The sequence below is a fragment of the Leptospira sarikeiensis genome (genome assembly GCF_004769615.1).
In the GTDB taxonomy this organism is placed as follows: domain Bacteria; phylum Spirochaetota; class Leptospiria; order Leptospirales; family Leptospiraceae; genus Leptospira_B; species Leptospira_B sarikeiensis.
The window spans coordinates 173,014-227,500 of sequence record NZ_RQGF01000009.1; the positions used below are offsets into that span (position 1 = coordinate 173,014).

Annotated in this window: 46 protein-coding genes (1 of these 46 cut by a window edge); 20 read left to right on the plus strand and 26 right to left on the minus strand. The window is 40.7% G+C overall.

The annotated features are described in order from the left end of the window. On the plus strand, positions 1–503 hold the 3' portion of the coding sequence (locus EHQ64_RS03890) for a hypothetical protein (protein ID WP_135648188.1). It extends 451 nt beyond the left edge of the window; 503 of the gene's 954 nt are visible here — the last part of the coding sequence; the start codon falls outside the window, past its left edge; it ends in the stop codon at positions 501–503. On the opposite strand, the gene EHQ64_RS03895 is transcribed toward EHQ64_RS03890, so the two are convergent. Together EHQ64_RS03895 and pyrE are read right to left on the minus strand one after the other, a co-directional pair. Continuing rightward, positions 500–1,210 carry a hypothetical protein gene (locus tag EHQ64_RS03895; RefSeq protein ID WP_135648189.1) on the minus strand — a complete coding sequence of 237 codons (711 nt, stop codon included), beginning with the start codon at positions 1,208–1,210 and terminating at the stop codon, positions 500–502. The two genes, EHQ64_RS03890 and EHQ64_RS03895, sit on opposite strands and share 4 nt — an antisense overlap. Before the next feature lie 3 nt (positions 1,211–1,213). Continuing rightward, the gene (pyrE, locus tag EHQ64_RS03900; RefSeq protein WP_135648190.1) at positions 1,214–1,771 is read right to left on the minus strand and encodes an orotate phosphoribosyltransferase; all 558 of its coding nucleotides are present in this window, start codon (positions 1,769–1,771) and stop codon (positions 1,214–1,216) included. Positions 1,772–1,949: 178 nt separating this feature from the next. Here pyrE and EHQ64_RS03905 point away from each other — a divergent pair, with 178 nt between their 5' ends. Continuing rightward, the gene (locus EHQ64_RS03905; RefSeq protein WP_135648191.1) at positions 1,950–3,038 is read left to right on the plus strand and encodes an acyl-CoA desaturase; all 1,089 of its coding nucleotides are present in this window, start codon (positions 1,950–1,952) and stop codon (positions 3,036–3,038) included. A gap of 681 nt (positions 3,039–3,719) precedes the next feature. Here the strand turns inward: EHQ64_RS03905 and EHQ64_RS03910 are convergent. From EHQ64_RS03910 to EHQ64_RS03940, 7 genes are all read right to left on the minus strand, one after another. Next, a complete protein-coding gene (locus tag EHQ64_RS03910; RefSeq protein WP_135648192.1) occupies positions 3,720–4,625 on the minus strand; it encodes a transglutaminase family protein in 906 nt (301 codons plus the stop codon). Then, entirely contained in the window at positions 4,618–7,137 is a 2,520-nt protein-coding gene (locus EHQ64_RS03915) for a circularly permuted type 2 ATP-grasp protein (RefSeq protein ID WP_135648193.1), read from the minus strand. The genes EHQ64_RS03910 and EHQ64_RS03915 overlap by 8 nt, the downstream gene beginning before the upstream one ends. A 200-nt stretch (positions 7,138–7,337) precedes the next feature. Beyond that, positions 7,338–9,734, minus strand: a complete 2,397-nt coding sequence (locus tag EHQ64_RS03920) for a TonB-dependent receptor family protein (RefSeq protein WP_135648194.1) — start codon at positions 9,732–9,734, stop codon at positions 7,338–7,340. Then, entirely contained in the window at positions 9,734–10,969 is a 1,236-nt protein-coding gene (locus tag EHQ64_RS03925; RefSeq protein WP_135648195.1) for an imelysin family protein, read from the minus strand. The genes EHQ64_RS03920 and EHQ64_RS03925 overlap by 1 nt, the downstream gene beginning before the upstream one ends. Before the next feature lie 189 nt (positions 10,970–11,158). Continuing rightward, positions 11,159–14,443 (minus strand): transglutaminase family protein, encoded by a 3,285-nt coding sequence (locus tag EHQ64_RS03930; protein ID WP_135648196.1) that lies wholly within the window; start codon positions 14,441–14,443, stop codon positions 11,159–11,161. A 68-nt stretch (positions 14,444–14,511) separates the two neighbouring features. After that, complete coding sequence (locus EHQ64_RS03935) at positions 14,512–15,456, minus strand: alpha-E domain-containing protein (protein ID WP_135648197.1); 945 nt, start codon at positions 15,454–15,456, stop codon at positions 14,512–14,514. 79 nt (positions 15,457–15,535) lie between these two features. Then, entirely contained in the window at positions 15,536–16,960 is a 1,425-nt protein-coding gene (locus EHQ64_RS03940) for a circularly permuted type 2 ATP-grasp protein (protein WP_135648198.1), read from the minus strand. A gap of 288 nt (positions 16,961–17,248) precedes the next feature. On the opposite strand from EHQ64_RS03940, the gene EHQ64_RS03945 reads away from it, so the two are divergent. Beyond that, entirely contained in the window at positions 17,249–18,094 is an 846-nt protein-coding gene (locus EHQ64_RS03945) for an SGNH/GDSL hydrolase family protein (protein WP_135648199.1), read from the plus strand. Here EHQ64_RS03945 and EHQ64_RS03950 read toward each other — a convergent pair whose 3' ends face one another. The 3 genes from EHQ64_RS03950 to EHQ64_RS03960 all read right to left on the minus strand — a co-directional run bounded on the left by EHQ64_RS03950 (position 18,095) and on the right by EHQ64_RS03960 (position 20,820). After that, entirely contained in the window at positions 18,095–19,000 is a 906-nt protein-coding gene (locus EHQ64_RS03950) for a hypothetical protein (protein ID WP_210410809.1), read from the minus strand. It lies immediately after the preceding gene. A gap of 1 nt (position 19,001) precedes the next feature. Then, entirely contained in the window at positions 19,002–19,679 is a 678-nt protein-coding gene (locus EHQ64_RS03955) for a hypothetical protein (RefSeq protein WP_246048582.1), read from the minus strand. 79 nt (positions 19,680–19,758) lie between these two features. Continuing rightward, positions 19,759–20,820 carry a saccharopine dehydrogenase family protein gene (locus EHQ64_RS03960; RefSeq protein WP_135648200.1) on the minus strand — a complete coding sequence of 354 codons (1,062 nt, stop codon included), beginning with the start codon at positions 20,818–20,820 and terminating at the stop codon, positions 19,759–19,761. A gap of 171 nt (positions 20,821–20,991) precedes the next feature. On the opposite strand from EHQ64_RS03960, the gene EHQ64_RS03965 reads away from it, so the two are divergent. Then, positions 20,992–22,326 carry a sterol desaturase family protein gene (locus EHQ64_RS03965; protein WP_135648201.1) on the plus strand — a complete coding sequence of 445 codons (1,335 nt, stop codon included), beginning with the start codon at positions 20,992–20,994 and terminating at the stop codon, positions 22,324–22,326. 59 nt (positions 22,327–22,385) lie between these two features. After that, the gene (locus EHQ64_RS03970; RefSeq protein WP_135648202.1) at positions 22,386–23,153 is read left to right on the plus strand and encodes a phytanoyl-CoA dioxygenase family protein; all 768 of its coding nucleotides are present in this window, start codon (positions 22,386–22,388) and stop codon (positions 23,151–23,153) included. A gap of 68 nt (positions 23,154–23,221) precedes the next feature. On the opposite strand, the gene EHQ64_RS03975 is transcribed toward EHQ64_RS03970, so the two are convergent. Then, the gene (locus tag EHQ64_RS03975) at positions 23,222–24,427 is read right to left on the minus strand and encodes an LIC_12337 family protein (protein WP_135648203.1); all 1,206 of its coding nucleotides are present in this window, start codon (positions 24,425–24,427) and stop codon (positions 23,222–23,224) included. After that, a complete protein-coding gene (locus EHQ64_RS03980; RefSeq protein ID WP_135648204.1) occupies positions 24,424–24,612 on the minus strand; it encodes a hypothetical protein in 189 nt (62 codons plus the stop codon). The genes EHQ64_RS03975 and EHQ64_RS03980 overlap by 4 nt, the downstream gene beginning before the upstream one ends. 278 nt (positions 24,613–24,890) lie before the next feature. Between EHQ64_RS03980 and EHQ64_RS03985 the strand changes: the two genes are divergently transcribed. The 7 genes from EHQ64_RS03985 (at position 24,891) to EHQ64_RS04015 (ending at position 32,040) form a co-directional block, all read left to right on the plus strand. Further along, the gene (locus EHQ64_RS03985; RefSeq protein WP_135648205.1) at positions 24,891–25,523 is read left to right on the plus strand and encodes a TIGR04282 family arsenosugar biosynthesis glycosyltransferase; all 633 of its coding nucleotides are present in this window, start codon (positions 24,891–24,893) and stop codon (positions 25,521–25,523) included. A 249-nt stretch (positions 25,524–25,772) separates the two neighbouring features. Further along, entirely contained in the window at positions 25,773–26,585 is an 813-nt protein-coding gene (locus EHQ64_RS03990) for a hypothetical protein (RefSeq protein WP_135648206.1), read from the plus strand. A gap of 120 nt (positions 26,586–26,705) precedes the next feature. Beyond that, on the plus strand, positions 26,706–27,290 hold the full coding sequence (locus EHQ64_RS03995) for an ABC transporter substrate-binding protein (protein ID WP_135648207.1): 585 nt from the start codon (positions 26,706–26,708) through the stop codon (positions 27,288–27,290). Continuing rightward, positions 27,290–30,196 carry an MMPL family transporter gene (locus EHQ64_RS04000; protein WP_135648208.1) on the plus strand — a complete coding sequence of 969 codons (2,907 nt, stop codon included), beginning with the start codon at positions 27,290–27,292 and terminating at the stop codon, positions 30,194–30,196. The genes EHQ64_RS03995 and EHQ64_RS04000 overlap by 1 nt, the downstream gene beginning before the upstream one ends. Then, complete coding sequence (locus EHQ64_RS04005) at positions 30,193–30,831, plus strand: MXAN_6521/LA_1396 family lipoprotein (protein ID WP_135648209.1); 639 nt, start codon at positions 30,193–30,195, stop codon at positions 30,829–30,831. The genes EHQ64_RS04000 and EHQ64_RS04005 overlap by 4 nt, the downstream gene beginning before the upstream one ends. Before the next feature lie 371 nt (positions 30,832–31,202). After that, a complete protein-coding gene (locus EHQ64_RS04010; RefSeq protein ID WP_135648210.1) occupies positions 31,203–31,619 on the plus strand; it encodes an SRPBCC family protein in 417 nt (138 codons plus the stop codon). Between the two features lie 139 nt (positions 31,620–31,758). Continuing rightward, positions 31,759–32,040, plus strand: coding sequence for a hypothetical protein (locus EHQ64_RS04015; RefSeq protein WP_135648211.1), 282 nt, complete (start codon positions 31,759–31,761; stop codon positions 32,038–32,040). 49 nt (positions 32,041–32,089) lie between these two features. Here EHQ64_RS04015 and EHQ64_RS04020 read toward each other — a convergent pair whose 3' ends face one another. Further along, positions 32,090–33,007 (minus strand): NAD(P)H-dependent flavin oxidoreductase, encoded by a 918-nt coding sequence (locus EHQ64_RS04020; RefSeq protein WP_135648212.1) that lies wholly within the window; start codon positions 33,005–33,007, stop codon positions 32,090–32,092. 82 nt (positions 33,008–33,089) lie between these two features. On the opposite strand from EHQ64_RS04020, the gene EHQ64_RS04025 reads away from it, so the two are divergent. Next, positions 33,090–33,401 (plus strand): putative quinol monooxygenase, encoded by a 312-nt coding sequence (locus tag EHQ64_RS04025; RefSeq protein ID WP_135648213.1) that lies wholly within the window; start codon positions 33,090–33,092, stop codon positions 33,399–33,401. A 59-nt stretch (positions 33,402–33,460) separates the two neighbouring features. Here EHQ64_RS04025 and EHQ64_RS04030 read toward each other — a convergent pair whose 3' ends face one another. After that, on the minus strand, positions 33,461–33,961 hold the full coding sequence (locus EHQ64_RS04030; RefSeq protein ID WP_246048583.1) for a DUF1579 domain-containing protein: 501 nt from the start codon (positions 33,959–33,961) through the stop codon (positions 33,461–33,463). Positions 33,962–34,106: 145 nt separating this feature from the next. Between EHQ64_RS04030 and EHQ64_RS04035 the strand changes: the two genes are divergently transcribed. Further along, positions 34,107–35,117, plus strand: coding sequence for a S1C family serine protease (locus EHQ64_RS04035; RefSeq protein WP_135648214.1), 1,011 nt, complete (start codon positions 34,107–34,109; stop codon positions 35,115–35,117). A gap of 86 nt (positions 35,118–35,203) precedes the next feature. On the opposite strand, the gene EHQ64_RS04040 is transcribed toward EHQ64_RS04035, so the two are convergent. From EHQ64_RS04040 to EHQ64_RS04070, 7 genes are all read right to left on the minus strand, one after another. Then, positions 35,204–35,917: a pirin family protein gene (locus EHQ64_RS04040; RefSeq protein ID WP_135648215.1), complete on the minus strand. Its 714-nt coding sequence runs from the start codon at positions 35,915–35,917 to the stop codon at positions 35,204–35,206. Positions 35,918–36,038: 121 nt separating this feature from the next. Then, positions 36,039–36,386, minus strand: a complete 348-nt coding sequence (locus tag EHQ64_RS04045; protein ID WP_135648216.1) for a hypothetical protein — start codon at positions 36,384–36,386, stop codon at positions 36,039–36,041. After that, positions 36,383–36,679: a hypothetical protein gene (locus tag EHQ64_RS04050; RefSeq protein WP_135648217.1), complete on the minus strand. Its 297-nt coding sequence runs from the start codon at positions 36,677–36,679 to the stop codon at positions 36,383–36,385. The genes EHQ64_RS04045 and EHQ64_RS04050 overlap by 4 nt, the downstream gene beginning before the upstream one ends. Before the next feature lie 46 nt (positions 36,680–36,725). Further along, on the minus strand, positions 36,726–37,883 hold the full coding sequence (locus tag EHQ64_RS04055; protein ID WP_246048584.1) for a DUF445 domain-containing protein: 1,158 nt from the start codon (positions 37,881–37,883) through the stop codon (positions 36,726–36,728). Then, on the minus strand, positions 37,868–40,348 hold the full coding sequence (locus EHQ64_RS04060) for a hypothetical protein (RefSeq protein WP_135648218.1): 2,481 nt from the start codon (positions 40,346–40,348) through the stop codon (positions 37,868–37,870). Before EHQ64_RS04060 ends, EHQ64_RS04055 begins: the two co-directional genes overlap by 16 nt. Before the next feature lie 96 nt (positions 40,349–40,444). Continuing rightward, on the minus strand, positions 40,445–40,579 hold the full coding sequence (locus EHQ64_RS20460) for a hypothetical protein (protein ID WP_008589440.1): 135 nt from the start codon (positions 40,577–40,579) through the stop codon (positions 40,445–40,447). A gap of 156 nt (positions 40,580–40,735) precedes the next feature. Beyond that, entirely contained in the window at positions 40,736–42,781 is a 2,046-nt protein-coding gene (locus tag EHQ64_RS04070; protein ID WP_135648219.1) for a PP2C family protein-serine/threonine phosphatase, read from the minus strand. Positions 42,782–43,076: 295 nt separating this feature from the next. Between EHQ64_RS04070 and EHQ64_RS04075 the strand changes: the two genes are divergently transcribed. The 5 genes from EHQ64_RS04075 to EHQ64_RS04095 all read left to right on the plus strand — a co-directional run bounded on the left by EHQ64_RS04075 (position 43,077) and on the right by EHQ64_RS04095 (position 48,131). After that, positions 43,077–44,126, plus strand: a complete 1,050-nt coding sequence (locus tag EHQ64_RS04075) for a sulfate ABC transporter substrate-binding protein (protein WP_135648220.1) — start codon at positions 43,077–43,079, stop codon at positions 44,124–44,126. A 110-nt stretch (positions 44,127–44,236) separates the two neighbouring features. Next, on the plus strand, positions 44,237–45,064 hold the full coding sequence (gene cysT, locus EHQ64_RS04080) for a sulfate ABC transporter permease subunit CysT (protein WP_135648221.1): 828 nt from the start codon (positions 44,237–44,239) through the stop codon (positions 45,062–45,064). Continuing rightward, positions 45,061–45,927 (plus strand): sulfate ABC transporter permease subunit CysW, encoded by an 867-nt coding sequence (gene cysW / locus EHQ64_RS04085; RefSeq protein WP_135648222.1) that lies wholly within the window; start codon positions 45,061–45,063, stop codon positions 45,925–45,927. Before cysT ends, cysW begins: the two co-directional genes overlap by 4 nt. 9 nt (positions 45,928–45,936) lie before the next feature. Beyond that, positions 45,937–47,010: a sulfate/molybdate ABC transporter ATP-binding protein gene (locus EHQ64_RS04090; protein ID WP_135648223.1), complete on the plus strand. Its 1,074-nt coding sequence runs from the start codon at positions 45,937–45,939 to the stop codon at positions 47,008–47,010. Positions 47,011–47,108: 98 nt separating this feature from the next. Then, positions 47,109–48,131, plus strand: coding sequence for a DUF4384 domain-containing protein (locus tag EHQ64_RS04095; RefSeq protein ID WP_135648224.1), 1,023 nt, complete (start codon positions 47,109–47,111; stop codon positions 48,129–48,131). Positions 48,132–48,224: 93 nt separating this feature from the next. Here EHQ64_RS04095 and lfb1 read toward each other — a convergent pair whose 3' ends face one another. After that, complete coding sequence (gene lfb1, locus EHQ64_RS04100) at positions 48,225–48,584, minus strand: LIC10280 family protein (RefSeq protein ID WP_135648225.1); 360 nt, start codon at positions 48,582–48,584, stop codon at positions 48,225–48,227. Positions 48,585–48,682: 98 nt separating this feature from the next. Continuing rightward, positions 48,683–51,919, minus strand: a complete 3,237-nt coding sequence (locus tag EHQ64_RS04105; RefSeq protein ID WP_135648226.1) for an acetyl-CoA carboxylase family protein — start codon at positions 51,917–51,919, stop codon at positions 48,683–48,685. A 430-nt stretch (positions 51,920–52,349) separates the two neighbouring features. Between EHQ64_RS04105 and EHQ64_RS04110 the strand changes: the two genes are divergently transcribed. Continuing rightward, positions 52,350–53,477, plus strand: coding sequence for a TauD/TfdA family dioxygenase (locus tag EHQ64_RS04110; protein WP_135648227.1), 1,128 nt, complete (start codon positions 52,350–52,352; stop codon positions 53,475–53,477). A gap of 75 nt (positions 53,478–53,552) precedes the next feature. Here the strand turns inward: EHQ64_RS04110 and EHQ64_RS04115 are convergent, their stop codons facing one another. Then, positions 53,553–54,470 (minus strand): LysR family transcriptional regulator, encoded by a 918-nt coding sequence (locus tag EHQ64_RS04115; protein ID WP_135648228.1) that lies wholly within the window; start codon positions 54,468–54,470, stop codon positions 53,553–53,555. Positions 54,471–54,487: the final 17 nt, after the last annotated feature.

The window sequence follows — 54,487 nt, forward strand, 5'->3', positions numbered from 1 at the left end:
GAGTATTGACAGCTGCTCCAAACGATTACGACGATAATAGGCGCAGAAACGTACTAGCGGAAGTTTTAGAAAGGGCAGGAACTCCTGTAACTGTTGCAAGGGATATTCCGGATTACGAGATCTCTTCTATCGGAGGAAACAGTTCTGGTTCCCCTCTCGGATTCAAAAGAGCAGCAGATGCGGTCGCTTCAAACGAAGTAGCATTCAATCCCAAAAGTCCTTGGTCCAGATTAACTTCTAAATTTTCGGTAGAGTTTTTAGTGAGGATCCACTTAAGAAAATACGAGTTCGATACGATCCGTAAATTGATCTTAAGCGGGAAACTTGTGACTTTCGAAGATCTGAAATATGTCAGAGACAGTATCCATACGATGGAAAACCATACACATCTGGATCCTCTTCTCAGAAATTATACGGATGAAATGACCGAACTAAGAAGACTCGCTCAGAAAAAGATGAATATCCTGAAAGGTATTACCAATTCAGGATCGATCCAACATTAAACAATCTCGAAATAACGAGCTACAAACACGACTAGTAAGACTACTAGGATAAAGATATAACGCCTTCTCGCGGAATATCCGGTATCCATTCTATCTTTAGGGAAATATAATAGGAATAGTAGAGCGTTTACTATAAATACGATGAATAGAGCGTCTTGTTTTTCTTTCCAATACCCGCTTCCGTAAGCGATCGCAGCTCCGATAGAAGGAACAAATGCGATCAAAGTTTTCCAACTAAGCACCTTAGTATTTTCTTCGAAAATTTTTGCTGTCTTACCGGATTTCTGCTCTAACTCTTTAAGGAACTCGTCCATATTCTCCAAATTTAAGATCGGGATATAAGTTCCTTGTTTGGAGATTAGAAGGATACGTTCGTAACCTCTGAATCTATCCTTTTCGATAGAATCCAGATCGGAATATTCAAATTCCATACACTGGCCTTTTGCATTCCATTGTTTTAAAGAAGAACGATCCAGTTCTACTTTAGCCCCTTCTAATATCTTTAGTTGTTTTCTATAATTTTTAAGAAGGATGAGTATAAGAACTCCGCTCAAAAGACAATACGTAGAAAGGAATGTAGTTCTTTTATCCAATTCCACCTGAGTGAAGCTGACTGCGATAAAAACGATAAATACAGAAAGAACAAGCCCTGTACGGATCAGAAGTTTTTTACGAAAAACGGGAGAATCGTATTTAAAGGAGGACATAAATTATTCTAAACTTCCAAACTCTGATTTTTTAAATAGAGGGAATACTTTGATCCCTTCTTCTTCGATCGCCACGCGACCACCTTCTTCTCTATCCAAAATACAAATACACGCTTTCACTTCTAAACCAGCATCCCTTAGGCTTTTGATCGCTTGTAAGGTAGAACCTCCGGTAGTGATCACATCGTCCACCACCACACAGGAACGGACTGCATTCACTCCGCCTTCCACCAAATTTTTCGTACCATGATCCTTGGCTTGTTTTCTAACGATCAACGGAAACACATCCTTAGACTGTTTTCGATACTCCAAAGAGATCCCAAAGCAGATCGGGTCCGCGCCCATAGTCAAGCCACCGAAGGCTTCTTCATTATCTAGACCGGATTCCGGAAGATGTTTTTGGACAATATACTTACAAAGTAATTCCAATCTTTGAGGATGAAGAGTGATTTCCTTACAATTAAAATAATGCCTGGATTTACGACCACTCGCCAAGGTGAACGGTTCCTCTCTGAACCTATAGGCGTGGGTCTGAATGAGTTGAAATAATTCTTCCCTCAAAGCGGATCTCCCTCGGGCTTAAGCCCGGATTTCCATGATGGTAGGAACTCCCCAGGAAAAAACAGATTTTTGAGCGGTATAGGACCCGAGCCGGAAAAATTCCAAATTTTGGATTTTTTTCGCAACCTGGGACCTGGTTTACGCTCTTATCAGAAAAACCAAGACGGGAAAAGCCGACATGGAACAAACGAAAAAGAAATTTGCGTTGAAGACCACAATCTTCTTAATAGCGACTCCTATCATCGGAGTCATTGGGACAGGATACCTATTATTAACCAGAGGTATCCCTTTAAATACTTGGCTTGTTTATCTTTTTATGACCGCAGCCACAGGGCTTGCGATCACTGGCGGATACCACCGTCTATTTTCGCATAGAGCTTATAAGGCTTCTTTACCGGTAAAACTTTTTTATCTATTGTTCGGAGCTGCTGCTTTCCAACAGTCCGTAATCGAATGGAGTTCAGATCATAGGATCCACCATAGATATGTGGACAAAGAAGAAGATCCGTATGCGATCACTAAAGGATTCTGGTATGCTCATATTCTTTGGTTATTCGAGAACAGAGATCATAGAACTCCGGTAAACGTAAACGATCTATACGAAGACAAATGGGTGAAGTTCCAAGACGACTATTATTACCTGATCGCTATCTTCATGGGATTTTTCTTCCCTATGATCCTTTGTGCGATTTGGGGAGATATTTTGGGCGGGTTATTCTTGGCTGCAACTTTAAGAATTGCGGTCAACCATCATATGACCTTCTTCATTAACTCTTTGGCTCATTATAAGGGAGCTCAACCTTTCTCTGACAAACATACTGCGAAAGATAATTGGATCATCGCTCTTTTCACTTTCGGAGAAGGATATCATAACTTCCACCACGAGTTCCAGGCGGACTACAGAAACGGGATCCGTTGGTTCGATTATGATCCTACCAAATGGTTGATCAATACTTTCGCCTTCTTCGGGCTCGCAAGTGATAGAAAAACTATTTCAGAAGAACAGATCCTTCGTAAAAAAATGGTTATGGATGAAAAATCTCTTAGAGATAAACTCGAGGCTAAATCCGAAACTTTAAGCCAAGGATTCGAAGAAAGATTGGAAGCTTTACGTAATTCCGTTCAGGAATCTCAAGCAAGACTGATCAATCTAAAGTCCGTAAAAGAAGAAGCAGGCAAAAAAGCGGTTAAAGAAGCGGAATCGGATTACAAAGTTGCATTGAACACTTGGAAAAGATTCGTTTCAGGCGACTTAGCACCTGTCTGATATTATTCCCAGTACCTGATCCATTGCCCTCCCCTAAAAAGGAGGGCTTTTTTCGTTATAGGTTCAATTCTCTTAAGCAAATGTAGGAATTCCTACATAATATTCTATTCGACTCCTAAGGCGACTCCTGACTTCGTCATGACCGGGCTCTACGCTCCAATCAGCGAAGCACCATTACCCTTTTCTAATTTAGCAACTCGTGTTATCACCATGGCGCATCGCCGGATTTATGCTACGATCCCTGTCGCTTTACTAGTTCATGCTCATTGTCTTTCTCATCATTTTCTCTATTCTTTTTCTCACGCGAAAACGCGAAGATAAAAAGGTATTGGATATCTAACGGAAGAATTTTCTTCCTTTCACGGCTTTGCGTGGAATACTCTGTGTGCTCCGTGAACTCTGTGCGAAACTTGTTTGCGTATTTTCGGTTCGCACAGAGGCACTGAGATCACAGAGGTTTTACATCCGCGGCAAGGATGCGAAGGGCTTAAGTTCGGTTTACCGGATGAGCGCGAATGCGCGAACCCGTAGCAGCCTGGTCCGAAGGAGCCGCCCAACGTATGACCTTTGCAGCAGCAATCCAACCATTTGTAACCGATCTATTTTGTTACCCACGTCTCCGGTTTGTATCGTTTAGTGAAGAGAAAAAACTCTATTTGTGACTTTCTCTATTTCTACACATCAGATATGATTTCCGATTACTGTCGGATCTCCTAACTGAGAAACATCTACTTCCACTTTGAGTTTATGTTTTCCTCCGCCGAACAAGATCCCCTTTAAAGGAGAAACGTCGGAAAAATCCCTGCCTAAAGAAGTATGGATATATTCGTCCGTGATCGCTTTGCCGTTTGTCGGATCGAAATCGAACCAACCTTCTCCCGGGCAATATACAGAGATCCAAGCATGGGTCGCATCACTTCCTCTTAGTTTAGGTTTTCCTGGAGGAGGATATGTTTCTATATAACCGGAAACGTATTTACAAGGAAGTCCCATAGAACGAAAAGCCGCGATGGATAAATGAGTAAAATCCTGGCAGACTCCTTCTTTCTTTTCTAAAACTTCGTCGAGGGGAGTATAAATATTCGTGCTTCCCGCTTTGAATTTAAAATCTTCCCGAAATCTCCTCACGTATTCCAGGACTCCCTCGGTATAAGGTTTATCCATCGGAAGATATTTTTCTAAAAAATTCCTATAAGATGTCGAACGATTCACGAAGAGAGAATCTCCTATAAATTCCATCGATTCTATATCATCTTTCTCTTGGACTGATTTCAGTTTTTTTAATATTTCATTCGCAGTGATCGAAACCGGGGATTTTTTCTTTTCCGGTTCCGAAGTGGAAACTTTTGCCTCAGCGGTTACGGATAATACCTTATGAGGAATTTCCACCGCGAAAGAATATACAGTATTTCCGAAATAATCCGTTCTGAATTCGGTGTATTTCGGTTTAGGAAGAATTTGGATCTTTAATTCCCTACAGATCTGTCTATCGTTAGAAGTCGGACAAAGATGGGCCAAGTTCAAACAGTGAGACACTTCTTTCTCGTAAGTATAATGAGTTAAATGACGAACGGAATACTCAGCCATAAGGTCCTCCCAATCTGACTTGGTTTTCCACGTAACGGAAATATTTTCCTGCAACAGCATCCGAAACGGATTTTAGCTGATCTAAAATATCTCCCAACCATCTACGAAGACCTCCCGCAGGATCCGCGTATTCGAAGATACGTTTCGCATCTTCTTCCGAGAAACGGACCAAGACATCGGTCAATCTTTGGATCTCTTCCGAGATCTCTTCTTCTTTTCCTGTGAAAGAGAACAATGTGTTCTCTCTTAATTTTTCCAACTGGAATGCTAACGAGCGAGGGTTACTTTCATCAAATAGAAGAATATCCAAAACAGATTCAGCTTCTATTCTATATTTATAACGTCTTCTGTAAGTGATCCGAATATCGTTTACGTTCAATAAACTTTCGAACATACTCTTATTATATAAAGAAGATCTTTCTATCGCGGAGAGCACAAACCTAGCTAGAAATTGTGCTCTCTCCAATCTTTTTCCCATATCCAGGAAGTAATATCCTGTCTCACGGCTCATACTCTCATTTGCGAGTCCGGATAGAGAAGCGAATAAGTTCACTAATTTTTGTAGGTATTCCAACACTTCATCATAACTGGAGTTTCGAGGAGATTCGGATTCTAGTTTGGAGATCAGATAACGTGTATCGTCAGAGATCCTGTCTCGAACCGCTTTGGAAGAACCTACAAAGAAATTCAGATCGTGACGGATACTTCCGGAAGAATACGGAGAAGTCGCCAATTGGAATACCTTCTCTCGGATCGTATCCATAGATTCAGCTCCATTGGAAGGATCGAAGAAACCTATACTATATCCTGAAAGTTGATCCAGGATCCCGAGAAGCATAGAATATTGTTCCTTCTCATAGGATTCCTCAGCTTCTAGGATCTTATGCACGGCCTCTCTGAGTAATCTGGACATATTCTCCGCACGTTCCGCATAACGTCCCATCCAGAACATATTGTCTGCGACCCTGCTTGGAATTCCGGAACCCTTTCTTTTGAGTGGGATCCTTCCGATCTGACCAGGCATAAGACTGAATTCTTTTTTCTCTTCGGAAGAAAGGATCCAAAGATCTTTAGAGATCGCACCTCTTTGGTTGGTAATGATAAGTTCGTCCGGTTTAGGAGAAACCCTCACAAGACCACCAGGCATACTAGTGTATCCATTCTCGGAAAGACAGGTGAATGTTCTTAAAACGGATTTCCCGGTAAGAAGTTCTTCCGAGTCTCCCGAAAAAATAGGACAGGTAGAGCCGGATAGTATCTCCTGCGCAACATATCTCTCCGGCCTAGCTTGCACTTTTAGCCTTAACTCTTCTCTTTCTTTCTCGCTTAAGGTAGAAAGGAAGATAGAAGGATCCAGTGGGGAACGAATGGCCGGTTTGATCGCATATTTATATGGATTAGAGAAAACTTCTTCTCTGGATCTTTCATCTCCCAACCAATGTGTTGGAACATTCGGAAGAATGAGATCTTCTCCCAAATAAAATTTAGACAAACTAGGAAGATATGCATGCACAGCACGGTTCTCTAAAAATCCGGAACCAATCGGATTTGCTACAGTCACATGCCCCGCACGAACAGCTCCCAAGATCCCAGGAACGCCGAGTAAAGAATCCCCTTTCAATTCCAAAGGATCCATATACCAATCATCTACCCTACGGAAGATCACATCCACCTGCTGAAGACCTTCGATCGTTTTGAGATAAACTCTATTGTCTCGAACAGTCAAGTCCTCGGACTGGGCAAGAGTATATCCTAGATATCCTGCAAGATAAGCGTGTTCAAAGTACGTTTCGTTTCCAGGACCTGGAGTTAAGAGAATGATCAGAGGTTCTCTATCTCGATTCGCAGCAAAAGAGTTTAATGTTCTTCTGAGCGCACGGAAGTATAATGCGACCCGATGCACCTGAGAGTCTCTGTATAAGGACGGAAATATACGAGAAAGAACGATCCTATTTTCTAAAGCATAGCCGGAACCTGAAGGTGCCTGGACCCGATCTCCGATCACATAAAAATTCCCTTGATGATCCCGGCTTACGTCCGTTGCGACGAATGCTAATCTGAAATTCGTAAAATCATAAACAGGAGCACAGGCCCTTAGAAATCCTCCGGATTGGAATAACACCTCGTGAGGGATTTTTTTCTCGAGTAATAATCGTTTAGGACCGTATACGTCCTTTAAAATTTCATTAAGTAATTCGGATCTTTGGACAAGCCCTCTTTCAATCCCTTCCCATTCTTTGCTGTCCATGAGAAGAGGAAAAAGATCTAGCCCCCAAACTCTTTCTCTCTCGTCTCCGTAAACATTATACGTTACTCCGCTTTCCTTTAGGATACGAAGACTATCTTCTTTTCTGCGTCTTAATTCCGCTCCGCCCAAATGATTCAGAGAACGAAGTAAAAATTCGTATTTCTCCCGGGACTTTCCGTCCGGAAGGCATAATTCATCATACACTTCGGGACTAGGCTTGTACCCCGAAAGTAAATTAGCGGCTTGGGAAGTTCTCTGGTTCATCTTCCGGGAGACATTTTCCCTCCCCGTCAGATTTTTTCCATCCTTTCGAAAGGTTCCCGGAAGTTTTTGCTCAAAAATCAGACAGGATTTTTTTAGGGCGCTGAAAGTGTTGGCGAAAGTTAAATTTTTTCACCTAGATTTTCGCTCCGCATTTTGCGTAAAAAATAGAAGGAATGCAAAACAAAAGAAGAAGAAAAAGATCAATCTATCTTTAGAGTCGCTCCAATATTGATCTGCCTATAAGGTCCTTGTTGGATCCCTACCGGAAGTCTTCCGGAAATATAGACTCTATCTTCCAGATTTTTTCCATTCACGAAAATGGACCATCTTCCTCCTGGAGCCTCGTATCCAAAATCTGCATTCCAAATCCCGTAGGCAGGAACAATTCCTTGGCTTCCATCAGTGCTTTGGTTTTTCGTATTCTGAAGATCGGAATACTGTTTATCAAAGTATTGGTATTCTACTCTTGCGTAAAATCCGTGAGGACTTTTAAATCCGATCGCTCCAATAAAAGTATTCATCGGAACGTACGGTAAATAATTCCCGTTCGTATTTACTTTGATCAAATTCCCCGCGGAGTTGATCGTGTATAACGGCTGGTTCGTGATACTTACTGTTCCATCAGGATTTTGGATCGTTCCTACAGGCACATAGGTTGTGGAAATCGCCTTAGTATAAGAATATGTAAACTCCAATGGAATTTCCCATCTGGACTCTGCGAATTTTCCGAAGTCAAATACGAAGTTACTCTCTACACCTCGGTTGACGGATCTTCCTGCGTTGATCGGGACCGCGCCGATCCCGGAACCGGCCTCATTCGTATTTACGATCTGATTCGAAAAATATAAAGCGTATGTACTTATTTGAGTGTAGAAGTATCTAGTGATATTTCCTCTAAATCCTGTTTCGTAATTATTGGATCTTTCCGCACTAAGTTTATAACCTAAACCTAATGCAGGGTTTTGAACTGTAGAGAATGTAGGAGGAGAGAATGCAGTATGTGCTCCCGCAAACCAGATAAATTTGTCAGTTATATCAAAGGTCAATCCAATCCCAGGCAGGACCACTTTAGTATAGGTTTCATTCGCATCGTTTACTAAGATGGATTGTCCTACCGTATTTGCATTTCCTTTACTCACATCATCTGCAGTCGCAAGTCTTCTATGAGTGTATACACCTTGGAAAATATGTTCGTAGCGAACTCCGGGGATTACTTTGAATTTATCAGTGAGCTTGATAGAGTCTTGAACGTATAAAGCGTACGCTCTCGCATTTCTATTTTGCTGCTGAGTAGTAAGACCCTTTGTCATATTCGGATAAGGAAACGTGTTATTCGCTGCATTTACCGTTTCATAATGCATTCTTGCGCCGAAAGCGATCTCGTGATCCAATCCGAATGTATTAAACTTACCTTCTACCTTACTCTCCAAACCGCCTGTTCTAAAGAAAGAATGACGGTTGGGAGTGGAATTCAGCATATAGATCACATCTCCAGGCTGATTTCCGATCAGATCCGGTGCATATACTCCGAAAGCATTCTCTGGAGGCCTTGCTGCAAAACCGAATTCGGTTTGGTTATTATAAGAATAGGATTCTTGCCTAAATAAGAAACCCACGTTTGTCCAATAGGCTCTTGTGATCATTTTCCAATTTTCATTGAATGTGTGATCGTGACCGATTACAGCAGCCTGTCTTTCTATCGATTTCTGGTCATAACGAGCAGGATTGATCCTTGGATTTTTCCAATAGAGACCTTGGCTTAATCCTAAATATGTGGATTGAGATTCTTGCTGGTAAGATTGGTATTTTAGAAAAACAGAATCCTTCTCCCCCAACTTTTGCATCAACTTTAAGTTCAGATCGTTTACTCTAAAACCTTGATAATCCCTAAATCCACTTCCTTGATTATGCATATAGGAAATATCATAAGCGGTATTCGTATTTTGGACAGTTCCTCCATATTGGAGTAAACTGGAAGCATAACCGTTCATCCCACCGATCACTTTAGAACTGAAAGTTGGTTTTTCGGGAGGTTTGCGTGTCACATAGTTTACGATCCCACCCAAAGTAGTAGGTCCGAATAAAATGGAGCCGGAACCTTTTACGACTTCCACCCTTTCCATTCTATCGATATGAGGAATAAAATAACTTTCAGGTTGTCCGTAGGGACTGAGAGAAGTGAATACTCCGTCTTCTAAAATTAAAGTTTTTCGAGACTCTTCATTACTCACACCTCTAAATGCGATATTCGGAGTCAAACCAACCGCATCCTGATAACGGATCGTAGCTCCCGGAACCCTACGCAATGCTTCCATAGAATCGATCGGGTTTGTTTCCTTTAGGATCTTCTTGCCGATAACATTTGCGGAGCCTGGGATCTTTTTAATATCGTCGTCTTTGGATCCGATCACATTGATCTGTCCACTTTCCAAAAACCTTCTTCTTTTTTCTGCGAGAGTTTCGTTTTCCTTTGAAACATCCGTTTTGGGAGACTCGTCCGTTTCAGCGGAACTTCCATTTGGTTGGGAAAAAAGAATAGAATTAGAAAAAAATAAAATACTTAAAACGAAAAAAGAACGAACAAATTTTTTAAACATCAATCCCCGTCCCCTCCAGGTCCTCCGGAAACTGGTCCGGAACCGGTAAGGGCAGCCAATTCAGTATTCAAAATAGTTAATAAAGCGCTAAGGTCGGAGATAGATGCTTTGATGGCTGACGTATTGGGACTTCCCCATGCAGAAGCAGGAACGATCGCAGCCAAATGAGTTTCCAATTCAGCAATCTCCATTAGGATCTCAGAATCTAAGGCAGGACTATAAAATTTCACGTAATCGGAAAGCCCGACGCCAGTTCCGTTTCCAGTGTAGATCGCTTTAAAAGTGCTTAGGTTATCTATTAGATTTTGAAATGAATTTCCAGAAAACCTGGATTCTGCTCGATATGTTTTAGGGGAAGAGCCGTTTCCCCCTCCTGAAAATCCTCCAGGCATCTCCAACTTTCCATCTTTCATTGTAGTGAGAAGCTGAACCGTTCCGGAAAGAATAGCGTCTAACGCGGAACCGGAACTCGGAAAAACGGCAGAATTTCCGCTGCCTGCATTCGCCAATTGAGCCCCGTAAGGATTTGTTCCGGAAATATCCCAAAGGTCGGTTACACTCTTCGCATGTCCGCTATAGTCCAAAACTAAGGCTCGAACAAGTGCCGCCCTATTCGGGCTTCCAGGAAAATCGGAACAACTAGGAGAAGTTCCACGATTTACTCCTGGTCTACTAAATAGCAAATATTCAATCGCACTGATCCCTTTGGATTTATTCTTTATTTGATTGATGTATAATTGAGCGTCAGAAACGTCCACGCCTCCGAAAGAGTCCAAAAAATCCAACTCATCACTGTTAGGTGGAGACTCCACTAAATAATTGATCAAAAAAGGATCCATTCTGGAGAAATGAGCAAGAGAAGCTCCGAACCTAAAAGGCTCCACCTTTTTCAGATCGCTCATATGATTTGTCCAGGCGGCCTGAGCAGAAGATAGAGAATCTCCCCCGCAAACATCATCCGTTGCATCAACTAATGCTGCCCTACTCAATTCCAAATTTGCAAATAAGGGAGGGATCGTATTCGTTCCTAAATTTTGGAGAATAGATCTAGGATCGAATGAATTGAACATCTGATATAGATATCCGTTCGTTCCAGCTGCAGCAGATGCGGAGTTTTTATGAGAACAAGAAGAAGAGAAAGAAAGGAAAAGAAGAATAGAAACAAAACTTAAAGAAAGTTTATTTCGGAAGCGGCCTTTAAAATTTCCGCTAAGGATAGATTGGCTTCGTCGCATATTCCCTCGGCTGGGCTTTATCTTTCTGAATCAAGATTATATGCCTAGGCTTGGCGGCAACATTTTTTGAGATAAGGTCTCAGTTTTCAATACGAAGGGACAATCTTACATGATAAACGGATGAAAGTTACCCTTAAGAATGAAACGATTCTAAAAAATCGATCATGCCGTGACACTACTGATACAAAACTAGATCCAACGAAGGTCCATCGTATATCCGCTTGCATGATCCAAACGTTTGGGGGCAGAACCGTTCTCTGCAGAATGTCCGTCCGCTAAGAATCTGGAAATTCTTCTAGACTCCGCTTCGAAAGAATTCACAGGAAAAGTATCGTATGCTCTTCCTCCAGGATGAGAAACGTAGTATCTACAACCGCCCAATGGACGAGATGACCAAGTATCCCATACATCGAATACAAGAGGAGTATGTACCGGTAAATTCGGATGTAATGTGAAAACAGGAGTCCAAGCCTTAAATCGGATCCCTGAAACAGCTTCTCCTTTTCTTCCTGTCGAACGAAGAGGAACTTCATATCCGTTACAACTTAAAATATAACGATCGCTCCAACCTTCTACCTTTACTTGCAATCTTTCTAATGCAGAATCCACGGCCCTAGATGTCCCGAAGGAAGAAGACTCTTCACCTAAAACATTCCATGGCTCTAAGGCCATTCTAAGTTCCATAAAAACTTCTTCCCTTTGGGTTTTACCATACACAGGAAAACGGAATTCGAAAAAAGGCAGGAACTCCTCTTCTTGGAAGGCGAAACCATGTTCTTTTAGATCTTTCAGAACATTTTTAAAATCGCTCCATACATAATGAGGTAGCAGAAAACGATCATGAAGTTCAGTGCCCCAATGGATCGGAGGATGCACATACGGTTTTTCCCAAAATCTACAGAGTAAAGAAAGTACCAGAAGTTGTTGTACCACACTCATTTTGTAATGAGGAGGCATTTCAAATCCTCTTAATTCCACAAGGCCCAAACGAGAACCCATAGGAGGATACAGTTTGTCTATGGAAATTTCGGCCCTATGAGTGTTCCCAGTCAGATCCACGAGTAGATTTCGGAACAATCGATCCACAAGCCATGGATTCGGTTCTTTAATTTTATCTAATTGAGAAGCCGCTAATTCATATTCATATAAGATCTCGTCTCTTCCTTCATCCAAACGAGGAGCCTGAGATGTAGGGCCTATAAATAATCCCGAAAATAAATAAGAAAGAGAAGGATGATGTTGCCAATAGCTGACTAAACTTCTGAGGAGATCCGGTCTTCTTAAGAAAGGACTATCATCCGGAGACATGGAACCCACGGTGATATGATTTCCGCCTCCAGTCCCGGTATGTCTTCCATCGATCAGGAATTTTTCTGCACTTAAGCCTAGCTCTCTTGCTTCTTCATAGAGAATTCTGGTCTTTTCTTCCAATTCCTTAAAACTGGAAGAAGGATGTAAATTCACTTCCAGCACCCCTGGATCAGGAGTTATACGAAATAGCCCTAATCTAGGATCGGAAGGAGGTTCATAACCTTCTAATACGATTTGGATCCCTGCTTTTTCCGCCGCAAACTCCAAGGAGGAAATTAGATCCAACCAAGGTTCTATTCCTTCTACAGGAGGTAAAAAGATCCGGATTGCACCAAGTCTAGGCTCGATGACCAAAGTTGTCCTGATCGGAAGTTCTTTTCCTTCCGGAAAAAATTTAGGCTCTTTTTTATATCTTTTTTCTAAAACATTCTGTAGATCTTTTTTGGAACTAAGTTTTTTACTTTTAGAAATATCGGTAAGCACTGCATTCGGACGAAAATTATCCGAGATAGAAGAGAAAGGAAGTCTGAATCCTGCAGGCCCGTCCCCAGGAATTAAATATAATTTTTCCCGTTTGTATTTCCATTCGGAACTTTCCCATTCCGATTTTGCATAATTAAATTGTAATGGGATCGCGATCGCTTTTTTTAGCTTAAAGTCCCGATCCATAAGAGAAAGGACCTTCTTCCTCTCTAAAGATTCGAAAGAAAAATTTTCGGATTCAAAATCCTTGTCCTTAGGATTTTTCCACTCAGGCAATTGACCTTCTTTCCAAAGATAATAAAAACCGTCCTCGTATAAAGAAACCTTATGTTTGGGAGAAATTCCTAAAGCCTTGCAGATCTCGTCTCCGAAAGTTTCCGAACTTTCTAATTTTTCATCCAGGTCACTTTTTTTATTTTCTGCGGAAGAAGAGAATAACTCTTCTTTACTCCATAATTTTTCTCCGTCCTTTCTCCAAAAAGTATTCAAGGACCAACGAGGTAAAGGTTCTCCAGGATACCATTTTCCTTGAGTGACTTGAACGATCGATCCTGGAGAAAATTGTTTACGGAGTTTGGAAAGAAGTGTTTCTCCGAATTCTAATTTTTCTTTTCCGAGAGCCGCGGTATTCCATTGTGGATCTTGCCTGTCCGTGTCGGAAATAAAAGTCGGTTCCCCTCCAATCGAGACGCGAATATCATTTTTTTTGCATCTTTCATCCAGATGTTTCCCTATCTTCAACACTCGATCCCAGGAAGGATCAGAATAAGGTTTAGTAACCCTAGGAGATTCTTGGAATCGTTTGACTTCCATTCTGAATCCGAATTTGGACTCGGCAGGATCTGAATAACCGAATACTGGAGATGCACTACCAGGCTCGGGCACAGCCGCTAAAGGAATATGTCCTTCTCCTGCAAATAAACCGGATGTAGGATCAAGACCGATCCATCCTGCCCCAGGTAAAAACACTTCTGCCCATGCATGAAGATCGGTAAAATCTTCTTTTGGCCCCGCAGGTCCGTTAAGCGCCACCTCATCCGGTTTCAATTGGATCAGATAACCAGAAACAAATCTAGCGGCAAGACCAATATGTCTTAGGATCTGAACGAGTAAGAATGCAGAGTCACGACAGGAACCGGATTTTCTTTCCAAGGTTTGGGTACAAGTTTGAACTCCTGGCTCCATTCGGATCACATAGGAGATGTCCTCGTATACTCTTTGGTTTAAACCTACTAGAAAATCCACGGTCCGTTTCGGTTTCAGTATCCCGTCTTTTCTTAAACCGGAAATATAATTTGCGAGGGAGTTACTTCCATCACTCGCACTCAAATAAGGAAGAAGTTCTTTTCTGAGAGAATCGGAATAAATAAAAGGAGTTTCTTCCGCATCAGGCTCCAAGAAAAAATCGAAAGGATTGATGACTTGGATCTCTGCGACTAGGTCCACGAGTATTTTCAGTTTTTCAGTTTTCTTGGGAAATACGAGTCTAGCCTGATAATTCCCGAAAGGATCCTGTTGCCAATTCAGGAATTGTTCTGAAGGTTCCACAAGTAAAGAATAGGATACGATCCTAGTCCTAGAATGAGGAGCCGGCCTCAAACGTATGATATGAGGGGATAAGGCGACAGGCCTATCGTATTCGTACGAAGTTTCATGAGTGAGGGAAACTAATAAGGACATACTTTAAAGAATCGCCTTTTCAAATTTAATATAAAACGAATATAAAAAGAACTTAAAACAGGACCGATCTAATTCCTAAAATAGGTTTCGTCCAATTGGCCCGCAATCCCGTTCAATCTCACCTGGAGTTGGTCCAAATACTCATGCATTCCGGATGAAAATATCTCATCAATAGACGCGTAGTTCATCTCGGACAAGAGTACACCTACCCTTTTTTCTGTCTCGTCCCCGTAACTATCCTTCTCGGTCCCGCTTAGTATCTTTAAACTATCGAATGCCTTAGCAAGACAGGAACGGATCGCTCTTGGAAAAATTTTATCCAAGATCAGGAACTCCGCGATATTTTTAGGAGTGATCCTTGTATAAAACCTGTTGAACATCTCATGAGCGCTTGCGGATTTTAATAAAGAAAGCCATTGGATCAGATCCAAGGTAGAGCCGACCTCTTCTCTCGCAGGAAGAAGGATAAAATATTTCATGTCCAAGATACGGGTCGTTTTATCCGCTCTTTCTAAAAGCCTTCCAAGTAGAGCAAAATGCCAAACCTCGTCATGAGAGATAGTAGCCTCCTGGCATCCATAGAACAATAGACATTGATTTCGGATCGCTTTGAAAAACTCCGCGATCCCAGGCATATCGGATTCTTCGAATTTACGTTTGGATTTGATAGTAAGATAAAATTCGTTGATCACTTCCCACATAGGAGTGGAAATATTTTCGCGTACGGTTCTAGCATTCTCTCTTGCTCTGATCAGGCAATTCATGATAGAATTCGGATTTTCAGTATCCAAACTCATGAAATGGATCACATTCTCTTTACTTGGAGAATTGTATTTTCTGGAAAATAATTCATTGTCCCCAGTAGTATATACAAGGGGCATCCATTGTCTGTTGGAATCCTCGTTTAGATCCAAGGAGAGTTGAAAATTCACGTCCAAAAAACGGGAATAATTTTCGGCCCTCTCCATATAACGATTCATCCAGTATACGGATTCTGCAACTCGGCTCAGCATCAGGAAACCTCTCTAGTTTTGTGATGTTTTTTCGGTTCCGCTTGGGGATTCCCCCTTTTTGCCAGTTCTTCTCTTTAGATCATCCCATGACCCAGGTATCTTTAGAGCCTCCACCTTGAGAAGAATTCACAACGAGAGATCCTCTTCTGAGAGCTACTCGAGTCAAACCTCCAGGCATCACGTAAATTTCCTCTCCATATAAGATAAAAGGTCTTAGGTCCACATGCCTGCCTTCCAATTTATCCTCGATCAATGTTGGAATACGGGACAAACTTAATACAGGTTGTGCGATATAATTTCTAGGATCCGCTTTTACTTTCCCTACAAATTCTTCCTTTTCTTTTTCGCTCGCTACAGGCCCTATGATCATTCCATAACCACCTGCACCGTTCGCAGCTTTTACTACTAGGTTCCCAATATTTTCACAAACATATTTCAGGTCTTTTTCTCTAGAACAGAGATAAGTCGGAACATTCGGAATGATCGGCTCTTCTCCCAGATAATATTTAATAAAATCGGGAACATAGGAATAGATCACTTTATCGTCTGCGACTCCAGTACCTGGAGCATTCGCAAGGGCTACATTCCCTTTTTTGAATACATCGAATATACCTGGAACTCCTAAGAGGGAATCCTTTCTGAATGTTTTAGGATCCATGAATATATCATCAATCCGTCTATAAAGAACATCCACTTGTTTGAGTCCTTTTGTGGTCCTCATATACAATTTATCGTCTCTAACGGTTAGATCGGTTCCTTCTACCAAAGGAACTCCCATACGAGAAGCTAAGAAACTATGCTCATAATATGCTGAGTTATAGATCCCGGGGGTCAAAACCGCAATGTTCGGATTGGATTTATCCGAAAGATGTTCCAACATACCGCGAAGGCGGATCGGATAATCGTAGATAGGGCGAACAGAAAGACTCGCAAATAATTCCGGGAAGGTCTTTTTCATCACTTCACGGTTTTCTAATACATAAGAAACTCCGGAAGGACAACGAAGATTATCCTCAAGTACCAACATTCTACCGTCCCCGTCCCTTACCAGGTCGGTTCCTGTGATATGGATCCAGATCCCTTTAGGAGGTTTAATCCCTTTACATTCTTTTAAATAACCGGAACTACTATAGACGATCTCAGCAGGAATGATCCCGTCTTTGATGATCTTCTCGTCCCCATAAACGTCCTGGATAAAAAGATTGAGAGCTCGTATTCTTTGTTTAAGGCCTTCTTCCATTTTTTTCCATTCGAAAGAAGTTACGATCCTAGGAATGATATCGAAAGGCATGATCCTTTCTTCTTCTTCCTCATCCCCGTAAACGTTGAATGTGATCCCGAGAGAAAGTAGGGCTTTTTCTGCGGATGCCTTCCGCTTCAAAAGCTCCTTATCATCCATTCCCTCGATCCTGGATTTTAAGGTATGATAACTCTGGCGAATGCCTCCCTCTTCGGAGAACATCTCGTCGTAAAATGAATCTGTTTGGTAATTTGTCAGGAGCATTGGCATCTCCCTCCCATCTATCTGAAAGAGACGATTTTTGCCCCTAATAAACAAGCAGAAATTGAATTACTAGCTTATTTTTTATACCGATTATTTGTCATTGCTCAATTATTAAACATTTTATTAAAATATTCATCCAAGTGATTTAAAAGAAATCTAATTTTCCCTCGAAATCGAAAAAACGAAGCACAGCGTTTGCTAGGTAGATTTTTCGCACTTTCGTCTCTACTCGTCGGAACATATTTTACTATACAATCCTGACTTTCAAAGAGAGCTTCCTTACTCAATATGAAACGACTCGTCTATACTTCTCTTATCATCGCACTTCTCTATTTCATTGGCTCGGTAATCTATACAATAAAATCTGCATATAAGGTCCCTACGAATAATCTAGATTCATTTTTGAAGTCTCAAGATAAGAAGGCAGAAAGATTCGTAGTATTCTTAGGAGATAGCATAACTCACGGAACGGTAAGTTACGACTATGTCCAGAGTTTATCCGAGGATCCTAGATTAAAACATTTCACATTTGTAAACGAAGGGATCAATAGTAGGCTCACCTACCAAATATTAGAAAAAGTAGATGATACAATACGCCTAAATCCGGAGCATATTTTCATTCTGATCGGGACAAACGATGCGAAATCCGCTTTAAGTGAAGAAGAGTATACAGGGTACAATTCTCTATGGAAACTTCCGGAAGTCCCAAGTATAACAAGCTACGAAAAAAATTTGAGAAAAATCGTATCTTCCTTAAAAGAAAACACCAAAGCAAAGATCCATTTGATCTCTCTTCCAGTTTTAGGAGAAGTATTGAATAGTATTCCTCTAAAGAGGTCCGTTGATTATTCGGAAATCATAAAAAAGATCGCAGAAGGATCAAATTCTTCTTATTTACCTTTAAACGAAACATTACTTGCAGAATTGCAAAAACATCCGGATAGGCCTGAGAACATTTATACTAGGAATACCGTCCGGTTGTATTGGACCATATTCAAACATTACGGATTCTTTCAGTCCTGGGATCAACTTTCGGAACAATCTAATCAGCTTTTTATGACAGACGGAATTCATATGAATTCGAAGTCAGGAAAGATCCTGGAAGAAATGATCCGAAAAGATCTAAACGAATAGTTATTTTTTCTTCTCTAGCTCGTTTGCAATCTGGCATTCTTTCGGGATCCATTCCTTCTCTACTTGTTTTTGGCGCACATAACCTACTACATGCCCCGTGCTTGCAGCAACAGTTAGAATAGAATAAGAATACAAAAGTGCATAAGGAGAAGCAGGCAATAGATCCGAGATCCCCCCTCCCACATAAGAACCGTAAGCAGGATACAATGTGCGATATGCGGTCATTTCTTCCGTCTTATCGCAACGATATCTAAAATATCGGATCGCGTCATCGGATGCCCTCGCCTCCGGATAAAATGCTCCTAAAATCGGAACAGCATACCCGAGTGCATACCAGGAGCGATATTCTCTTTGGGCGAAGTCTTTTGAATGCCCTCCTTCATGCACAACTACTGCAGGAATATCCGAATATACATGGATCGTATTCGAATACGGATTATAATGATCTCCGCCGAAAATACGGCCTACAAGCAATACGTCATTCACAAGATATGCGAAAACTCCGATAGTCCATTTTAAAAGCGGATTCACAGATTTGGAATGATAGAGACGTTTTAGATCGTCCCAAGGAGCGTATTGGTTAAAACGAACCTTAACATCTTTTAGATTATTATCCCGGATATAGTCCATGAGATACTTTTTCGTTTCGAAAGAGATCTTATGGTTTTGGATCCTTCTGTCCCAGATCATAACTTTTGCCAAAAGGCTTTCGATCCAGATCCAACTTCCGATAAAATCCAGAACGGAATAAGGCTCTCCCTCTTCGAATTGTGGATTGGTTTCGTCGTAATATAATTTATCGTTCGGGCCGTAGGGCTGGGCAACTGTGTATCTTTTTTCGGTAGAATAATAACAAGATTGGAATGTAATTGAGAAGAGTAAGAATATTAGAAATATCTGTTTCATTCTATTTTACCTTCCGAACCGGAGCTTTTTTAGTTTCAGGAAGATGTTTTTTCAATTCGTCCAGAAAATCCAGGATCGCCACTTTGCCCATCTGGTTCAATTGATCCTCCCGATTTCCTCTATGGCCTAGATAAGGAAGATGGATGATCCAACCCAAGAGTAAAGGTAGAGTGGCTAAAGTTGCCATACAATCTGTTGCCTTGGACTCTATCCCATCCTTGTATTCATAACGCCAAGGTTTTCCGAGAGAAATAATATCAGCTTCCATTTCAACATTCACATTATTATAAGTGCAGTGATCGATTGATTCTAACTTGAATTTGCGGATAGTAATTTTGTGTTTTCCGGGATATTCTTCTTTATGATCTTCTAACTCTTTTAGGATCAATTTGGAGATCGGACCGTAAACGTTTTTATAATTCGTTCCCCAACCTGTCCATGATGTGAATCCGTCCTCAAAAAGTACGAAACGTTCCGGATCTTCGCCCGGAAATTCTATAGATATATCGGAGATTTTGGGCTCAGAAGGATCTGCTCCAAAATTTTGCAGTTCAGTCCAATGCTCTTGGATCTCATAAGCTCCCGAAAGAGTTTTAGGAACATGGACCTTAATGGAAACACAATCGACTAGGTATATGAATAGAAAGAAGAGTAAAATTGATCTAGAAAAAAAAGACATGAGGAATATCTTATTTAAATCTAGAACTCTCAAGCGACATGTAAAGAATAAAATAGGATCCTATAAAACGGACCCAATTTCAATTTGAAATTTCTTTCCATTTCGATCCCGGAATTTCTAAAACAAATTCGGAACCGAATGCAAGACTCGGGGTCTTAAAACCTTTCCCACCTTTTCCGGAAAGGACTTTTGAAACAGCAGCTAACGAAGACTCCACAGTGAATTCATAACCTTCTTTGCATTCCAGGATCTTTGAGGATCTTTTTCCTTCAACTGAGCGGACTTCTCCCCAGACTGTGGTTTTGACTAATGTCCTAGTTCTTTCTCCAGGACCTTTCACTGTTTTTCCTACAAGTGCCTGGACACCTTTTAGTATAAAAGGAATTTTTAATAAAGAAATGATCGGTTTAAAATAACGGAGTGCATTTACTTGCCCGGAAGGAATATCAGTGTAAACATCTATATTCGGTATCCCAGTTGATAGATAAGCAGTGAATACATCTCCCCAAGGAATTCCATATACTTGGTATGTTTTGTTCCCTGCGATCACCTCTCTACTCCGACTCAGATGAGGAACTCCTACCATTTCTCCATCTCTTCTCACTTTAGAACCATAAGGCAATTGAGCAAGAGCACTCTTCATTGTTCCTGGAGAAACCTCGGTTAAACCCACAAATGCCAATTCCAAAAACTTAGGATTAGAAATGGATTTTTTTAAGGATGCAGCCAGACAATCTGTAGGAACTATATCGAAACCTACTCCAGGTAATAATAAAACTCCCGCTTTTTCCGCTTCTTCCCCCAAAGAATATAAAGATTCGTATACGGGGATCTCTCCAGTTATATCTAGATAATGTACTTTTTTAGAGATGCAGGCCTTAGCCATCGGAACGGATGTCAGAACAAAAGGCCCTGCACAATGTAGAACGAGTTGGAATCCCTGGATGTGGAAACCGACCTCAGTTGGATTTTGCAGATCGAAAACTTTATACTCCAAACGAAGTTCTTTTGCCAGCTCTTCAATCTTAGAAGCGTTACGTCCCGCGAGTACCGGTTTTAATCCGCGTGAAACTGCACGTCTCGCGATCAATTCTCCGGTATATCCGTTTGCTCCATAGATCATCCATTGGGTAGTTGCCATAAGTAGGAACTTAAGGCTCTGTTCCGGATTTCGTCAATCTCCATACTCCGAAGGTGGTATTTTTTTTCACACATTTGATAGGTAAAGATCCTGAGGAATGGAGTCTGTTTTAGTTTTCGATTGACCTAGTTTGTTTCCGAGGAATGATAGAAGCTGATCGGCTTGTAACACATGGAAAAAATAAATCTTATCACAATCGCAATTCCGTTTTTCTTTTTGCTAATCGGGTTAGAGCTCGCGTTCTCCTGGTATCATAAAAGAAAACTCTATCGTCTCAACGATTCTATCAATGATCTCAGTACTGGGATCTCTAGCCAAATTTTCGGGATCATATTTAAGACGATCACCTTCTTCGCATATCTATGGGTATATGAGAATTGGAGAATATTTAATCTGCCTTCTTGGCCAAGTGAACCAGTTTCTTGGATGCCTTCTTCGGAAGTATTGGGGCTTTCCGCTTCTACCTGGTCTTGGATAATCGTGTTGGCTGTTTGGGTAAGCTGTTTCGTGTTATATGATTTGGCTTATTATTGGCTTCATAGATTGAGTCATGAGGTCAATTTCCTTTGGGCAGGACATGTGGTTCACCACCAAAGCGAAGAATACAATCTAACAGTTGCTCTGCGTCAGGCTAGCTTTCACGGACTATTTACCTGGATCTTCTATATTCCTCTGGCGATTATAGGATTTTCACCGATCGTGATGGTCCTGAACGGACAACTCAATTTGATCTATCAATTTTGGATCCATACAAAGGCGATCGATAAATTCCCGAAATGGTTCGAGGCTGTTTTTAATACACCTTCTCATCATAGAGTTCACCACGGGATCAATCCGAAATATATCGATAAAAACCACGGGGGAACGCTGATCGTTTTTGATAGATGGTTCGGAACTTTCCAAGTAGAAGAAGAAACTCCTGTATATGGAACGGTAAAACCTCTCAAAAGTTTCAACCCTATTTGGGCAAACGTTCATTACTGGGTAGAGATGTGGGAACAAGCAAAACAAAGCCCTCGTATAAAAGATAAGATCATGGCTTTCTTAGCAATGCCAGGCTGGAGACCTCAAGAATTAGGCGGACAATATCCTATCCCGGAAGTGGACGAGAAAACATTCAAAAAGTATGATATTTCTGTTCCAAGAAGCCTGAAGACATATGCAGTCACCTGGTTTGTATTAACCCTTGTTGGAACATTCTCCATGCTGGTTAAGGTCAACTCTATCCCGACCGGTCTTCTTTACATGATCTTCTTCTTTAGCTTATTCTCACTTACTACTGTAGGTGGGATCCTAGATCTAAAACGTTGGACCTTATATTTGGAACCGATCCGGGTCCTTCTATTAGTAGGAAGTTCTCTGCTACTCGGATTTTCTACCGGGACTTTGTTTATAGTGGCAGGTATCGGAGCATTATCTATTGCATGGTTCTTCTCTCAACGACATGCCTTTTCAGAATGGAAAGACATTGATCCTGTAAAAGAGATCCGGAGTAAGGCGGCTTAAGCAACACTCTTTCACTTTACAACCCGCGTAAACCTTTCAAAGTTTACGCGGGACTTAAAATGCCTACCGACGAAATCGTTTCCTTTCAAATAAATTCTCTACTCGAACAAGGATACTTTCTATTCCAAAACTTCTTTACCCAGGAAGAACTCACGCCAATTCGTAAGATCTGTTTGGAAGCAAACTCAGAATGGAAGATCAGATTTCCGGATCCGAATTCGGTCAACAGCGCCTATTTAACAAGTCCCGACTTCTGTAAAAGTAAGACAGATAGAGAGTCATTATTTCGTTTTGTTTCGGAGATAAAGATCCTTGAACTTGCAAAAAACATTATACAAGAAGAAGTCTATTTTTTGAACACACAGTTATTCTTTAACCCTGGATCCCCCAATAAAAAGAACTATTGGCATAGAGATTTGCAATATTTAGGGGTGTCGGAAGAAAAACAAAAAGAGATCCTAAAAAGCTCCAAGGTATATCATTTCCGTATTCCTTTTGATCCGGATCCTGGTTTGGAATTTATTCCCGGTTCCCAAAGTAGATGGGATACGGATGAAGAATATAAAGTCCGTATGGAAAAGGATCCTCATAAAAACTATGAGGATCTCCCTAGTTCTGTGAGAATTCTTCAAGAACCCGGAGATCTTTTAGTATTCTCTGCACATCTGATCCATAGAGGGATCTATGGGGGAAGCAGGCATTCATTCGATATTCTTTATACGAATTTCCCCGACCAAAAATCAAATTCTGATTTTTTTGGACAGTTTCCGGAAGAAGAGATCTTAAACAAATTGGATCATCCCGAAATTTTCAGACAAGAAACCTAGGCAGAGGCAATAAAAAACCCCCGAAGTTCGGGGGTTTTTCACAGTTCATTTCTGGTCTTTATTTTTGATCAATCAAAAGGAGGAGGAGAAGCCTCAAAAACTACATCCAGGTTATCGATTGTATTTTTTCTCAAATCATCCCAAAGAACGTTCATATCGTCTCCAGTATCTCCTGATTTACCGGATGTTCCAATCCTCGCGTATAAATTGTCCACACGAGTTGCTGGAACGTAGCCGGATGGAATACTTCCTGCAGACACGAAGTCCTTTACGAATCCGTTTACATTAAACAACCCATAGTTTAATGAAATTAGACCACAAAGATTGCCGTCTCCGGAAGTGATCGCACCTTCTTGCCAGCCAGATTTCGCAGTCACTTCCAGATCTCCGGTCAACTTCTGGCTATATGCGAGTTTATAATATTCATCACTCGCGCTGCCACTACAAAGCCCTGCATTTGCGTTTGAGGGAACTAAGTTGGCAGTTGAATCTATACGAACAAGAGCCTTGAAACAAAATACAGTACGGTTATCCATTTCTTCCAAGATCACTCTTCCGTGACGAGCATGCAAAGAAATCTCGTTGTCATTTGCTAACTTATCATCCCAAGAATATACTTGGACAAGTCCTTGGACTACATTGTTATGAGTTGCTGGATCGTATTTAACATCAGTAAGTTTTGGCATATATACATAACTTTCAATATCTGCAGATGATCCTCCGTCCTGAGATGGATTCAACATTTGTAATCTATATCGGACAAGAGCCCCATCCTGATCGGGGTCTCTTGGATTATTATCCCAATAGAATTGTAATGCGATGTCATCGGGGCTTGTAGACCCCGTTAGTTTGAGCTCAAGATAATTATCAAAAGTTTTTGAACCGGTATACGCAGTAGATGAGGCAGAAAACGATCCAGCTAGTTTGATTGAGATTGTGAAACTTGTTCCAGTGGTCGTTGAAAAATTCGGTTGGGAAATGCCATTAGTCCCACTTGCTAATAAAACTAATCCTGCATTCGACTGAATGGATCCGATCACATCATCCATAAAGAGGGAATTTCCTCTCGCCCAGTTAGCGGATCCTCTCACGAATCCCCATTGGTCCGCGCTCGCATACAATGGTCTCAGCAAGGAAACGTTCAAAGAGAAAGGAATTGGATTTTCTCCCTTCTTCGCCCCTGAACGGAATTGAAATCCTGCTGTGATCCCGAAGAATACGAGCAGGGCCAAAACGATTTTTGAAATGATAGAATTACGATTTTTAATCTTCACTGTGCAATTCCTTTGGGAACGATAATAAAGAATCCGGTTTTACTTTTTTCCAATGAGTATCCGGTGTTAAATAAGAAAGGTGGAATTGTATCACCTCCCGGTTTGCTACATGCTGTGCTTACTATACCGGTGAGGATGATTCCTAAACTTAAGAATAGAATTCCTCTTTTTAGGTTTAAGATCATAAGTATCTCCTTACAGAAATATGAACATTTGAGATTTGATTTTTTTCAGATGGGGGTTGATTTTTAAGAGCTTGTTCTAATTGTATACGCATCTTACCAGAACTCGATTAAATTTCGAGAGAAAAAAATCGATCTGAGAGCCCATTCTATGGTTTTTAAGACGTTTATTCAGAAAGTTTCCCTATTGTAAAACCGCAGTACATTCTACTTAATTTCTTGGAGAAAACATCCCCCAAGGAATAGATACCATAGGATCCAAAATTTCCCCGGAGATAAAGATGAAAGGCCCAATCCTAAACATATTTCTAAAAAATCCTGTTCCGGGAAAAGTAAAGACCCGCCTAGCTAAGGTTATAGGGGAAGAAGCTGCCTTGGAGGTATACCAAGCTCTCGTGGAAAAAACAAGAGAAGCATGCAAGGATCTGGATGTTCCAAAAGTTCTTTGGTTCGATTCTTTTCTTCCAAATCCTTCCGACCTGGGAAGTTGGGGTCACTCTCCTCTTTTGATCCGTAAACAAGAAGGAAAAGATCTGGGCGAAAAAATGAGAAATGCATTTTTGTACTGCTTTCAAAACGGTTCAGGTCCCGCAGTACTGATCGGAAGTGATTGTCCTGAGTTGGACCTACTACATTTGAAAGAAGCCTTTCAAATTTTAGATCAAAAAGATGTGATCCTTGGTCCGGCAAAGGATGGAGGATATTATCTTATTGGTCTGAAGTCGGATACTCCCGAATTGTTTCATGGAATTGAGTGGAGTACTGATACAGTTTTTGCAAGAACATTAGAAAAATTGCAATGGGCCAGAAAACAAGTGGGACTACTTCCAGTTCTTTCCGATCTGGATGAAGCAGAGGATCTAGAATATTTCGAATCCAAGGGAATCCTGGATTGGAAGAAGAATGGGTCCTAAACAATACTTAAAGTCGACTTTAAGTTTTTAAATACAAATCAACTCAGTGAAACTAAAAAATCTACTGAGTTCTCGACAATATCTCAAAAACTCCAACCTCATACATTATCAAAATAGAATATAGTCTATAGACCAAAGTCTCGACCGGCGACTATATTCCGTTGTAATTTTTTATTCACTTTTATGTAATTATTTGATTACTTAAGAAAATATCCCGGGTCTCATATATGTAATTGCTTGATTACATATATGAGCAAGAAGACAAACTTTATATTCTTAAAATTTTTAGTGATTTGTTTTTCAGTATATTTCGCAGTTTCCCTGAATCCTCTTAGGGCTTTCGGGAAAAAAGGACCCCATACTCATACTAGCATTACCCAAGAAGCGTTCGGGGAATTTATGGAAAAAGCGGATTGGGATCTTAGGTTAGATTGTATGGAATTAATCGTTCAAGGAAATCTAAGAGCAGACTCAGCTTACATGAACAATGACGCATATCATTGCGATAATAATAATATACTCGGTTGTGCAGATAGGTTCAGGACCCTAAAAGACGACGCTTATAGGGAAACAAATTATATTACAGGTCTAATGAAATTGGGAATGGCATTACATATTGCACAGGACTTCTATTCTCATTCTAATTGGGCAGAAAATTATCCACTCGTTGGGATTTTGGCACCAATAGAACATCCTTGGGTATTCTTAAGCCTTAAGGAAATCCAAACAGGATATTATAATCTTCTTCCGATCGTGGATCATACGGAAGAAGCGGGTCATTGTTTCGACGCTGAAGAAGGCCTAAACGGACATTATACTTTTGCAACCCATGCATGCCTGAACAAAGACGCGGCAGACAGTCATAGAAGCCTAAATTTGGTTTTGCCTGGTGTGCCTATCAGCTACCATGATTGGGCAGCAAGCCTTGCTAAAGAACATACTGTCCAAATTTTGTTGGAACAGTTTAAGGACAAAAATCCCCACCTGCTAACCTGTCTGACTCCAAAAGTTTTATCTTTTTCCTGCGGAGGAGCAGCCTACAATTTTCTGCGCCAGGATTAGGTCTAATTTCCGTTGACTTAAGCCTCTGTTTCCCGTTACTGTAAATTTACCCGGCCGGAATGCAGTCTATTTTACCAGATTGTAAAATTTATCGGACCGCCCCTTCCTTAGGTAATATCAGTGAAACTATTTCAAATTTTATTGTTTTGTTTACTATCATCCGGAGCTCTGATCGCTCAAGAATCCACGACTCAAACTGAATCGGAAACCGCTTCTGCCCAAGTATCTGTAGAGGACCAAACGTTAGCCGCAGTTAAAAAGCTGATCGGTTTCATTCGATATAAGAAAAATGATAAAGCATTGGCCCTGATCCATGTCGGAAAATTCTCCGAAAAACTTTTAGGAGATCATAAGATTTCCGCTTCAGAAAGAAAAGAATTCGAAGAAGCGATCGGAGAATATATTGTGAATAAAGCATTCCCTGTCGCTTTAAAATATTTTGATAAGATCGATATCACTTACGAAAAACCTGCAGTGACCGGAAAACAAGCCAGGATCGGATCTTCTATCTTATACAAGGGTTCCGACCAGATCAAGTTTGCATGGATCCTTTTTGAATCGGAAGGCGCTTGGTACATAAGCGATTTCGAGACAGAAGGCAAACTTGCTACCGAGATCAATAGAACTAAGAACATAGACCCGTCTATTAAGAAAAACGGAATTAAGGGAACTATCTCCCTAATACAAAAAGCAGCTAAGAACTGATGAGAAAACTTCTTTCCAAAGCGACCGAGTTGGTTTTAACCAAACCGGCCGCTTCTTCCGCAATACTTTTTATTTTCCTAATCCTTTCCGGATATTATGCTACAAAGTTATCCATCAATAGCGATAACCTCCAACTCTTACCGTCAGATAATCCTTCTGTAGTCCAAACAAAACGTGTGATCGAAATGATCGGCGGAAGCGGGTTCTATACAGTCGCTCTCAAATTCAAAGATGATAAGGGAATGACGGAACATTTAACCAAAGCATTCCAAGCCAAACGTAACGGTGATCCGGAAACCCAAAAGAAAGAATTAGAACTAGCCGATCGGGTAAAACAGCAGAATATCTCTTATTATAAAGAGAGAGAGATCGCGCTTAAAAAAGCCTCGGATAAATTAGCTAAGGCTGTTTTAGAAGATAAAGAATTAGTCAGATACGTTTCTTATAGATATAATGTTTCCTTTTTACAGGACAGGCTCCCCCTATTTTTAAAGACGGAAGATCTAAAAGAGATCCGCAAAAGAGTAAAACGTAAGATTGATGATGAGATAGAAAAAGCAAATCCGTTCTTCATCAAACTAACGAATGAAGAATATAATCCAGACTTTACGGACATCATCTCTAAATACCAGAAACTCGCCAAAAGAGATATATTCGACGAATATAATATTTCTCCTGAAAAAGGAATGCTGATCGTTTTGATCAAACCTACAGGCTCCTTCGTCGACATAGAGTTCTTGGAAAAAATAGATAAAAAAGTCCAGGGCTTAGTAAAAAGTCTCGGGATAGAAGAAGACGGGATCTATGCGGGTTATACTGGAGCTTATAAACTCAATCAAGATGATTATGAGACCTTAGTCAAGGCGTTAAAGCCGATCGGGATCGCATCCTTCTTAGGGATCGGGCTTCTTCTTCTATTATTTTTCCGTAATCCTTTATTTATTGTAATCCTACTATTCTCGCTTTTAAGCGGGCTACTCATGACTTTCGGACTGACAGGATTTGCAATAGGACAGCTGAATAGTATCACGAGTATCATTGGCTCCATTTTAATGGGACTCGGGATCGATTATGGGATACAATTCTTGTATAGATTCCGGGAAGAATTTACCAAAAAACAGGATATCGTTCGAGCGATCAAAGATACTATTTATCATACAGGGATCGCATCATTCAGTTCCGCTCTTACTACCACTTCCGCATTCGTAGTACTTTCTTTCTCCGAGTTCAGGGGATTTAGCGAATTCGGGATCATCGCAACATACGGGATCATATTGATCGCCGTTGCAATGTATGGAGTGACTGCATTACAAATCGCTTTATTACTAAAATGGTTCCCTTCTCTATCTAAAGTTTTCCTCCTTAACGAAGCTCAACAAACTCCATCAGGTTTACTTAGAAAATTTTATTCCAAACCCGGAGCTTTATCGATCTCAGTCCTTTTGCTCGTGATCTTATTCGGAATATTCGCGCCGAAAGTACAATTCGATGTGAATGGAAGAAATCTTCTGGTGGAAAATCTGGAATCCGTAAACTTGTATGATGAGATAGCGGACAGATTTGATATTTCTTCCGATCCACAAGCGATCGTAGTTAAAAGCCTGGAAGAATCAGAAGCTGTATTCGATTACCTGAGCCACGTTCCGGAATCACTCGCAGGATCGGTAGATCAAGTAGTATCACTTTGGAACTTTGTTCCGCCATACCCTCAACAATTAGAAAACCGTAAAGTTTTAGATCAACTCGCAAAGGATATGAAACCGGTCAAAGCTTCTTTTCTAAAACCGGAACAAAGAAAATATCTACCGAAGGCAAAACTATTCCTATCGGTAAAACCGTATGACTATACCGCAGTTCCGGATTACTTCTCTTCTCAATTCAAAGAAGTCCCCGGTTCTCAAGTCAAAGGCCATCTATTATTCCTTTATCCGAAGGTTGCATTATGGCATGGCGGAAAACTTTTGGAGTTCTTTGCCGCAGTAGGAAGATTGGAAGTTCCGAAAATTTCCAGAAGAACTTTAAATGTGATCCTGTATTCTACGAACGCTCCTAAAAGTGCCGTTATAGATCCGGTAAAAGAGAATTTTTCTCCTGTAGAAACAAAAGCACTTTTAACGGCTTTAAATTCTTATCCGAAAGAGAAACTTCTTTCTTTGAAGATCTTACCCGGAACTGTAGATACTATTTTGGAACATAGACCTTATAAGGATATTGCCCAGGCGAGATCCTATACTTTCCAAACGGATACCGCAGGAAGTTTGATGCTTTTTGCGAACCTGATCCTGATCGTAAAAAGAGAAGGAGTAGCGGCCTTCTTCATCACCTTAGTTCTTGTGATCTTAGTCTTAATCCTTTTCTATCGGGCATTCTTACCTGCGTTACTATCATTAATTCCTCTTCTTCTTGGAATAGTAGTCACAGTCGGGGTCATGTCCATCATAGATCTAAAATTAAATTTTATGAATGTGCTCGTTTTCCCTGTGATCATAGGATACGGGATCCAAAACGGGATCTACATTTACTATAGGTTTAGAGAAGATCATGATATCGTAAAAGCGATGGCGATGGTAGGACCTGCAGTGATCGCTTCTACATTGACTACTCTTGTAGGATGGAGTGCATTATTACTCGCAGACCAAAGAGGCCTACATTCCATCGGAAAAGTAGCAACCATCGGGATAGGTGCATGTCTATTGATCGCACTCACATTACTTCCCGCAATTTTAGAATTGGCTTATAGAAATAGAAAACAAGAAGATTCGGAAGCGATTCCTTTAGGCCTCGGCCCGGAAGAAGAATCTACTCTCGCTTCTTCAGAGTTCTTTGTTCAAGAAGAGAAACCGAAAGCCAAAAAAACCGCGAAAAAGAAAACAGCGGCTAAAAAGAAAACGGGAAAGAAAAAATGAACTCCAGAGTATCCCTTTTATTCTTAATTTCCATATCCTTTATGAATTGCGCGGTGAAACAGATCAGGACCGCTCCGAATTTCGAATCTTCTTTGGATCGTTTCAAAAGACTCACTGTTGCGATCGATTCAAATTCTAAGATAAACAAAACAGAAAGCTCTTTAGTAAAATCAATGGCAGAGCAAGAACTGGCTCACCATAAGGAATATATTGTTTATCCGGATCCGAATAGCAAAAATCAAAACTGTGCATCTCCTGTGGGAAAATCCCAAGGAGTTTTACAGCTCAAGTTGGATGAATCTTTAAATGGAAGTACTCCTTCTTTTTTAGTTTGGCTAAGCCCCGCATTATTCGGGCCTTCTTCCGACGGGATCAGGATTACGATCCAAGGAAAGATCCAAAACTGTGGATCTAAAGAAGTTCTCTGGGAAGGACTCGCCTCTTCTTCTTATTTCTTGGGTGGAGATGAAGAAGCCACGCTGAGAGTAAACTATGAGAGTAAATTCGGTAAATCCATCGGCCCAAAAGTACTTCCATATTACGATCTTCTAAAGTCCCTTTTAGACCAGATCAAAAGTCCGGTCTTAAACGAAGCAGAACAGGACGAAAAAATAGAAGTAGAATCGGGATCTTAAACGCAGAAACGATAGAGATAGCCCCATCGAGTCGATGACTGAAAGTCAAACAGGCGGCAGTTTAAATCGGCGCGCAACATTCCGTATAAGGCATTTTTGGAAAACCGGCCCCCACCCAAGTTCGGGTGGAGGTGGTGGGCTTGTGGGAGAAGCTCGGACACTATATCATATTTTTATGATATTCTCTATCACTATATCAATTTCTCTTGGAATTTTGATTCCAAGTGCGCCTTAGGTCCGCTTTTACTTCTTAAGGTGATTTCTTCTGCCTTCTTGCACCTAAGTAAATACGCCAAATTTTCATCAAAACGTGAATATCATTCTTTAGAAAATGATTTCCTAAATTGGGTAAATGAATTACATTCCCCGGAATGGATTTAAAACAAATTACCGTTCAATCTACTATTGCGGCAAATGCTAAAAAAACCTGGGATTACTACACAGAACCTGAACATATCACCAAATGGAATTTCGCCACAGATGATTGGCAATGTCCTTGGGCTAAAAATGATCTGCAACCAGGCGGGAAGTATAGCGCAAGAATGGAAGCAAAAGACGGAAGCTTCGGTTTTGAATTTGAAGCGATTTACGATACGATTGTCCCTGAAAAAAATTTAAGCTATACGATGGGCGATGGTAGAAAAGCGACAGTTCAATTCGAAAGTAAAAATGAACAAACCTTTGTAACAGTTAGTTTCGATCCGGAAACTGTAAATCCGATTGAAATGCAGAGAGGTGGCTGGCAAGCGATCCTAGATAATTTCAAAAAGTATACCGAAGCCAATTAATCAGATTATTCACTTCTCCCGTTGAGTGTAAACATCCGTTACCGAACATTGTTCCAACATAAAAAGTATAGAACTTGTTCTTGACCGGATGTTTACCGTCCTGTTGGATACTCCGAATCGCTTTTTCAAGAGGAAATCAATGAACTTAATTAATAACGTTTCCAAGGCTGCGACAGGAGCATTCTGGCTTTTATGGCTTGGAACTTTAAGCGGAATTGTCGAGCTTACAAATTTACATCCTAGCCTAAACGGTATCATTATTACTCTCGGTTGGGTAATTTTAGGAATTCATGTAATCGAAGTAGGAATTTATTCTTTCAGGGCAGGAGACAGAGGAGGATTTAAATTACCGGACGCGATCCAGGTTTTTTTCTTCGGAGTTTTCCACTTAATTCCAGTAAGTTTTTCGGATAAAAAATAATCGAACAGAGAAAACCCCCGCTACTCGCGGGGGCGAATATTAGAAAATCTTAAACAGATCGCGGAAGTTTTCCTACGATATCCAGATATTCGGAAGCCATGTTCTTGACGATATCTCCGGCAGGAAGAATGGAATCGATCTGTGCGACACCATGACCTGCAGACCAAATATCTCTCCAACGTTTGAATTCTTGGTCAATATCTCCAGTGCTTTCATTATGGAAATTATCTCCCGCCTTTTCTACGGAACGTTTTAACCAGTTTGCAGGGATCCCTGAAATTTTTTCAGTGTAAACGATTTCTTCCGGAGCGGAATCAACCACCATATTCTTATATTCTATTGAAGCCGCGGCTTCTTGAGAAGCGATCAGTCTTGTTCCGATATAAACTGCATCCGCACCCAAAGATAAAGCGGCAGCCATCTGCGCTCCTCCGCTGATCGCTCCAGCTGCAAGTACAGGAAGACCGATTTCCTTTTTTAAATAAGGGAATAAACTAAAAGGAGAAATATTTCCAGCGTGTCCACCTGCTCCTTGTGCAACTGCAACAAGCGCATCCGCGCCGGATTTGGCGACTATCCTAGCATGTTTTAAAGTAGTTACGTCGCAAAATACCTTTGTTCCGACTGACTTTGCTTCATTGATGATAGAACGAGGGCTTCCTAAACTTGTAATGATAAGTTCTACTTTGAATTCTAAAAGTATTTCCAGATGTTTTGCCCAATTCGGGTTATGAGCCTTATGTAAAATTAAGTTAACACCGATCGGTTTCTTAGTTCGAGAGCGGATATTTTCCAATCCTCTTCTTAATTCCTCTACACTACGGTAATTTTGGGATGGGAATGTTCCAAGGCCTCCGGCTTCAGAAACTGCAACGACTAGATCAGGGTATGAGACGAGAAACATGGGCGCCCCGATGATGGGCAAATCGATTCCAAGCATCTCCGTAACTGGAGTTTTTATTTTCATAAGGGAGAAGCTTTCATCCTAACCTGATTCCATCTATCTTTTTTTTCTGGCAGAAGAAAATCGGATCTTTAAACTGGGAAGTATGATCGTTACAGTATCTTCCTACAAAATCCTTCCTGAAAAAATCCAAGAATTTACTGAAATCAGCGAGGAACTCTCAAGAGAGTCCTTAAAAGAGAACGGTGTTTATAGATTCGATCTATTACAAAATGATGGGGACGATGGAAGATTTGTGATCATAGAAGCCTATGAATCCGAATCCAGACGTAAGGCTCATTTGGAAACTCCGCATTTCGTAAATTGGAGAAGAACAGTCCCTGAAATGTTTTCGCAAGGCACTACAACAGTGTATTATAAACCACTTTCTCCCAAACCGGAGGATTGGAAGAAGTAATTGAGATATAAGATTAAATTTGGACTCGGTGTACAAAAATTGGCTCGTAAATTAAACCATTATTTTTTTCTAAAATAGATAGTTTCGACTGCTCTTGTCTCCGCCTCACCAGGCTTAATATTATACGCTCTTATGATAATTTGGTCCTTACTTACGATCTCGAATTCAGTTCTCCAACCCCAAGGTTCAGGAAACATATCTTGGCCATAACTTCCAAGGACGGAAAAACCCTTTTCTGTAGGAGTTCCTTCACTGAACATGATCCCGGTTCCCATTCCAAAACTTTCTACCCAAGCACATTCCGCTTTTTGCCTATCTATATGATATCCCAAGATAAGGACACCTTGCATAGGAGATCCACCGATACTTCCTTCGTATTCATGGAGAATAAATCTTCCTCCTAAAATTGGCCGAATTATTCCTACAGTCTTAGTTTCGCCTTCTAACTTATCCGGTTTGAACCATAACTTGGATGTCCCCTCCCACTCCCCCTCTAATTGAGAAAGTGTGAAATGTTCTCCTTCTTTTTTGGAAATTTCGAATTTTTCCTTACTCATCATTTATCTCCTGATCAAAGCGAACGAGAACATGTTTTTATTAGGACTGAGTCCAACTGCAAGTTCAAAACCGAAGTATTTTTAGATCTTAGAATGAGCAACATTGCAGTTTTAGGGACATTCTATTAGAAACAGGAGTCGAAAATATATGGTATTATTCACAAATCATAGCGCGGACTTTATTTCTTCCGTTCGAAACGATACTCGTTCTGAAACTTCTTTGGATGAGAAGAAGGAAGAGGAAATTTTAGACTCTTATTCCAGATCAGTGATCCACGCGGTGGATTCGGTAGGACCGAGTGTAGTCCATCTACAAGTGACAAATCAAAGAGGAGAAGGTGGAAGTGGTTCCGGTTTCTTCCTCACTCCAGACGGATATATCGCAACAAACAGCCATGTAGTGGATGGAGCAGTAAAAATTAAGGCAAATCTCGCGGACGGTTCTAGTAGAGAAGCTGAACTCGTCGGGAATGATCCGCATACAGATGTGGCCGTTTTAAAAGTGCATGGAGGCTTATTTCCTCATTCCAGTTTTACCGATTCCAAAAAATTGAAAGTTGGACAATTGGTCGTAGCGATTGGAAATCCTTATGGGTTCGAATCCACGGTTACGGCAGGAGTTGTAAGTGCATTAGGAAGAACATTAAGATCTCGTAATGGGCGCCTGATAGATAATGTGATCCAAACGGATGCCGCGTTAAACCCCGGGAATTCTGGCGGGCCTTTAGTAGATTTTCAAGGAAGAGTGGTAGGGATCAATACTGCGATTATTCTTCCGGCCCAGGGGATCTGCTTTGCTGTGGCCTCGAACACAGCAGAGTATGTGATCACTCGTTTGATCACGAATGGAGCAGTCAAAAGAGGATATTTAGGGATCGCGGGACAAAATCAGAAAATCCCTAACTTTATTAAATCGATGAACAGATTAAATTCCGATTCCGGTATTTTAGTCATGTCCTTAGAACCAGGTTCTCCCGCAGATAAAGTAGGGATCCGTAATGGAGATTTGATCATTGGCCTGGATGAAAAAGAGATCCATACAATCGATGATCTTCATAAAATTTTGGATGAGACTTCGATCGGAAGGAAATTAGGAATTCGATTATTAAGGGACGGTTCCATGAGAAGTTTCTTCATAGAACCTGGTGAACTGAAGTAAGAGTAAACTTTTTTCGCACAGAGAACACGGAGTTCGCAGAGAGAAAAATAAATCCTCTGTGATCTCCGTGTGAACCATTCAAGCGCTTACTGTATTTCAGGGACATCCATTAGAAGGATCTCGGAATTTTCCAAAGCCTTGACTTTTAAGATCTCTGCTCTCGGAAAACCAACTCCGTCTCTCGCAGAAAGTTCGCTCCCATTTATATTCACTTTTCCAGATATTAGAAAAGCATAAACTCCACCCTCTCTGTTCTTGGAGGTATATTCCGATTCGGAACCCTCGTCCAAATTTCCCAAAGAGAACCAAGCGTTCTGGTTGATCCAAAGACCCTCTTGAGATTCCTTAGGCGCAACCACGACTTGGAATTTATTCTTCCGATCTTCCGGAAGGAATTTCCTTTGGTCGTATCTTGGCTTCGCTCCCCTTTTATCAGGTAAAACCCAGATCTGTAAAAAATTCACCGGATCAGTTTCCGAATGATTATACTCCGAATGAACGATACCGGTTCCGGCAGACATTACTTGCACTTCTCCGGACTCAATCACGCCTGAAGTTCCGATGCTGTCCTTATGCTCCAACGCACCCTTGATCGGTATAGAGATGATTTCCATATCTTGGTGAGGATGCGGATCGAAACCTCTTCCTGGGGCGACTATATCATCGTTCAATACCCGTAAAGTTCCAAATCTGATTCTATCAGGATTCATGTAGCTTCCGAAAGAGAACGTATGATTTGATTTCAACCAACCGAAATCCACTCTTCCTCTCGTGTTTGCCTTATGAACTACCGCTTCCATTTTATCTCCTTTTCCCCTCTTGGGGATGATTATCTTTTAGACCGACCGGATTCCCAATAGTTCACGTTTAAAGTATTTATTAAAATACAATTTCTATTAAATCCGAAAAATTTAGATCCTATTATTCAAAACTCGGAGTCCCGCTAACAACGATACATCTAAATAGAAAAATTGGAGGAAGATACATGCCCTTCGTATACACTTCTCCATTAGATAAAGATTGAGTTCCCGCAGGAGCCTTTTCCATTGCATGATCGTATGCGCTTTGTAGATCCGGTGCAAATCTGGCGAACATGAAAGGGAATATCTGGACCACACAATCCTCTCCCTCTACTCTTTTAGGAGAATAGACAGGTCTTTCCTTTGCTGGACGGATCCTTTCCACTCTGTAAATCAATGTCTCTGCTCCACTACATTGAGAGAATAAAAATAGTAGAAAACTTAGAATAGATAGATGAAGAACCTTCATTGAGAGATCTCCAAACCATAATACATTCTATAACAGCTTGTAGTTATGCCGTTATTGTATTGGAAGATCTCAAGGTCCCGAACATGGGTTGCTGTAGGATTTTTTTCCGGGATCTTGACGATCATATTCCGGATCTTTTCGCCACAGGCTTTTTCGTTTTGTTTGTACAAACTTTCCTCAACCTGAGGGGGAAGAGGTCTCATTCTTAAATTATTAAAATAGAATACCGTACTCGAATAACAGCCGCTAAATACGATACATAAAAGAAAAAAGCAGTACCGTTTCAGATCCATGAGGGACAATAATAATTCACCAACCCAGAAGATGCAAGAGAGTTTATCAAAACTTCCCTTCGAATAATAAGACGAGGCATCCTATGCAAGATCCCACTAAAAAACCTAGAAGACTCCCGTTGATTCTGATCTTTTCCAAGACCCTTCTTGTTTTGAGCTCCAAATTCTCTCTAAATTGTTTGGGCTCCAATAATTTCAATCCTCTGGAGATCTGATCTCCCACATATTTGGAAACGGACTCATTCGTTTTAGAGCTTAAGAATTCCAGAAAAGAACGGATCGGTCCGTATTCTCTCAGATTTTCCAGCTTGGAAATTTCCTCCTTATGGGCTAAAACCACTTCGCTTGCGAGTCGATTCAATTGTTCTCTCACGAAATCCGCTAAGGCCCGAACTGCTTCCTCTCTTTTGGCAACCGGAAGTTCATTCCAAGACCCTACATAGAGTTCAGCACATTCGGAAAATATGGAATACAATTCGAAAAGAACTTCTTCCTCTTCTGTTTCGAAGTCTTTTCCTTCTTTCAGACCTTCTCCGAATTCCTTAATTCTTTTCTTTGGGTCGATGAGCCAGATCAAAGGTTTTGCGAGAAAAGAAAGTCCCTTGGTGATACGCTGTATCCTTTCTCCGAAGTCCTCATGATCTGAAACTTTCATGAGCGTTTCTCCTACCAAAAATCGGACAGTCGAAAGTATTTCCTTTCTGCTATTCAACTCATGAAGTATTTGTTTATCCGCGCCCGAGAATCTGAAATTCGAAACATAAACTACTATATCTTCTTCTATCTTATCCCAGATCAGATTTAAGAATTCTCTGATCTCTTTTTCTCCTTTTAGATACGTATCTAAAAGTGCTCGGACTGCCTGAATATTCTCAGGCTCATCCAATATTCCACCTATGTAAGATTTCAATTTTTGTTCGCTGATCAGATCGGAAGATACCCAACGACCGATCTCTTCTGCGATCGTTTCGCTTTCTGATTCTACAGCCTTGTATGTTTTCCATACGGCGAACCAATCGCAGATCGCACCCACGAGTCCACCTTCCAAACCGTGGATTAGAATATTTCCCCAGATAAAACGACTCCATCCGTCCCAAAGTCCCCAAAGAAGGATACTTCCGAATAGAACTAAAAGAAAATTCGAGACGAATTGTAATTTAGAGTACGGCTTGTTTCCGTACAAAACGATCAACGGAAAAACCACCTTCCTTTCACGAAGGACGATAATAAGAAAAATACCGGAAGTAGAAAAAGGACTATGGTTAAGAAGATAGAGTTCCCCTTCCCGAATTTGATATCCAATTGATCGTTCTGAGAACAGGCCAAAATTTCATTTCTTTGGGTTTGAAAGAGGATCCCTCCCTCCGAGTCTTCCCATTTCGGAAAGTAAGACCTTCTAACGATCTTACAATTATGGTTTTCTAATATGTTCTTATCCTGCTTTTCTGTTCGAAAAACTTCGGATCCTGCAAAAACTTCTTCATCTGAAAAGATCCTAGGTAATAAGGAGGCTTCGGAAAGAAGAAGTGGCTCAGGTCTGGATTTATCTTTTACAGGGAAAAATCTTCCTAAAAATTCGTTCCGATCCAAGAAAGAAAGATCTCCATACTTCGCCTTAAATTCTTCCTTCCAATTCGTATGTTCGGCCGGAACATTCAATACGAGTAAACCTTGGAACCATTTATTATAATTTTGACCGGTCGCCTCTATTTCATTCTTACCGATCCTGGCAAATACGATACCTGGATCCAAACCTTCATGCAAAATTGCTTCATTCGTATTGTATAAAAAACGTTTAGGGCGAAGTGCCTTTCCACCGCTTAGCTCTTTATAATCCGCCACTCCCCAAGGTTTTTCGGTCAACACGGCAAGGTCGGTACCAGGATTTTTCACTTTAAAAAGGAATAAGAAGGACTTACTTTCCAATTCCTTTTCGTACAGCTCGGAAGGAGTATCGTTTGTGCGGAACCCTTCTCTGTTGACCCAACCTTTCAGAAGTTCGAATCGATTCGGATTCAATTTTAAAATTTTATAAAGTTTTTCTGTGGACCCAATGATATAAGAAACCCCGTTCACCTGCAAAAATCTGTGGAGTCCGACGCCCGCATCTTCTAACGAAAGTTCTTCTTCATAGCCTGGATTTTTTTTCCATGCGGTCCAAGGAAGATAACGACTCAAATACGGTTGAACGGCAAGAGAAGTCAAAGAAGCGTCCGCTTCCATTCCTAAAAGATTCCTATGCCCTGCCCTTCTGATTAGAAGCCCGAGAGTAAAAGGACTATCTCCCCATTTCCTATGAGAATCTATTTCAGGAAAAATTTTAGAATCCTTCGGTAATTCTCCAAGTGCAACTTCCACATCCTTCATCTCTAATGCGGAAAAACTATCTTTCAAAAAAGTAGTATTCTCCTTCCATTCCAACTCCGGATGCCAAAGAAAGAATCGGACCAGAGCAAAAAATAAAAGTGCTCCTACAGAATATTGAGCGACCCAAGAAGTGGATTTGTTTTTCAGAAGATGAACTGCAGTTTCCAAGCCCGATAGAGTTAAGAATAAAAGAGAAAGATCCAAGGCTCTATACCATGGAAATCCTAATCCTGGAAAAAATTTAGAGAGAGAAGTATCCACTCCGATCCAATAAAAGATCAAACTTGCAAAAAATACGAATCTAGACGCGGGAGGGAAAATTTTACGCTTTAGAATAGAACGAATTCCTAATAGAAATAGCACCGGAAAAACTGCCTGGATCCAGTGTAGGCCTATGATAAAATTCCATAAGAAGGCGATTAATCCGCTTCCTTCCCAAATCGGTTTTAAGGCTCCTGATCCCAAAATGGAAATAAGGCCCGGAGTGGAATCCATCGGAAATGTCTCCGCCCTGTAGGAAGAATATTTTAGAAAATTCCACCAAACGGGTAAAGCGACTAGCAAGGGAATGAAGAATGCGATAGAGAACGCTCTTTTTCCGAGTTCTTCTCCCAAAAATAGGAAATAGATGAGAAGGGAGACCAAATAGAAAAGAGAAGATGGAAAATCGGAGTAATAAACGCAGGCGCTTACCACCAAATATTTTGATAGGGAAGAAAGTTTTCCTGTGGTCCTATATTTTTCTAAATAATAAAAACCTAATAAACTCCAGCCTAGTCCGAAAAATCCAGTTACGGATCCGCTAAAAAGTCCCACTAAGGAAAGCCCGAATGGCTCTTCTCCAGCACATAAAAAGAAAAACAGAAGCCCGGACATAGCGAGCATTACTGTATTCGCCCTATGATTGGTCTCGCTTAAGAGTAAAAGACTGAATTTGATAAACGCGTATGTAAAAAGTAAGATGGAAAGAAGAACGCTTACATTGAAGGAAAGAGAAAGTGAAGCCCAAAAAAATACGGTCTTATGCAGGATCGCGACCAAGAAGTAGAAAAAAGGGGGCTGGTAAAAAAACACAGGCATCCCAGAAAACCAACGACTATCATATCCCAAGGATTGCCCATTATCCAAAAGTGAATCATAGATCTCAGCTAAATGAGTTTGAGCGTGGAGGCTCCAACCGGAAAGGGTATCTCCGCTAAATAAAAAACTGAATTTAATGATTAAGACAAAAAAGGAGGCGAGTAATAATAAAGGCCTTCGCCAAGCCGGAGCGAGTCTCCATTTTTTCTGAAAAAAAGGCATGCCGAGAGGGTAAGGAAAACCCCTGGAATTGACAAGCAAAAGAGAACCGGAAATTCGGGATTCGCCCCGATGGATTTTCGGGGCAAAAAGAGGAGGCTACTCCTCTTTTACATTCTCCTGAACGTACTTTCTAAACTCAGCTTCGCTCATCTTGTCCGCATATAATGGATAAAGAGCCGTAATCAACTCTTCCAAGGTGGGGAATTTTGCCCCGTCGAGCTTGAATGCCATAGGGTCCTCTGCCAGGTAAGGATTTCGGGATCACTCTTAAGGAATAAGCCCGTTTACCGTATTCTCTAACCATCATTTTTATGGTTCTAAACAATAAAACTAGAAAACGAACAGCCTTCGCTAGAAAGCACGAGTGATTTTCCATTTTGAAAAGCTCTACTTACGTTGGTCTTCTATCCCCAAAACTAAAATATCATCTTTTGGTTCGGAACTTCCTAAAAATTTTAGAAGATCCTCTTCTATTCCTCCCAGAAGTTCCTCTAAATTTTTGGAATCTCCTGTTCTTAGGAAAGCAAGCACCCTTTCTATTCCGTAAAAATCTCCGGGCAACCTAGAAGATTCCGTAAGTCCATCCGTAAAACATAGGATCCTGAATCCTTGTGTAAGAGAGATCTCTTTATCTTCGAAATCGAAATTTTCAAGAAGACCAACAAGAGGATTTTCGCATTCGATCACATGCTCTTCATCCTTGGTCTGTACTAAAACCGGAGGAGAACCCGCAAGAGCTAACGTGAGTTTTTTCCCGTCAGGAGAAATTTCCAAAATGGATGCGGAGAAGAATGTGGAAACATTTCCGTATTTCCCATGAAATTCAGAACTGATCTCGGACAAAAGTTTTCCGGGACTTTCTTCCTTCATTCTCAGATCCTCATAAACGCTTCGGATCAAAATAGTGATGAGTGCGGCTTGGATCCCATGGCCTGTGGCATCCGCAAGAAAGATCCGGATCCTAGAGTCAGGAAATTCTACTATATCGTATAAGTCCCCGCCCACTTCCGCCAAAGGTTTATGCAGGATCCTGAATTTAGTTTGGCCGACCGTTTTTTCCATCCGGTCTTCGAGATGTAAAAGCCCTTTTTGGATCTCTCTTGCTACATTCAGATCGTTTTGGATGAGCCTAAGAGCATTTCGAAGTTGTTTGGTCCGATCCTCCACTCTTCTTTCCAAATTTCTAGAAAGATCCAAAAGTCTATCCAAACTATCCGAACTTCTAATGGATAAGAATACGGACTGGGCCACTAAAAACATGAATGCACCGATATTCGTAAAATATCCCGTATCCAGATAGAAAGTTGCGTATAAAATATCATGGATCATTGCAGCATACACGAATACAAAACCGGCAAGTATGATCAATGCACCTTTTCTTCTTCTTAATGCTGCCTTGGTAAGGGAGAATAATCCTAAGGTCCCGGCAAGAAATGCCACAAGATAATAGATAGTGATCGTAAATGTGAATATATGGACCGGAAAGATAAGGACCACAAGACATGCACCGATCGCGATCCACCAAACTAGGTCCACGAGGATCCTTTTGAGTTCTCTAGGAAATACTGAAAGGATATAACTTAGGAAAACAGGGATCGCGAGATAAAAGGTGATATATTCTATTCTTACGTAATGATGGTATTTTAGAAATTCAAGATATTCTGAAATGATCCTGGTCCCGGAAAAAAGGCCTCTCCCCGCCATGATCACGCAATATAGGCCGAAATACATGGAGGCGGATTCTCCTCTTCTTACGACCGCATAAATTAAATGGAGTAAACCGATACAGAAAAGCCCTCCTGCAAGGAACATATCCAGAAAACGTTCCGCATGCCAGGTTTTCTCTAAAGAAGAAGCTGTCCCGAATCGGATCGGAGCCCAAAAACCGCCTAGTCTATGATCCTTATTGGCGATCTGCATATCGACTTTGATCTCTTCTCCCTGTGGAGAAAATTTTACGAACCGATTGCACCAAGCAGGTTGGACTTCGAAGATCGTGATATCGGCTCCGGAAGGAATATCCACTTCGCCGCAGGAAGCTAAAAGTTTTCCATCCACATACAAAAAGTAGGAAGAACTTTGTTCTTGGATAATAAATGCCAAGTCTCCGTAATTTTTATCCAGTTTAATCGTAAGTTCATAGGTTCCGTATCCTTCTCCGAGCCTAGAACCATTTCTGCCGTTCCAAGAAGAAGGAACGCTTACGATCTCATGAGAATTTTGGGATTCTTTTCCGGAACTTTTCCAATACAACCAAGTAAATTTCCAAAGCCCTGAAAGTACGATCGGGCCTTGGGTATTTAGATCGTAATCTTTGATCTCTAAAAAGCCTTGGACCACAGAAGGATGATCCGATTTTTCCGAACCATCGGAGCATCCAGAGAGCCCGGCCATAAAAAATAAGAACACAATACAGGTGAGAAGGTTTTTCATTTGGATCAAAATCGCTTTGGACCGAAACCGATTTCGGCGGCTTAGGACCTTGGGATTTTTTCATAAGAAGAAGAACTTAAAAGCAAAATTTATCCCGAGGCGAAAGCGACTTTCGGTCTTAAAAGTACCTTCTCCCATAAGGGCTAAAAAAGCGTTTAAAATAGGAAAAATTTGTTTGAAAATATAAAACCCTTCTTGACAAAAAAGAAGCTCATCCGACTATAACAGAAAAATATCCAATAAATTGGATTAAATTTCCGAGATTACAATCGGAAGGGACGTAAAATTGAATACTATGAAAGCAAAATCTACCACATCGCTAATACGCTCTTTCAGCAAAGGCCTCGCGGTTCTTACTTTGGGGGCTCTTGTTTCCTTCTCTGCATACGCGGATGATACCCTCTTAAACGTTTCTTTCGATCCAACTCGTGAATTGTACGAAGAGATCAATAAGAAGTTCGTAGAATCCTGGACCAAAAAAAGCGGCAAGGCTCTGAGTATTCAACAATCCCATGGCGGATCCGGTAAACAAGCAAGAGCAGTGATCGACGGATTAGAAGCCGATGTAGTAACTCTTGCTTTAGCTTACGATATCGATAGTATCGTTGCAAACGGCGGACTTGTTTCTAAGGACTGGGAAAAATCTTTCCCGAACCATTCCACTCCATACTACTCTACCATTGTTTTCTTAGTTAGAAAAGGAAATCCGAAAGCGATCAAAGATTGGGACGATGTTGTAAAACCAGGGATCGGAGTGATCACACCAAATCCTAAAACTTCAGGCGGAGCTCGTTGGAACTATTTAGCAGCTTGGGGATTCGCTAAAAAACAATACAAAACAGAAGAAAAAGCGATCGAGTTCGTAAAAGCTTTATATAAAAACACTTCCGTTCTTGATACAGGCGCAAGAGGTTCCACAACTACTTTCGTTCAAAGAGGGATCGGTGACGTTCTTCTTGCTTGGGAAAACGAAGCAGAACTTGCTCTATCCGAATCCAGAAAAGCTAACGGTGGAAACGCTCAATTCGAAGTGGTTTATCCTAGCACAAGTATCCTCGCGGAAACTCCGGTTGCAATCGTAGAGAAAGTTGCTGCGAAAAAAGGAACTACTGAGATCGCTAAGGCTTATTTAGATTTCTTATATACTAAAGAGGGACAAGAGATCATCGCAAAACATTTCTTCCGCCCGAACGACGCTGCGATCCTGAAAGCAAACGTAGCAAAATTCCCGAAACTTCAATTATTCGATGTAAGAAGTATCGAAGGATCTTGGGCAGCAGCTCATAAAAAACATTTCGCTGACGGAGGGCTTTTTGACTCTATCTACGGCGAAGCTAAGAAATAAGTAGGAACTCCTACGAAACTCTTTATGAAAATCGGAGCCGCCCTAGGGCGGCTCTTGGTTTGACGAAATAGGGTGTTTCCCAAGAATCGACTTCAAAGGGTCCCTCTAGATTGAAACTGATCATTCGCCCATATTCAAAAACAAGCTTCGGTCTTTCTTTAGGCCTCACTACGTTCTACCTGAGCCTTCTGGTAATTATTCCTTTATCTGCATTATTTTTCAAATCCGCTACCTTAGGAGTTTCTGGCCTCTGGGAAGTATTCTCCGAAGACAGGATCCAAAAGGCTTTGTATTTAAGTTTCGGGGCCGGTGGAGTCGCAGCTATCATCAATCTTTTTGTTGGATTTCTTTTTGCATGGGTCTTGGTTCGATATGAATTTCCGGGCAAAAAAATCCTAGATTCTCTTGTGGATCTTCCATTCACTCTTCCCACGGCCGTTGCGGGGATTGCATTGACTACAATCTACGCACCAAATGGTTTTATTGGAAAATATCTGGAACCATATGGAATTAAGATCGCGTACACTCCGATAGGGATCGTGATCGCTTTAGTTTTTATCGGATTCCCATTTGTTGTTCGCACAGTACAACCTATCTTGGAAGACCTTCCTAAAGAATTGGAAGAAAGCGCCTACTGTTTAGGAGCGACTCGTTTCCAAACATTTACAAAAGTAATTTTACCCGAACTCATTCCTTCTCTACTCGCAGGGACCAGTATGGCATTCGCAAGAGGGATCGGAGAATACGGATCAGTTGTTTTTATTTCAGGGAACTTACCCGGTAAAACGGAAATACTTCCACTACTTATCGTAACAAAGTTAGAACAATACGAATACGCAAAGGCGACCGGGATCGCAGTGCTCATGTTAGTATTATCTTTTACGATCATGTTCGGGATCAATTATCTACAAAACCGCGCATCTAGGAGGCTAGGATGAAAGAGTCTGAGTCTATCTGGATCCGCTTCGCTTTAATCGCTTCCGTATTGGGGTTAGCGTTTATCATTCTGATATTACCGATCACCGTTGTGTTCTTAGAAGCTTTTGCACAGGGTTGGGACGCATATCTGCAAGGTCTCCAGGATTCGGATACTATTTCCGCAATGCTCATGACATTAAAGGTCGCAGGGATCGCGGTTCCACTCAACACCGCGTTTGGTTTAGTAGCGGCATTTCTTTTGACCAGATTCGAATTTCCCGGCAAAAATCTTTTACTCACTATCATAGATTCTCCTTTTGCGGTTTCTCCGGTCATTTCGGGGCTAATCTTTCTCTTGTTATTCGGAAGACAGGGTTGGCTCGGAGATACATTAGAAGAATGGAATATTAAGGTCGTATTTAATACTCCAGGGCTTGTAATCGCAACAGTATTCATCACATTACCATTCGTAGCCAGGGAATTGATCCCTCTTATGCAAAGCCAAGGAAAAGAAGAAGAGGAAGCCGGAATACTACTAGGCGCCTCTCTTCCACAAACATTCATAAAGATCATCATTCCTAATATCAAATGGGGTCTGCTTTACGGTTTGATCCTATGTAATGCAAGAGCAATGGGAGAATTCGGTGCGGTCTCCGTTCTATCTGGGCATATACGAGGAAAAACGAATACTCTTCCTCTGCAGATAGAAATGTTATATAATGAATATAATTCAGTAGGAGCTTTTTCTGCGGCGTCGGTACTTGTGTTTCTTTCCTTACTTACATTGATCCTAAAAACTCTTTTGGAAAGAAACCTTCGCCGAAAAGAAGACTCAGAAGAAACGATTGCTCCGGAAAAAAATACTCAGGTTGCCAAATCTTAGGAGAAAAGAATGTCTATTGAAATTCGAAATGTAAGCAAACGATTTGGGAAATTCCAAGCCTTAGACCAGGTAGACCTGACAATTCCGGAGGGAGATCTAGTCGCGTTACTCGGTCCTTCCGGTAGCGGCAAGACCACTCTACTCAGGATCATTGCTGGATTAGATACTCCGGACGAAGGAGAAGTACTATTCAACGGAGAAAAATCTAAAACGAAAAACTCCAAAGATAGAGGAGTAGGATTCGTTTTTCAACATTATGCATTATTCCGTCATATGACGATTTTCGAAAATATCGCTTTCGGCCTGAAAGTTCGTCCCAGATCCACAAGACCTTCTAAAGAAGAGATCAAAGAAAAAGTCTTCCAACTTTTGAAATTGGTACAATTAGAAAATTTCCATAATAGATTTCCTTTCGAATTATCCGGGGGGCAAAGACAAAGGGTCGCATTGGCGAGAGCTCTTGCGATCGAACCTAAGTTTTTACTTTTGGATGAACCCTTCGGAGCCTTGGATGCAAAGGTAAGGAAGGAACTTCGCACTTGGCTCAGAAGATTACATGACGAGATCCATATCACGAGCGTATTCGTAACCCATGACCAGGAAGAAGCGTTAGAAGTAAGTGATTCTATTGTGATCTTAAGATCAGGAAAGATCGAACAGATCGGTACTCCTGACGAAGTTTATAATAAACCTAAAACTCCTTTCGTATTCCATTTCTTGGGAGACGTGAACTTATTCCATGGAAGGATCAATGAAGGGACCGCAAAGATCGGAGATCTTCATGTAGATACTCCTGAACATTCGGACGTTGTAGACAAGGAAGCAGTAGCATACGTTAGACCTTATGATGTGGAAATCACCAGATCTTCCTCCGAAGGAATTCCGGCAGAGATACAATATATCCACTCCACAGGAAGAAATGTTCGGATCGAATTAAAACGATTGGATTCAGGTACTCTGATCGAATCTTTATTGGATCAATCTGCTTTCAAAGAGCTGAATCTACTTCCAGGTGAGACTGTATATCTTCGGATCAGAAAGGCGAAGGTATATGTGGAATACATGGAAGATTTTTCCATTTAATCCTAAATTTTTTTCCGGATGGAGTAAAATTCAGGTCCGGGTCGGTCCAAAATGGAATAAGCTTATAAAGCTAAAATTTCTTTTGGGGAGAAACTCAGATGGTCCGTTTTATTTTCGTTCAAGATGCCAAGAAGGCCAGGAGCGAAAATGGATGGATAAATCCAAGACTCCTCTTCATTCCCCTCTTTTTTATACATCTTTTCTGTGTAACTTCTTCTTCCGTTACTCAAACCTCGAACATAAGATCCAATCCGAAACCGGAAAAAAATAGATCAGAACCATCATTTATAGACAAATTCAATCTAGCCTTAATAAGCGAAGAAGGAATTCCAACCGGTTTAGAAGACGATTTGAAGGAACTCCTACTTCGTTCGGAAAGGATCAATCTTGCAGATCGGAAAAAAACCGCGGACGCGTTAAACGAACTCTCCTTAAATCAAACAGGGATCACAGATACCCGAAATTCTCCAAAACTCGGAAAACTTTTATCCGTTCAAAAGTTGGTCTATCTTAAGCGACAAAAGGAAAAGTTTTCCCTGGAGCTTATGGATGTGGAATCTTCTAAATCAGAATTCATTCGAAGTTTTACGGAAAAAAAGTCCGAAAAAATTTACACTGAATTACTAGGATATCTCACTCAGAATCTTCTTTTAAAAAATCTAAACGGTTTGAAGCCTAAGAACTCAGATATTAAGATCAGTTTGTCCTCTTCCCGGCCTGTCTATTTTACGAACGATCCAGTACAATTTACGATACGTAGTTCGGAAGATTGTTATATTCATCTGATACTTCTACAAAGTGATGGTGAAACGATTTTACTCTTTCCAAACGCTTTTAATTCGAATAATTTCCTGAAAGCGAATACCGATCTGATCGTTCCGGATGGAAAATCGGGATATATTCTGGCAGCGGGAGAACCTTACGGAAAAGATTCTATAAAGGTAATCGCAAGCAAATCTCAACTGAATCTATTCTCGACTAGATCATACGGCGATTCTCCGTTCGGGATCATCGAAAGACCTATTGAATCCGTTAACCGGGGTATCAAATTAATACAAACAAGTTTGCCGGAAGGAGAATGGAACACTTCAGAACTGGAGATACAAACGAAAGAAAATTAGATAGGAAACTTTTCGGATCCGACATGGCCCAAAAAAAATAGTATCCCTACTCTTCTCAGAGAGGTAGGGATTTTGTTATTTCGGAGCAAGAATTTATTTAGTTAGTATCTCCGTACCTGTGCCATTGCCCCAGGTGCCTTCCAAACGATTGCCACCATTTTTGACAGTATAGATCACCGGATACGTATCACCCCAATCAACAGTAAGAGTGCTACCGCTCAAGGAGCCTGTTCCAGTAAAACTATTTCCTACAGTCCATTGAAAATTATAAGATCCGTCTTCGTTTAAAGTAATCGTGACACTTCCTTTGTATTTACTTCCGTCCGGATTGGTTCCTGTTACTTTGTAAGTACCATAAACATTCGATGTCTGCGCACTTAAATAAGAGAAGGAAACCGTCAAAACGATCACGGTAAATAAAGCCAGTATCTTGGCTTTAGGATTTCTAAACATGAATACCTCCACGTGAGGGGAAAATCAAAACATACATGGGAATCTTAGCAAGATATTTATAGATAGGATGAAAACATTTATTTCCATATGGAATGGCTCTAAATGCAGGAATCGTATCCTCTTAGTATCCATTTCCTGGAATCCGCAGGATCAATGACCGCATCTATCTCCAGATAAGAAGCCATATTGATTGCCTTCCCTCTTTCATAAGCCTCTGCTACCAATCGTTCGAATAAAATTTGTCTTTCTTTCCAATCCTTCACTTCGGCGAGTTCCTTTTGGTAACCTGTACGGATTTCCCCTTCTATACCCATCGCTCCGAATTCACCCGTTGGCCAAGAGATAGTAAACACAGGAGAATGAAAACTTCCCGCCGCCATAGCCATCGCTCCTAAACCGTATCCTTTTCTAAGAATAATTGTAAAGACTGGAACTTTTAAAGAGGCACCCGCTTGGAAAAATTCAGCCGCCTTACGAACTAAACCTTTTTTCTCTGCATCCGGCCCCACCATAAACCCGGGTGTATCACAAAGAAATAATATAGGTAATTTTAGAAGATCACAGAATTCTAAGAATTTTCCTGCTTTATTCGCACCTTCCGCATCTATCGCCCCTCCTAAATGAGCAGGATTATTAGCGATTAAACCTAAAGGTCGCCCTTCTATCCGGACCAAGGAGGTAACGATTCCTTTTGCATGATCTTTTTGGAATTCGACCACGGAATTCGTATCTGATAGAGTATCGATTACGGATCTAATATCATATGATCTCAGGCGATTTTCAGGAATTAAACTTCTAAGGAATTTCTGGTCTTTACATTCTGTATTCTTAATATTTCCTTGAGAATAAGATAAAACTTTTTTTGCAATAATTACTGCTTCTTCTTCATTTCGAACTAGAATATCGATCACTCCGTTTTTCGCTTGGGTTTCGGCAGGTCCGATATCTTCTGCCGAAAAATTTCCGAGTCCGCCTCCTTTTACCATTACAGGACCACCCATCCCGATATTAGAATCCTCCGTTGCGATTCGGATATCACTCGCTCCGAATAAAGCAGCATTTCCGGCAAAACATCTTCCGGAAGCGATCGCTATTCTGAGGCTCTTTCCCCTTAATCCTGCGTATTTTCGAAAAGTATGCAAGTCCAAACCGGCGACTGCAGGAACATCCACTTCTCCGGGACGTCCTCCTCCTCCTTCCGTAAAAAATACCAAAGGGAGTTTTTGATTTTCAACCATCTCCAAAAATCGATCTGTCTTCTTATGATTCATTGCTCCTTGGGTCCCCATAAAAACTGTATAATCATAAGCTAATACAGAAATTCTTGATTGATGAGGATCGAATAGATCTTTGTTCACAGTTCCAAGCCCTGCAATCAATCCATCCGCAGGGCTCAGCTTGATCAATTCTTCCAAAGATCTTCTTCTTCTTTGGGCTGCGATCGCAAGAGCGCCGTATTCTACGAAACTCCCAGGATCACAAAGATCAGCTATATTCTCTCTCGCGGTCCTTTGTCCTCTTTTATGCCTTTTTGTTACTGCCTGTGTCCTGGATCTATCCTCGTTTAGTGCAAGGCGATCCAAAAGTTCCTTTAAGTCTGGACGTATTTCATTCGGATCAATTTCTTCAGATCTTTGCCCAATGGAATTTTCATCAGAACTAGGACGGATCCAAAATAGAGCTTCTCCTTCCGATACCACTTTTCCAGGGGAGATAATTGTTCTTTCAATGAACCCGGTTATTTCAGAATGTAATAGATGTTCCATTTTCATGGAGGAAAGAAGAGCGATCTTTTCGCCTTTACGGACCAGATCGCCTTCAGAAGGATAAATTTCCAAAAGATTCCCTGTCATAGGAGAAGAAAATAGAGCAAGACCTTCCGGAACTTCTTCTTGCTCTTTAATATTTTCTAAATTACTTTTGGGAATAAGATCGAATTGGAATTTTTTATGAGCGGCTCCCTCATTCGAGATCAATTCTGCAATATTGTGTTCAATAAATTTTGTTCCAACAGAGTAAGTTCCGAGTTCTTTTCTTTGTAATAGATTAAGAAGAAACGGGAGATTCGTAGAACAACCTTCTATCCGGAATTCAGACAGTGCTCGATACGCAGACTTAATTAATGAAGTAAGTTCCGAATGTTTAGATCGAACGATCAGTTTCGCAAGTAACGGATCGAAATTCGGATTTATATCGTATCCTGAATATGCAAAACTATCCACTCGGATCCCCGGGCCGGAACTTGGTTCGAAGATATGTAGTTTCCCGACTGATGGGATGGGTTCTCCCTTAGTATTCCATGTTTCGGAATTGATCCGTATCTGGAGAGCATATCCTTTCGGTTCAGGAATATCCTTTTGTTCTAAACCCAGATCTTTGAAAGATTTTCCTCCCGCAATTTGTAACTGAACTTCTACTAGATCTGATCCAGTGATCTCTTCGGTAATCGTATGTTCAACCTGAAGTCTAGGATTGGATTCTATAAAATAGATATTTGACTTAGGATCGATCAGGAATTCGAAAGTTCCCAAACCCTTATAAGATAAATGTTCAGCGATTTTTATAGAATACTCTAATATCTTTTTGCGAATATCCGGATCTAAAAATGGAGCAGGAGCGATCTCTAGTAATTTTTGGTTCTTTCTTTGTAAGGAGCAGTCCCTTTCCCAAAAATGTAATATTTTTCCGGACCCGTCTCCTAAGATCTGAACTTCTACATGCCTTGCTTCCGGAAGATATTTTTCGATATATAGATCGGGATTTCCGAATGAATGTTTTGCTTCTTCGGAACAAATACGAAATTGTTCCTCGATCTCTGTTTGATTTTTTATCAGCCTTATTCCTCTCCCTCCTCCTCCTGCCAAGGCTTTGAAGAGAAAATCTCCAAACTTAGAATAAAATTCCACAGCATCCGAAATATTTACGATCTTTCTCAATCCCGGCAATGTAGGAACTCCTAAGGATTCCGCAAGGATCACTGCCTTCAACTTATCACCTAACGTTTCCAATACGGATCCGCTCGGCCCTATAAAGATCAACCCGAAAGATTCACAGCTTTTTGCGAAATCGGAATTCTCACTCAAGAAACCGTAACCAGGATGCACCGAATCGCAATGTTCAGATTTAGCGATCGATAAGATCTTTTCATGATCCAAATAAGCTTTAGGTCCGATTCCCTTTAAAGGAAAAGACAGATCGGTAACTAATCTATGTCTTGAATTAGAATCATCTTCTGAATAAATAGAAACAGTTCTTATGCCTAAAGATCCCGCAGCTCTCGCGATCCGGATTGCAACCTCTCCACGATTCGCAATTAATAGTTTAGATAATTTCATAGATGGGCAGAAGTTTTACCAGGAAACATAAGCAGTCGATCAATTTTCAAATGACCACTAAAGGCAAAACTCATTTCGTTTGAATGCAAAACCGATTGTAAGCCATCGCCAAATAGAAATTCCTATAATTAATATATATTAAATTTACATAATATATATTATATGACTTTCAATCTTCGCTTTTCAGAATGAATAGACCCGAACAAAATGGAAGAGTACATTTACTGTTTTTCGAAAAGGCGAAAGAATCCGGAAAGAGTATTGAATTTCTTTCTCAAACTCTCATTTGGTTTGATTTAACAAATGATCAATATATTGCACAAATGAATAAATCATTATCCAAAATAACGATTCTTATTTCCAATATATTGGAAATAATTATAGAGCTAAAACGGGGCTTTTACTGAACTGGCTTTAGAAGGAAATTTATATGCCTGCAAGCACATTATCCAAATCTAACAGCTCCAAAAGATCAGTAAGCACTAAGAAACAAAAAAGTCCGAAAGCTGAAAAGGAGATCCTGAAAAGCCATATAGAGGGGTTAAGCCTACCGATCGTTTATTCTCCTTCTTCTTCACAATTTGCAAATCTGAAATTTCTGACCGATTGGATCCGCAAGAATCATAAAGAAATTCAAAGAGATCTTTTAATATACGGCGCGATCTTATTCAGAGGTTTTGATATCGGTTCCTCCGAAAATTTTGAAAAAGTTGCCTTAGGGTTAGATTCGAATCTTTCAGAGGCGTATTTAGGGACTTCTCCTAGAGATAAAAAAACGAAATTTGTTCATACAGCAAGCGAACTTCCTTCCGCATATCCGATCATGCAACACGCAGAAATGAGTTTTCTAAATCACCCTCCTAAGAAACTTTTCTTCTACGCGAAAATTGCTCCGAAAAAAAACGGAGAAACTCCTATCACCGATCTAAGGACCGTTCTGAGAGAAATGCCGGAACATATTTCAGGAAAAGCGGAGAAGTTCGGCATCAAGTATATTCGTCACTACGACGGGCCCGGCTCTTCACGTTATAGTCTTTGGAAAACAAAACGATGGAGCGAGATGTTCAAAACAGAAGACAAAAAGATCGCTGAGAAAGAATTTAAAAAACAAAATTTCGAACATGAGTGGTTACCTGGAAATAAATTAAGATTAATTAATTCCCAAGTCGGGATCAGGAAACATCCTAACTCAGGTTCCAAAGCGTGGCATAATCATAGCCAAACTTTCCATATAGATTCTCCTAGATTGGAATATAAATATATTTTTCAGAGACAAAAAACTTTGAGAGGGTTCGGAGTATATTTGATCTTGAATCTTTTGACTTTTATTAAAAAGGCATTCCAAAGTTCGGAGGAACTTGATGTTCATGCGACTTACGGCGACGGATCTGAAATTTCTCAAAAAGATATTAAAACGATCTTAGGTGTCTTTTGGAGAAATATACAGATCTTCTCCTGGCAGAAAAACGATATCCTTTATATAGATAATTATTCTGTCTCCCACGGAAGATTACCTTTTACGGGAGAAAGAGAGATCCAAGTCGCTTGGACGGAATAAAGATCTAAAGCAAAAAACCTCTGGTATTCTTCCGCATAGATAAACGGAAAATAAAGATCCGAGGTTTTTATTTTCCTAAAGTCTCATTACATCCATTAAACATTCTGCATTTTTGTTTTTGATAAAACTACTCTCCGTTACGAAACTTAAAAAAGTTTTTAAAGAAGGATTTTTATTTTCAGAGATCCAAAATACCGAAACCGGCAAGTATAATCGTTTGATTGGAACAAATTTGGTATCTGCAGGCGCAAAGTTCTGAGCTCCTAAAATCGTTAAAGAAACTCCTTTTCCAGTCGCTACCAGTATAGGACAACTTTCCCTTTCGTTCTTTATATAAACCTTGGGCTTGATACCACTTTGTTTAAAAAGTTGGGAAATCGTATCGTAAAAACTTCCTGCATCTTTTTTGGGATGTAATATGATAGTTTCGTCCTTTAATTCCCTAAGTTCGATCTCTTCTTTCTTTGCAAGAGGATGTCTTTTAGGTACAAGAACTCCAAGCTCCTCGTCATGGACTGGAAGTTTTTCTAAACTAGGATCTGAGGTAATTCCTTCCAAAAAGCAAATATCGAATTGAGCGGATTTTAAACCCTTTATGATCCTATTTCTGGACTCTTGATGTAATTGGAGTTTGATCCTGGGAAAACGATCCTGAAATTCATTGATGATCTGCGGTAAACTCGCCATAAAAGTCGTAGTCGAAAACCCAATGCTCAGTCCTCCAGCCTTGAGTTTACCGATATTACGCACTTCCTTTTCAATATTTTCTGCTTTTGCTATAATCTCTCTTCCTTCTTTTAACAAGTAAACACCGGCACCGGTCAGCTTAACCTGTCTTGTAGTCCGTTCGAATAATTTAGTGGAAAGCTCTTCTTCTAAAGAAGAGATAATCCTCGTTAATGGAGGTTGTGCCATTCCCAAAATTTCGGCGCTTTTTCGGAAGTTTAATTCTTCCGCTACGACTATAAAAGATCTTAGTTTGGATAAATCCATATATTATTGATACCTAA

Bases quoted from the DNA above. Each gene is read 5' to 3' on its own strand.
- EHQ64_RS03895 (WP_135648189.1), bottom strand. From the start codon at position 1,210: ATGTCCTCCTTTAAATACGATTCTCCCGTTTTTCGTAAAAAACTTCTG.
- EHQ64_RS03905 (WP_135648191.1), top strand. From the start codon at position 1,950: ATGGAACAAACGAAAAAGAAATTTGCGTTGAAGACCACAATCTTCTTA.
- EHQ64_RS03910 (WP_135648192.1), bottom strand. From the start codon at position 4,625: ATGGCTGAGTATTCCGTTCGTCATTTAACTCATTATACTTACGAGAAA.
- EHQ64_RS03915 (WP_135648193.1), bottom strand. From the start codon at position 7,137: ATGAACCAGAGAACTTCCCAAGCCGCTAATTTACTTTCGGGGTACAAG.
- EHQ64_RS03920 (WP_135648194.1), bottom strand. From the start codon at position 9,734: ATGTTTAAAAAATTTGTTCGTTCTTTTTTCGTTTTAAGTATTTTATTT.
- EHQ64_RS03925 (WP_135648195.1), bottom strand. From the start codon at position 10,969: ATGCGACGAAGCCAATCTATCCTTAGCGGAAATTTTAAAGGCCGCTTC.
- EHQ64_RS03930 (WP_135648196.1), bottom strand. From the start codon at position 14,443: ATGTCCTTATTAGTTTCCCTCACTCATGAAACTTCGTACGAATACGAT.
- EHQ64_RS03935 (WP_135648197.1), bottom strand. From the start codon at position 15,456: ATGCTGAGCCGAGTTGCAGAATCCGTATACTGGATGAATCGTTATATG.
- EHQ64_RS03940 (WP_135648198.1), bottom strand. From the start codon at position 16,960: ATGCTCCTGACAAATTACCAAACAGATTCATTTTACGACGAGATGTTC.
- EHQ64_RS03945 (WP_135648199.1), top strand. From the start codon at position 17,249: ATGAAACGACTCGTCTATACTTCTCTTATCATCGCACTTCTCTATTTC.
- EHQ64_RS03950 (WP_210410809.1), bottom strand. From the start codon at position 19,000: ATGAAACAGATATTTCTAATATTCTTACTCTTCTCAATTACATTCCAA.
- EHQ64_RS03955 (WP_246048582.1), bottom strand. From the start codon at position 19,679: ATGTCTTTTTTTTCTAGATCAATTTTACTCTTCTTTCTATTCATATAC.
- EHQ64_RS03960 (WP_135648200.1), bottom strand. From the start codon at position 20,820: ATGGCAACTACCCAATGGATGATCTATGGAGCAAACGGATATACCGGA.
- EHQ64_RS03965 (WP_135648201.1), top strand. From the start codon at position 20,992: ATGGAAAAAATAAATCTTATCACAATCGCAATTCCGTTTTTCTTTTTG.
- EHQ64_RS03970 (WP_135648202.1), top strand. From the start codon at position 22,386: ATGCCTACCGACGAAATCGTTTCCTTTCAAATAAATTCTCTACTCGAA.
- EHQ64_RS03980 (WP_135648204.1), bottom strand. From the start codon at position 24,612: ATGATCTTAAACCTAAAAAGAGGAATTCTATTCTTAAGTTTAGGAATC.
- EHQ64_RS03985 (WP_135648205.1), top strand. From the start codon at position 24,891: ATGAAAGGCCCAATCCTAAACATATTTCTAAAAAATCCTGTTCCGGGA.
- EHQ64_RS03990 (WP_135648206.1), top strand. From the start codon at position 25,773: ATGAGCAAGAAGACAAACTTTATATTCTTAAAATTTTTAGTGATTTGT.
- EHQ64_RS04000 (WP_135648208.1), top strand. From the start codon at position 27,290: ATGAGAAAACTTCTTTCCAAAGCGACCGAGTTGGTTTTAACCAAACCG.
- EHQ64_RS04005 (WP_135648209.1), top strand. From the start codon at position 30,193: ATGAACTCCAGAGTATCCCTTTTATTCTTAATTTCCATATCCTTTATG.
- EHQ64_RS04010 (WP_135648210.1), top strand. From the start codon at position 31,203: ATGGATTTAAAACAAATTACCGTTCAATCTACTATTGCGGCAAATGCT.
- EHQ64_RS04015 (WP_135648211.1), top strand. From the start codon at position 31,759: ATGAACTTAATTAATAACGTTTCCAAGGCTGCGACAGGAGCATTCTGG.
- EHQ64_RS04020 (WP_135648212.1), bottom strand. From the start codon at position 33,007: ATGAAAATAAAAACTCCAGTTACGGAGATGCTTGGAATCGATTTGCCC.
- EHQ64_RS04025 (WP_135648213.1), top strand. From the start codon at position 33,090: ATGATCGTTACAGTATCTTCCTACAAAATCCTTCCTGAAAAAATCCAA.
- EHQ64_RS04030 (WP_246048583.1), bottom strand. From the start codon at position 33,961: ATGATGAGTAAGGAAAAATTCGAAATTTCCAAAAAAGAAGGAGAACAT.
- EHQ64_RS04035 (WP_135648214.1), top strand. From the start codon at position 34,107: ATGGTATTATTCACAAATCATAGCGCGGACTTTATTTCTTCCGTTCGA.
- EHQ64_RS04040 (WP_135648215.1), bottom strand. From the start codon at position 35,917: ATGGAAGCGGTAGTTCATAAGGCAAACACGAGAGGAAGAGTGGATTTC.
- EHQ64_RS04045 (WP_135648216.1), bottom strand. From the start codon at position 36,386: ATGAAGGTTCTTCATCTATCTATTCTAAGTTTTCTACTATTTTTATTC.
- EHQ64_RS04050 (WP_135648217.1), bottom strand. From the start codon at position 36,679: ATGGATCTGAAACGGTACTGCTTTTTTCTTTTATGTATCGTATTTAGC.
- EHQ64_RS04060 (WP_135648218.1), bottom strand. From the start codon at position 40,348: ATGCCTTTTTTTCAGAAAAAATGGAGACTCGCTCCGGCTTGGCGAAGG.
- EHQ64_RS20460 (WP_008589440.1), bottom strand. From the start codon at position 40,579: ATGGCATTCAAGCTCGACGGGGCAAAATTCCCCACCTTGGAAGAGTTG.
- EHQ64_RS04070 (WP_135648219.1), bottom strand. From the start codon at position 42,781: ATGAAAAACCTTCTCACCTGTATTGTGTTCTTATTTTTTATGGCCGGG.
- EHQ64_RS04075 (WP_135648220.1), top strand. From the start codon at position 43,077: ATGAAAGCAAAATCTACCACATCGCTAATACGCTCTTTCAGCAAAGGC.
- cysW (WP_135648222.1), top strand. From the start codon at position 45,061: ATGAAAGAGTCTGAGTCTATCTGGATCCGCTTCGCTTTAATCGCTTCC.
- EHQ64_RS04090 (WP_135648223.1), top strand. From the start codon at position 45,937: ATGTCTATTGAAATTCGAAATGTAAGCAAACGATTTGGGAAATTCCAA.
- EHQ64_RS04095 (WP_135648224.1), top strand. From the start codon at position 47,109: ATGGTCCGTTTTATTTTCGTTCAAGATGCCAAGAAGGCCAGGAGCGAA.
- lfb1 (WP_135648225.1), bottom strand. From the start codon at position 48,584: ATGTTTAGAAATCCTAAAGCCAAGATACTGGCTTTATTTACCGTGATC.
- EHQ64_RS04105 (WP_135648226.1), bottom strand. From the start codon at position 51,919: ATGAAATTATCTAAACTATTAATTGCGAATCGTGGAGAGGTTGCAATC.
- EHQ64_RS04110 (WP_135648227.1), top strand. From the start codon at position 52,350: ATGCCTGCAAGCACATTATCCAAATCTAACAGCTCCAAAAGATCAGTA.
- EHQ64_RS04115 (WP_135648228.1), bottom strand. From the start codon at position 54,470: ATGGATTTATCCAAACTAAGATCTTTTATAGTCGTAGCGGAAGAATTA.